Here is a 57,671-nt window from a genome sequence, read left to right on the forward strand (position 1 = left end):
GGGGGTGCCGTGGTGGGACTTGACGATCCCTCGGGCCCAGAGCACGTCGTTGTCGGGCGGGGCCGCTGACATGAGATCCATCCAGGTGCCGACGGGGATATGACAGTCGTCAGATTAGAACGATCGGACGGTGCCGCGGGCACGCCGCACGGGGTCGATCCGGGACGAATCACCCCGAACACGGCGTGTCGGACGGCAGATTCACCCCGGCGGCGGCCGGTGACCGGACGTCCGGGCACCCGGACGCCCTGGTGTCCGGACGCTCGCGACGGCCCGGACGCGCCGAAGGGCGGTCCCGGCGGTGAGGAGCCGGGGCCGCCCTTCGGTGGAGGGTGGGAGAGGAGGATCAGATCTTCTGCCACGCGTCGGACAGGCTGGTCCGCAGGATCTGCTCGATCTCGTCGAAGGTCGACTGGTCGGAGATCAGCGGCGGGGCCAGCTGGACGACCGGGTCGCCGCGGTCGTCGGCCCGGCAGTACAGGCCGTTGTCGAACAGCGCCTTGGAGAGGAAGCCGTACAGGACGCGCTCGACCTCGTCGTCGTTGAAGGACTCCTTGGTGACCTTGTCCTTGACGAGCTCGATGCCGTAGAAGTACCCGTTGCCGCGGACGTCGCCGACGATCGGCAGGTCGCGCAGCTTGTTCAGGGTGGCCAGGAACTTCGACTCGTTGTCGAGGACGTGCTGGTTCAGGCCCTCGCGCTCGAAGATGTCGAGGTTGGCCAGCGCCACCGCGGAGGAGACCGGGTGGCCGCCGAAGGTGTAGCCGTGCAGGAAGGTGTTGTCGCCCTTGTAGAACGGCTCGGCGATGCGGTCCGAGATGATCGTGGCGCCGATCGGGGAGTAGCCCGAGGTCATGCCCTTGGCGCAGGTGATCATGTCCGGCACGTAGCCGAACTTGTCGGCGCCGAACATGGTGCCGAGGCGGCCGAAGGCGCAGATGACCTCGTCCGAGACCAGCAGCACGTCGTGGCGGTCGCAGATCTCGCGCAGGCGCTGGAAGTACCCGGGCGGCGGCGGGAAGCAGCCGCCGGCGTTCTGCACCGGCTCGACGAAGACGGCGGCGACGGTCTCGGGGCCCTCGAAGAGGATGGCCTGCTCGATCTCGTCGGCGGCCCAGCGGCCGTAGGCCTCCGGGTCGACCGTGCCGTCGGGGCCGGCCAGGAAGGCCGGGGCGCGGTAGATGTTGGTGTTCGGGGCCTTGTGGGTGCCCGGCACCAGCGGCTCGAACGGGGCCTTCAGGCCCGGCAGGCCGGTGATGGACAGCGCGCCCTGCGGGGTGCCGTGGTAGGCGACGGCCCGGGAGATGACCTTGTACTTGGTGGGCTTGCCGGTCAGCTTGAAGTACTGCTTGGCCAGCTTCCACGCGGTCTCGACGGCCTCGCCGCCACCGGTGGAGAAGAACACCTTGTTCAGGTCGCCGGGGGCGTAGTTGGCCAGGCGCTCGGCCAGCTCGACGGCCTTCGGGTGGGCGTAGCTCCACACCGGGAAGAAGGCCAGCTCCTTGGCCTGCTTGGCGGCGGCCTCGGCGAGCTCCTCGCGGCCGTGGCCCGCCTGCACCACGAACAGGCCGGCCAGGCCGTCGAGGTACTTGCGGCCCTTGTCGTCCCAGACGTAGGTGCCCTCGCCCTTGACGATCGTCGGCACGGGGGAGTTCTCGTACGACGACATGCGGGTGAAGTGCATCCACAGGTGGTCGTAGGCGGTCTTGGAAAGGTCCTTCTGCGCCGGGTCGGCTGTCATCGGGTGCCCCAGGTGTAGGTCTGTTTCCGGAGTTTCAGGTAAACGAAGCTCTCGGTGCTCCGCACGCCGGGAAGCGCGCGGATGCGCTTGTTGATCAGTTCGAGAAGGTGCTCGTCGTCCTCGCACACCAACTCGGCGAGGAGGTCGAACGAACCCGCGGTGCACACCACGTAGTCGACCTCGTCGAAGGCGGCCAGCGCGTCGGCGACCGGTTCGATGTCTCCCTCCACCCGGATGCCCACCATCGCCTGGCGGGTGAATCCGACGGTGAGGGGGTCGGTCACGGCGACGATCTGCATCACGCCCTGGTCGAGCAGCTTCTGGACGCGCTGCCGGACGGCCGCCTCGGACAGGCCCACGGCCTTGCCGATGGCGGCGTACGGACGGCGCCCGTCCTCCTGGAGCTGCTCGATGATCGCCTTGGAGGCGGCGTCGAGGGGAACGCTGGCGTTCCGGTCACGGTTGGCCACGCCGCCACTGTGCCTGACGGGCGGCGGAATCGCAAGCGGCCGTGCTGCTGATTTCGTCGCCCTTTCGAAGATCGGACGCGGAAAGCGTGGCTCTTGATGAGAGCCTCTGTCGATACCGGCAGTGGCATGGGTACCCTGGCCACATACACGCGCGACCCTGCACACCGCCGATCGTGGCTTGTCGCTGACATGCCGTGGCCCCCCGGGCCCAGGGGTAACCTGGCGCCCGGAGCTGCAACGACGCAGGCCCAGACCGAGGAGAGACCGTGAGCGAGCTTCGTACGCTGCGCAACTACATCAACGGCGAGTTCGTCGACGCTGCGGACGGCCGCACGCTCGACGTCGTCGACCCGACCACGGGCGAGGTCTACGCGACCTCCCCGCTCTCCGGCCCGGCCGACGTGGACGCGGCGATGGCCGCCGCCGCGGCCGCGTTCCCGGTCTGGCGGGACTCCACCCCGGCGCTCCGGCAGAAGCTGCTGCTCAAGGTGGCCGACGCGGTCGAGGCCCGGGCCGACGAGATCGTGGACGCCGAGGTGCGCAACACCGGCAAGCCGCGCGGGCTGACCCTCTCCGAGGAGATCGGCCCGATGGTCGACCAGCTGCGCTTCTTCGCCGGCGCCGCCCGCCTGCTGGAGGGCAAGGCCGCGGGCGAGTACATGGACGGCCTGACCTCGATCGTCCGCCGCGAGCCGGTCGGCGTCTGCGCGCAGGTCGCGCCGTGGAACTACCCGATGATGATGGCGGTGTGGAAGTTCGCCCCGGCGATCGCCGCGGGCAACGCCGTGGTGCTCAAGCCCTCCGACACCACCCCGGCCTCCACCGTGCTGCTGGCCGAGATCATCGGCGGCGTGCTGAAGGACCTGGAGCTGCCGGCCGGCGTCTTCAACGTGATCTGCGGCGACCGGGAGACCGGCCGCCTGATGGTCGAGCACCGCACCCCGGCGATGGCCTCCATCACCGGCTCGGTCCGGGCCGGCATGCAGGTCGCCGAGTCCGCCGCGAAGGACGTCAAGCGGGTCCACCTGGAGCTCGGCGGCAAGGCCCCGGTCGTGGTCTTCGAGGACGCCGACATCGCCGAGGCCGTCGAGGGCATCTCGGTGGCCGGCTACTTCAACGCCGGCCAGGACTGCACCGCCGCCACCCGCGTGCTGGTGCACGAGTCGATCCACGACGCCTTCGTCGAGGCGCTCGCCAAGGCCGCCGCCGACACCAAGACCGGCGGCGTGGACGACGAGGACGTGCTGTACGGCCCGCTCAACAACGCCAACCAGCTGAAGCAGGTGGCCGGCTTCATCGAGCGGCTGCCCGCGCACGCCAAGGTCGAGGCCGGCGGCCACCGGGTCGGCGACAAGGGCTACTTCTGGGCGGCGACCGTGGTCTCCGGCCTGAAGCAGGACGACGAGATCATCCAGAACGAGGTCTTCGGCCCGGTCATCACCGTGCAGAAGTTCACCGACGAGGAGCAGGCCGTCGAGTACGCCAACGGCGTCGAGTACGCGCTCGCCTCCTCGGTGTGGACCAAGGACCACGCCCGCGCGATGCGGATGTCCCGCCGGCTGGACTTCGGCTGCGTGTGGATCAACACCCACATCCCGCTGGTCGCCGAGATGCCGCACGGCGGGTTCAAGAAGTCCGGCTACGGCAAGGACCTGTCCTCGTACGGGTTCGAGGACTACACCCGGATCAAGCACGTCATGACCGCGATCTAGCGGGTCAGGACCATCGGGCGCAGTATGACCGCGATCTAGCGGGTCAGGACGATCGGGCGCAGCATGACCGCGATCTGACCTGCTGACCGGCCTGTCGGCGGGGGCGCGGGGACCTCTCCCCGCGCCCCCGGCTTTTCACCCTGTCAGGGCGGCGCGCGACTCGCGTGACAGGATGGAGCTGCCCCGGGCCGGGGGCGCTCCCTACGCTGGTCGCATGAGCACTCCCACCGCTGACTCGGTCGCCGGGCAGGCCGTCAAGGCCGCCGACCGCGCGCACGTCTTCCACTCGTGGTCCGCCCAGGCGCTGATCGACCCCCTCGCGGTGGCCGGTGCCGAGGGCTCCTACTTCTGGGACTACGACGGCAACCGCTACCTGGACTTCTCCTCGCAGCTGGTGAACACCAACATCGGCCACCAGCACCCGAAGGTGGTCGCGGCGATCCAGGCGAAGGCCGCGCAGTTGTGCACCATCGCCCCCGGCTTCGCCGAGGAGTCGCGCAGCGAGGCCGCCCGGCTGATCGCCGAGCGGACCCCCGGCGACCTGGACAAGATCTTCTTCACCAACGGCGGCGCCGAGGCGAACGAGAACGCGATCCGGATGGCCCGGCTGCACACCGGCCGGCACAAGGTGCTCTCCACCTACCGCTCGTACCACGGCGCCACCGCCAACGCGATCGCCCTGACCGGCGACCCGCGCCGCTGGGCGAACGAGGCCGGCGTCTCGGGCATCGTGCACTTCTGGGGCCCGTACCCGTACCGCTCGAACTTCCACGCCGAGAACGAGGCGCAGGAGTGCGAGCGCGCGCTGGCGCACCTGGAGCAGACCCTCGCGTTCGAGGGCCCGGGCACCGTCGCGGCGATCATCCTGGAGACCGTGGTCGGCACCGCGGGCATCCTGGTGCCGCCGGCCGGCTACCTGGCGGGCGTGCGGGAGATCTGCGACCGGTACGGGATCGTGTTCATCCTGGACGAGGTGATGGCCGGCTTCGGCCGCACCGGCGCGTGGTTCGCCGCCGACCACTGGGGGATCACCCCCGACCTGCTGACCTTCGCCAAGGGCGTCAACTCCGGCTACCTGCCGCTGGGCGGCGTGGCGATCTCCGGGGCGATCGCGGAGACCTTCGCGCAGCGGGCGTTCCCGGGCGGCCTGACCTACTCGGGCCACCCGCTGGCCTGCGCCTCCGCGGTGGCGACGATCAACACGATGGCCGAGGAGGGCATCGTGGAGCACGCCGCGCACATCGGCGAGCACGTGCTCGGCCCCGGCCTGCGCGAGCTGGCCGAGCGGCACCCCTCGATCGGCGAGGTGCGCGGCCTGGGCGTGTTCTGGGCGCTGGACCTGGTGAAGAACCGGGAGACCCGCGAGCCGCTGGTGCCGTACAACGCGGCCGGCGCCGACAACGCGCCGATGGCGCAGCTCGCGGCGGCCTGCAAGCAGCGCGGCCTGTGGCCGTTCACCAACATGAACCGCTTCCACGTGGTGCCGCCGTGCAACGTCAGCGAGGAGGAGGCCAAGACCGGTCTCGCCGTGCTGGACGAGGTGCTCACCCTCACCGACGCGCACACGGTCTGACGATCCTTCACGACTACTTCACAGGGGCTCCGGGGAAACCACCCGGGGCCCCTGGATGTCTTTGCTCATCGGATCAGTACGATGATTCGCCTGACCTGAGAGCAAAGGAACTGTCATGGGGGACACGGGGTTTCGGGTCGAGCCCGAAGCACTGACCGGATACGCGGCCGTACTGGACGCCCAGGCCGAACGGATCGCGCAGATCCGCTCGGCCCTGGCGGGCGTCCAGCTCTCGTCCGAAGCCTTCGGCAAACTGCCGGGCTCGGGCGAGCTGTACGGCTCCTACCAGGAGCACGCCGAAGCGGAGCAGGAGAACTTCGCCGACCTGCTCGACCTGCTCGACGGCACCGCCGAGGGCGTCCGGTTCGCGGTGGACAACTACGAGAGCAACGAGCACGAGACCGCCGCGGTGTACGGGGGCGGCCAGTGAGCACCCTGGCCCCCGGCTCGTTCGGCGACGCGGTCGACGCGTACCGGTGGACCCGCGACCGGGTCACCGGGCAACTACCGCCGCTGCCCAGCTTCGAGAACCCGGCCAGCGAGGGCCTCGACGCGGGCCTCGACTCCATCGTCAAGGCGGCGCTGGACGCCACCGGGCTGATGGACGTGCTGGAGAAGGTCACCGGCGACCTCCAGGCGCTGACCGCCGCCTCGCACGAGTGGCAGACCCAGGCGAAGGCGATGCAGGAGGTCGCCGAGGAGCTGCGGGCGGCCGGCACCCGGGTCGAGGGCGGCTGGGAGGGCGCGGCCTCCACCGCGTTCGGCGGCCACATGGCCACCGTCGTCGAGGCGGTCGACGCCACCGCCGCCGACATGGCCCAGGTCGCCCAGATCATCAGCCAGGCCGCCGCCGAGTGCCAGCTCGCCGAGAACCTGATCATCGAGATCATCCGCGAGGCCATCGAGACCCTGATCATCACCCTGGCCGCCTCCGTGGTGGTCGACATCCTCACCCTGGGCCTGGCCACCGCCGCCGAGGCGCTCATCGTCGAGGGCGAGATCGCCATCTACATCGCCCGGGTGGGCCAGGTCTCGCTCAAGCTGGAGAAGGCGCTCAAGGAGCTGCACGAAGCCATCAAGGCGATGAAGACGGCGCGCACCCTGGGCAAGTTCAACAAGGCCCGCAAGGCCGCCAAGGCGGTCCGCAAGCTCGGCGGCCGGGGCAACCGCTGGAAGTCCGGCCTCGACCTGGTCCGCAACCCCTCGATGGCCAACCTCGGCGAGTTCGCCACCGCGCAGGCCCTGGGCAAGGGCTTCGGCGCGGTCAAGGGCGGCGTCAAGGGCGGCCTGGGCGCGATCACCGGCGCCGGCGACTTCCCCGGCGTCCTCACCGACAACCTGCTCAGCGACCAGGGCCTGGACACCGTCGCCGGCGCGCTGGACGGCCCGCCCGACACCGAGCCGTACCGGGTGCCGGGCAACCGCGTGACGGAGGCGTTCGGATGACCGGCGGCCCCCCGGGCGCGGGCCCGTACGGCGCGGCCCCGTACGGCCAGGGCCCGTACCCGCACTCGCACCCGTACCCGGCCGCGCCGCAGGTGTACGAGCCGCGGCGGCTCGGCGGCGGCTCGCACCTGCCGCTGGTGGCGCCCCACCTGGCACCCGGCGAGCAAGTGCACGCCGTGCTCGACATCCAGCTCAGCGACCTGCTCCGCCGCGTCCCGCGCCGCCACCGGAAGGAACGGGACGGCCTGTTCCAGGCGCTGGGCGTCCTGCTCGACCTGGTCGGCGCGGTCGTCGACGCGGTCGAGGAGGCCATCGGCGGCTTCTTCCGCAACCTCCGGCGGATCTTCCGCGGCCGCGGCCTGTCCGGCGGCTGGGAGAGCCAGGCCGGCCGGTTCGCCGTCCAGGTGCTGACCGGCGGCCCGGGCGACCGGAGGTACGAGAACCGCGGCGTCGTGCTGGTCTTCACCGACCGCCGAATCCTGCTCGGCAGCGCCCTCTCCGACGGCTACCACCCGTACGGCGAGATCCCCCGGCAGCAGCTCGCCCGGGTCGAACCGCGGATGGGCTCCTGGTCCGACCGGGTCGAGGCGTACTTCGCGGACGGCTCCCGGGTCGCCCTCGACGCCCGCGACCGGCACGACGCGCAGGCCCTGGAACTGCTGGTCCGCGGCCAGGTCCCGCCGCCCCGGCCGCCGGACTGACCGCGGCGCGCCGCTGACCCGCCGTCAGCGGCGCACCGCGTCCAGCGCCAGCAGCGCCACGTGCAGCGACAGGCAGGACTCCACCTGGTCCAGGTCGACGCCCAGAATCCGCTCCACCTTGTGCAGCCGGTCGTAGAACGACGGCCGGGACAGGTGCGCGGCGTCGGCCGCCGCCGACTTGTTGCGGCCCTGCTCCAGGTAGATCCGCAGCATCTGCACCAACTGGCCGCCGTGCTCCGCGTCGTACGCCAGCAGCGGGCCCAACTCCCGCTCCACGTACGTCTGCAGGCGCTCGTCATCGCGCAGCAGGTGCAGCAGGCCGCGCAGCCGGACGTCCGGCAGCCGGTAGTACGCCGCCCGGCCGCCCGGCGCGTCGTGCAGCGCCGCGTCCGCGACCTGGGTGGCCTCCAGCAGGGTGCGCCGGGCGTCCCGGACCGAACCCACCGAGGAGCCGACCGCTATCACCGGCTCGGCCGCCACCCCGTCCCGGCCCGCCTCCGCGGACAGCCGGCGCAGCGCCGCCGCGAACGCCTCCAGCGAGGCGTGCTCCTCCTGCTGCGAGCCCAACGCCACCAGCAGGCCCACCCCCTCGTCGTCCAGCGCGCCGACCAGCGCCGACAGCCGGGAGGTGCGGATCGCGGTCGCCGCCAGCTCGGTGAAGTCCCGCAGCCGGGCCTGCGCCTCCAGCGCCGCCGGCAGCGGACCCTGCCGCTGCCGCAGCACCACGCCCACCAGCCGGCGCCCCTCCAGCGGCACGCCCAGCGCCTGTGCGCGCAGCGCCACCTCGGAGACCGTCAGCGCGTGGGTCAGGATGCCGGACAGCAGGGTGCGGTGGGTCTGCCGCTCCAGCGACTCCCGGTCGCGCACCACCAGCCGGTTCAGCGCCAGCGTCGCCGCACCGCGCTCCAGCAGCATCGCGTGCGGGTGCGGCACGTCCGGCGGCAGCGGCACCGGCTCGTCCACCAGCACCAGCCGCCCCCAGTCCTGGCCGCGCGCCCCGACCGTGGTCACCAGCCAGCCCGAGCGCGGGTCGTAGCCGGTGCGGCCCGCCGGGTGGACGCCGCGCGAGCGGTGCTCCCAGTTCTCCAGCAGCTCCTCCTCGCCGCGCCCCGCCGGGTCGTGCGCCAGCACCTGGTGCGCCAGGTTCTCCAGCACCACCGGCGCGCCCGCCATCCGGGCCACCTGCCGCACCACCTCGGCGGGCTCCGCGCCCTCGGTGGCCAGCTCGTTGAACACCTGGTGCACCGCCTCGGACACCCGCAACTGCTCCAGCTGCGCGTTCACCACCAGCGCGTGCACCGCCTCGGTCACCGCGACGAACTTCAACTCCCGGCGCAGCACCACCAGCGGCAGGCCGTGCCGCTCCGCCGCCGCCACCAGCGCCCGCGGCAGCGAGTCGAAGTACCGCCGGCCGAACTCGATCACCAGCCCCGCCACCCCGACCTCGGCCAGCTCCCGCACGTACCGGGCCAGCCCCTCCCGGTCCTCCGGCAGCGCGATGCCGGTCGACAGCACCAGCTCGCCGCCGCGCAGCACCCCCGCCACGTCCGGCAGCTCGCTCACGTGCACCCAGCGCACCGGCCGCTCCAGCGCCGCCGCGCCGGCCACCACCTGGGGCACCCCGCGCCGCATCACGTCGAGGTCGAGCACGCGGGCGACGGTGGGGAGCATCGCGGATACCTCCGGGGGGTTCTCAGGGGGACGGGGGTTCTCAGGGTGTCAGGACAATCATCCGCGACGGCGACGCCCTGTCGCCCGGACGCGGCCTTGCAGCATGTAAGGCCCTTCGATCGGGCCGTTGCTGAGTGACGCTTGCCCCCGGGGCCGAACCGAGGCATCGTCGGCCGGGTCGAGTAGGCAATGGAGGCAGCTCATGGACCTGACCAGCTTCAACGAGGGCGCGCAGCACATCGCGGGCCGCCCGGCCCGGGGCTCCGGCGGCGAGCCCTTCGCCGTGGTCAACCCCGCCAACGGCGCCACCGTCCAGCAGGTCGAACTCGCCACCGCCGCCGACGTCGACACCGCCGTCGCCGCCGCCCGCGCCGCCCTCCCCGAGTGGTCCGGCGCCACCCCCGGCGCCCGCTCCGAGGCGCTCAACCGCCTCGCCGGCATCCTGGCCGAGCACGCCGAGGACTTCGCCCGGGTCGAGACCGCGCAGACCGGCAAGCCGATCAAGCTCTCCACCGAGTTCGACGTCCCCGGCACGATCGACAACACTGCCTTCTTCGCCGGCGCCGCCCGCAACCTGGAGGGCAAGGCCGCCGGCGAGTACAGCGGCGACCACACCTCGTACGTACGCCGCGAGGCGATCGGCGTGGTCGGCAGCATCGCGCCCTGGAACTACCCGCTCCAGATGGCCGCCTGGAAGATCCTCCCGGCCGTCGCGGCCGGCAACACCATCGTCCTCAAGCCCGCCGAGATCACCCCGCTGACCTCGCTGATGTTCGCCCGCGCCTGCACCGCCGCCGGCATCCCCGACGGCGTCGTCAACGTCGTCACCGGCGCCGGACGCACCGCCGGCGAGCACCTGATCGGCCACCCCGACGTCGCGATGGTCTCCTTCACCGGCTCCACCGCCGTCGGCAAGCGGGTCGCCGAGATCGCCACCGCCACCGTCAAGCGCACCCACCTCGAACTCGGCGGCAAGGCCCCCTTCGTGGTCTTCGACGACGCCGACCTCGACGCCGCCGTGCACGGCGCCGTCGCCGCCTCCCTGATCAACAGCGGCCAGGACTGCACCGCCGCCACCCGCGCCTACGTCCAGCGCCCGCTCTACGACGCCTTCGTGGCCGGCGTCGCCGAGCTGTACGACGGCATCCGCCTCGGCGACCCGCTGAACCCGCAGACCGACCTGGGCCCGCTGGTCTCCTACGCCCACCGCGACCGGGTCGCCGGCTTCGTCGAGCGCGCCCGCTCCTACGCCACCGTCGTCACCGGCGGCCCCGCCACCGGCAAGGGCCACGACGGCACCGACCTCGCGCTCGGCGCCTACCACCGCCCCACCCTGATCACCGGCGCCGCCCAGGACAGCGAGGTCGTCCAGGGCGAGATCTTCGGCCCGGTCCTCGTCGTGCTGCCCTTCGACAGCGACGAGGAGGGACTGCGCCTGGCCAACGACACCCCCTACGGCCTGGCCGCCTCCGCCTGGACCCGCGACGTCCACCGCTCGCTGCGCGCCACCCGCGAGATCGCGGCCGGCTGCGTCTGGGTGAACGACCACATCCCGATCATCAGCGAGATGCCGCACGGCGGGTACAAGGCGTCCGGCTACGGCAAGGACATGTCGCAGTACTCGCTCGACGAGTACACCCAGGTCAAGCACGTCATGTTCGACACCACCGCGGTCGCCCGCAAGGACTGGCACCGGACGATCTTCGGCGACCGCTGACCGCGGGCCGCCCGCGGACGGCCCCCGATCCGTGTAAGAGATCCCCGGTACCCCGCTCTCCCGGGTGACGGCAGCAGGCACCCCGCCCGCCGCCCGCCACCCGGGAGAGACGAGGAACCGCACGTGAGCACCGTCCGCCACCCCAGCGCCCTGCACTGGCTGGCCGAGGCCGCCCCCGACCCCGACCACTGCCGGCGCACCTGGGAACGCACCCGGTTCGGCCTCGCCCTGCTCCCCGCCGGCCGCCGCTGGGACGTCCTGCACGCCCCCGGCCCGCTCGGCCGCCCCGCCGCCGCGCTGCTCGACCGGCTCGGCGGCGGCCCCGTCCTGGAGGACCCCGACGGCGACACCGTCGGCTTCCTCGTCCCCGTCGGCACCGCCGACCGCTGGACCGGCACCGGCATCCGCGCCTCCGGCGACGGCACCTGGATCGCCGTCCCGCACCCCACCCGCCCCACCCGCGGCCCGCACTGGCTGATCCCCCGCACCCCGACGGCCGACTCGTCGACCCCCGCGCCCTCGAACTCGCCCTGCACGACGCCGCCGCGCACCTGCGCGGGCCGTACCAGGACGGGACGGGTGGGGTGCGGGACGGACGGGAGCGGACGGGGCGGGACGGACTGCACTGGATCGGGCCGGACGGGACAGACTGACCCCATGGACGACACCAGCCCCGCCGACCTCGTCGACGAACTCGGGCCGCCCGGCGACGGCGACCGCGACCGCGATCGGGACCGCGACCGCGAGCGTGATCGCGACCGTGCCGCGCTGCTCGCCGCCGTCCAGCCGTACTGCCTGCGGCACGCCCTCACCCTGGCCGGACCGGACGCGCTGCGCCTGCACGGCCTGGCCGCCCCCGTCCGCGGCACCGACCTGCTGCTGGTCACCGCCGAAGGCCCGCCGTTGGCCGACCTCGCCACCGGACTCGCCGAGACCCTGCGCGCCGCCGGCCACCGCGTCCAGGCGGCACCCGGCACCGCCCGCCGCCGCCAACTCGCCGTCAGCACGGGGGAGCCGCCCCTGAACGGCGTCCCGGGAGGGCCCCCGCGGGCCGAGCCGCCGCCGCTCGGCGTCGAACTGCGCCGCGAACCGCTGCGCCACCCGCCGACCCTCCCCGACGGCGCCCCCGTCCCGGTCGCCGCGCTGGACGACGCCGCCGCGCTCGCCGTCCTCACCCTCTGCGAACGCGCCCTGCCCGCCGACCTCCAGGCCCTGCACGCCCTCACCGACCACCGGCGGGAAGGCGAACTCCTCTCCCTGGCAGGCGCGTTCGACGAGGACTTCACCGCCCGCGCGCTCGCCGACCGGCTGGAGACCGCCGCCGCCCTGCTCCCGCCCGAGGCCACCGGCACCCGGCAATGGGCCGAGACCTGGGCCCAGGACCTGCGCCTCGACCTGCTGGAGACCACCGCCCTCGCCGACGGCCTGCACGACCCCTACCTGGACCACCTGGACCACCTCGACCGCCTGGACTCCCCGGACCCGGCGGACCACTCCGACGACCTGTAAGGGTGAATCGCGCTTCCCCGTCAGGGTGCTCGTTGAGCGGGCCCGCCGTCCCGCGCAGACTGGAGAACGAGCGCGGGACATCCGTGGACATCGGAGGCAGAGACCCTTGAGCAGCAAGCACATCACCCACTGGATCGGCGGCCAGTACGTCGCCACCGCCGGAACCGCGCCCCGCCGCGGCGACATCCACGACCCGGCCACCGGCCAGGTCACCGGCCAGGTGGACTTCGCCGAGATCGCCGAGGTCGACCAGGCGGTCGCCGCTGCCGCCCAGGCGTTCACCACCTGGCGCCAGGCCTCCATCGCCAAGCGCACCCAGGTGCTGTTCAACTTCCGCGAGCTGTTCAACGCCCGCAAGGACGAACTCGCCGCGATCATCGTCTCCGAACACGGCAAGGTGCACTCCGACGCCCTCGGCGAGCTGGCCCGCGGCCAGGAGGTCGTCGAGTACGCCTGTGGCATCCCGCAGCTGATCAAGGGCGGCTTCACCGAGCAGGCCTCCACCGGCGTCGACGTCTACTCGATCCGCCAGCCGCTCGGCCCGGTCGCCATCATCTCGCCGTTCAACTTCCCGGCCATGGTGCCGATGTGGTTCTTCCCGATCGCGATCGCGGCCGGCAACACGGTCATCCTCAAGCCGTCCGAGAAGGACCCGTCCGCCGCCAACTTCATCGCCGAGCTGTGGAAGGAGGCCGGCCTCCCCGACGGCGTCTTCAACGTCGTCCACGGCGACAAGGTCTCCGTCGACCGCCTGCTGGAGCACCCCGACGTCAAGTCGGTCTCCTTCGTCGGCTCCACCCCCATCGCCCGCTACGTGTACGAGAACGGCACCCGCTACGGCAAGCGCGTGCAGGCCCTCGGCGGCGCCAAGAACCACATGCTGGTGCTCCCCGACGCCGACCTCGACCTGGCCGCCGACGCCGCCATCAACGCCGGCTTCGGCGCGGCCGGCGAGCGCTGCATGGCCGTCTCCGTCCTGGTCGCCGTCGACCCGATCGGCGACGAGCTGGTCGCCAAGATCAAGGAGCGGATGGCCACCCTCAAGGTCGGCCCCGGCTGCAACGGCGACTCCGAGATGGGCCCCCTGGTCACCGGCCAGCACCGCGACAAGGTCACCTCCTACGTCGAGTCCGGCGTCGCCGACGGCGCCGAGCTGGCCGTCGACGGCCGCAAGCACGCCATCGTCGCCGAGGACGCCACCGGCGCCCCCACCGCCGACGGCTTCTGGCTCGGCCCCACCCTGTTCGACCACGTCAAGCCGGGCATGTCCGTCTACAACGACGAGATCTTCGGCCCGATCCTCTCGGTCGTCCGGGTCCCCTCCTACGACGAGGGCCTGGAGCTCATCAACGCCAACCCGTACGGCAACGGCACCGCCATCTTCACCAACGACGGCGGCGCGGCCCGGCGCTTCCAGAACGAGGTCGAGGTCGGCATGGTCGGCATCAACGTGCCGATCCCCGTCCCCGTCGCCTACTACTCCTTCGGCGGTTGGAAGGCCTCGCTGTTCGGCGACTCCCACGCCTACGGCGCCGACGGCGTCCAGTTCTTCACCCGCGGCAAGGCCGTCACCCAGCGCTGGCTCGACCCCTCGCACGGCGGCATCAACCTGGGCTTCCCCACCAACAACTGAGCAGCCCACCGCCCCCCGGCACGACCGAAGGCCGGCCCCCACCCGGGGCCGGCCTTCCGGCTGTCATCCCGGCTGCCACCGCCCACTGCGGGCAGTTGTTTGCACCGGGCCCGGATTCGGCGTAGTGTTCACTGGTCGCTCGGCAGGGAGCACCGGACACGTATCTGCGTGGACGGTCCCGGGGTGGCCAATCCCTTGAGAAACCGGTTCGGCTGATCCGTGACGGGTCGCGTGTCTTTCGCGTCCCCGTTCGTATTTGTCGTGCGCTTTTTCGGAGATTGCGTCCGATTCGCTTTTCGGAGCGGGGATCGGCTAGAGTTTGAAACGTCGGAAGGGCCGTCAGGTCGCGGAAGACGAAAGCGAGTCGGGAAAGAGCACGAGCTCGGATCTGATAAGCTGGGAACACGAAAGAACGAAGCGCCCGGAGGGTTCGCAGGAATGCGGCTCGAAGGAAGCGTCCGTTCCTTGAGAACTCAACAGCGTGCCAAAAGTCAACGCCAGATATGTTGACATCCCCGGCCTCGACTCTGTTCGGGGTTGGAGATTCCTTTTGAAGTAAAACACTAGCGAGGACGCAGTGCGCGGGGCCGCCCTATTCCGGTGGTTGCCGTGCCGCTCTTTCGTGGAAGCATTCACGGAGAGTTTGATCCTGGCTCAGGACGAACGCTGGCGGCGTGCTTAACACATGCAAGTCGAACGGTGAAGCCCTTCGGGGTGGATCAGTGGCGAACGGGTGAGTAACACGTGGGGAATCTGCCCTGAACTCTGGGACAAGCCTTGGAAACGAGGTCTAATACCGGATACGACCTTCTCCTGCATGGGGGTTGGTGGAAAGCTCCGGCGGTTCAGGATGATCCCGCGGCCTATCAGCTTGTTGGTGGGGTAATGGCCTACCAAGGCGACGACGGGTAGCCGGCCTGAGAGGGCGACCGGCCACACTGGGACTGAGACACGGCCCAGACTCCTACGGGAGGCAGCAGTGGGGAATATTGCACAATGGGCGGAAGCCTGATGCAGCGACGCCGCGTGAGGGATGACGGCCTTCGGGTTGTAAACCTCTTTCAGCAGGGAAGAAGCGCAAGTGACGGTACCTGCAGAAGAAGCACCGGCTAACTACGTGCCAGCAGCCGCGGTAATACGTAGGGTGCGAGCGTTGTCCGGAATTATTGGGCGTAAAGAGCTCGTAGGCGGCCTGTCGCGTCGGATGTGAAAGCCCGGGGCTTAACCCCGGGTCTGCATTCGATACGGGCAGGCTGGAGTGTGGTAGGGGAGATCGGAATTCCTGGTGTAGCGGTGAAATGCGCAGATATCAGGAGGAACACCGGTGGCGAAGGCGGATCTCTGGGCCATTACTGACGCTGAGGAGCGAAAGCGTGGGGAGCGAACAGGATTAGATACCCTGGTAGTCCACGCCGTAAACGTTGGGAACTAGGTGTTGGCGACATTCCACGTCGTCGGTGCCGCAGCTAACGCATTAAGTTCCCCGCCTGGGGAGTACGGCCGCAAGGCTAAAACTCAAAGGAATTGACGGGGGCCCGCACAAGCAGCGGAGCATGTGGCTTAATTCGACGCAACGCGAAGAACCTTACCAAGGCTTGACATACGCCGGAAACTGGTAGAGATATCAGCCCCCTTGTGGTCGGTGTACAGGTGGTGCATGGTTGTCGTCAGCTCGTGTCGTGAGATGTTGGGTTAAGTCCCGCAACGAGCGCAACCCTTGTTCTGTGTTGCCAGCGAGTAATGTCGGGGACTCACAGGAGACTGCCGGGGTCAACTCGGAGGAAGGTGGGGACGACGTCAAATCATCATGCCCCTTATGTCTTGGGCTGCACACGTGCTACAATGGCCGGTACAAAGGGCTGCGATGCCGCGAGGCGGAGCGAATCCCAAAAAGCCGGTCTCAGTTCGGATTGGGGTCTGCAACTCGACCCCATGAAGTTGGAGTTGCTAGTAATCGCAGATCAGCATGCTGCGGTGAATACGTTCCCGGGCCTTGTACACACCGCCCGTCACGTCACGAAAGTCGGTAACACCCGAAGCCGGTGGCCTAACCCGCAAGGGGAGGAGCCGTCGAAGGTGGGACCAGCGATTGGGACGAAGTCGTAACAAGGTAGCCGTACCGGAAGGTGCGGCTGGATCACCTCCTTTCTAAGGAGCACATGGCCGCTTGCGAGCGCATGTCTCGCACGGTTGCTCATGGGTGGAACGTTGACTATTCGGCACACACGGTGATGGATCGCCAGTACTGCCCCTCCGGGGTGTGGAACGCGGCTTCGGTTCATCGGGTGTGTCGGGCACGTTGTTGGGTCCTGAGGGAACGGCTTGCCGTTGTCTCATGGATGCCGGCCTCAGGCGAGGCCACCTGTGAGGGTGGTTGCGTGTGGGTGTCTGGTCGTTGTTTGAGAACTGCACAGTGGACGCGAGCATCTGTGGCCAAGTTTTTAAGGGCGCACGGTGGATGCCTTGGCACCAGGAACCGATGAAGGACGTGGGAGGCCGCGATAGGCCCCGGGGAGCTGTCAACCGAGCTTTGATCCGGGGGTGTCCGAATGGGGAAACCCGGCAGTCGTCATGGGCTGTCACCCATACCTGAACACATAGGGTATGTGGAGGGAACGCGGGGAAGTGAAACATCTCAGTACCCGCAGGAAGAGAAAACAACCGTGATTCCGGGAGTAGTGGCGAGCGAAACCGGATGAGGCTAAACCGTTGTGGTGTGAGACCCGGCAGGGGTTGCCAGAGCGGGGTTGTGGGAAAGTTCTTCAGTCGTCTGCCGGCGGCTGGGCGAGTCAGAAACCGTATGGGTAGTCGAAGGACATGCGAAAGGTCCGGCGTAGAGGGTAAGACCCCCGTAGACGAAATCTGTACGGCTCGCTTGAGCTTCTCCCAAGTAGCACGGGGCCCGAGAAATCCCGTGTGAATCTGGCGGGACCACCCGCTAAGCCTAAATATTCCCTGGTGACCGATAGCGGATAGTACCGTGAGGGAATGGTGAAAAGTACCGCGGGAGCGGAGTGAAATAGTACCTGAAACCGTGTGCCTACAAGCCGTAGGGGCAGTCCTTTTGGGGCTGTGACTGCGTGCCTTTTGAAGAATGAGCCTGCGAGTTTGCGGTGTGTAGCGAGGTTAACCCGTGTGGGGTAGCCGTAGCGAAAGCGAGTCCGAATAGGGCGACCATAGTTGCATGCCCAAGACCCGAAGCGGAGTGATCTAGCCATGGGCAGGTTGAAGCGCGGGTAAGACCGTGTGGAGGACCGAACCCACCAGGGTTGAAAACCTGGGGGATGACCTGTGGTTAGGGGTGAAAGGCCAATCAAACTCCGTGATAGCTGGTTCTCCCCGAAATGCATTTAGGTGCAGCGTCGCGTGTTTCTTGCCGGAGGTAGAGCACTGGATAGGCGATGGGCCTTACCGGGTTACTGACCTTAGCCAAACTCCGAATGCCGGTAAGTGAGAGCGCGGCAGTGAGACTGTGGGGGATAAGCTCCATGGTCGAGAGGGAAACAGCCCAGAACACCGACTAAGGTCCCTAAGCGTGTGCTAAGTGGGAAAGGATGTGGAGTCGCAGAGACAACCAGGAGGTTGGCTTAGAAGCAGCCACCCTTGAAAGAGTGCGTAATAGCTCACTGGTCAAGTGATTCCGCGCCGACAATGTAGCGGGGCTCAAGCACATCACCGAAGTCGTGTCATTGCAGCAATACTCCCAACGGAGGCTGTGATGGGTAGGGGAGCGTCGTGTGCCGGGTGAAGCAGCCGAGGAATCGAGTTGTGGACGGTTCACGAGTGAGAATGCAGGCATGAGTAGCGATACAAGAGTGGGAAACTCTTGCGCCGATTGACCAAGGGTTCCTGGGTCAAGCTGATCTGCCCAGGGTAAGTCGGGACCTAAGGCGAGGCCGACAGGCGTAGTCGATGGACAACGGGTTGATATTCCCGTACCCGCTTTGAAGCGCCAACGTCGAACCTCTTGATGCTAAGCCCGTGAAGCCGGCCCGGAGTCTTCGGACAAAGGGACGTGGTGGAGCCGGTGACCCAACGGGGTAGTAGGTGAGCGATGGGGTGACGCAGGAAGGTAGTCCGGCCCGGGCGGTGGTTGTCCCGGGGTAAGGGTGTAGGACGTTGCGTAGGCAAATCCGCGCAACATGAGTCTGAGACCTGATGCCGAGCCGATTGTGGTGAAGTGGATGATCCTATGCTGTCGAGAAAAGCCTCTAGCGAGTTTCATGGCGGCCCGTACCCTAAACCGACTCAGGTGGTCTGGTAGAGAATACCGAGGCGTTCGGGTGAACTGTGGTTAAGGAACTCGGCAAAATGCCCCCGTAACTTCGGGAGAAGGGGGGCCATTGCTGGTGACGGGACTTGCTCCCTGAGCTGGTGGTGGCCGCAGAGACCAGCGAGAAGCGACTGTTTACTAAAAACACAGGTCCGTGCGAAGCCGTAAGGCGATGTATACGGACTGACGCCTGCCCGGTGCTGGAACGTTAAGGGGACCGGTTAGTCCGATTTCGGTCGGGCGAAGCTGAGAACTTAAGCGCCAGTAAACGGCGGTGGTAACTATAACCATCCTAAGGTAGCGAAATTCCTTGTCGGGTAAGTTCCGACCTGCACGAATGGCGTAACGACTTCTCGACTGTCTCAACCACAGGCCCGGTGAAATTGCATTACGAGTAAAGATGCTCGTTTCGCGCAGCAGGACGGAAAGACCCCGGGACCTTTACTATAGCTTGATATTGGTGTTCGGTTCGGCTTGTGTAGGATAGGTGGGAGACTGTGAGACTCGGACGCCAGTTCGGGTGGAGTCGCCGTTGAAATACCACTCTGGTCGTGCTGGATGTCTAACCTGGGTCCGTGATCCGGATCAGGGACAGTGTCTGGTGGGTAGTTTAACTGGGGCGGTTGCCTCCTAAAGGGTAACGGAGGCGCCCAAAGGTTCCCTCAGCCTGGTTGGCAATCAGGTGTTGAGTGTAAGTGCACAAGGGAGCTTGACTGTGAGACTGACGGGTCGAGCAGGTACGAAAGTAGGGACTAGTGATCCGGCGGTGGCTTGTGGAAGCGCCGTCGCTCAACGGATAAAAGGTACCCCGGGGATAACAGGCTGATCTTCCCCAAGAGTCCATATCGACGGGATGGTTTGGCACCTCGATGTCGGCTCGTCGCATCCTGGGGCTGGAGTAGGTCCCAAGGGTTGGGCTGTTCGCCCATTAAAGCGGTACGCGAGCTGGGTTTAGAACGTCGTGAGACAGTTCGGTCCCTATCCGCTGTGCGCGTAGGAGTGTTGAGAAGGGCTGTCCCTAGTACGAGAGGACCGGGACGGACGAACCTCTGGTGTGCCAGTTGTCCTGCCAAGGGCATGGCTGGTTGGCTACGTTCGGGAGGGATAACCGCTGAAAGCATCTAAGCGGGAAGCCTGCTTCGAGATGAGCACTCCCACCTCCTTGAGAGGGTAAGGCTCCCAGTAGACGACTGGGTTGATAGGCCGGATATGGAAGCCCTGTGAGGGGTGGAGTTGACCGGTACTAATAGGCCGAGGGCTTGTCCTCAGTTGCTCGCGTCCACTGTGTTGTTCTGAAACAACGACCCCCGCGTCATGGCGGGCGGTGCACAGTTTCACCGTGTTTCGGTGGTCATAGCGTGAGGGAAACGCCCGGTTACATTCCGAACCCGGAAGCTAAGCCTCACAGCGCCGATGGTACTGCAGGGGGGACCCTGTGGGAGAGTAGGACGCCGCCGAACAATCTTTGTGGGAAAGCCCCCTGACGGGATGTCGGGGGGCTTTTTCGCGTTCCCGGAAGCCGACGGCGAGTGAGAGCCAGTGAGAGGGGTGGTGCTAGGTCCACCCCAAAGACGGGTGGCACGGCCAATGCGCCAGCCGGTGGACCGCGGGGAGACTGGGGAGCGTTCTGGAACGGGGTTCGGCTTCTCGGGGAGTGGTCTTGGCGACGACAGCGTGGTTCGGTCGGGTGGCCTTCGGGCCCGAGTTGGGGGAGCGGGCTCGGACGGCGGTGCGGGCCGGCGGGCAGGCCGTGGTGATGACGGCGGCGGCCGCGGTGGGGCTGGCGGTGCCGGTGCTGGCGGCGGTGTTCACGGAGGTGGTCATGCTCCACCTCTTCAACGTGGGGACGCTGGTGCCGTACTGCGTGGCGGCGCTGAGCATGGCGCTGGTCTGGACAGTGTCGACGTACTGGTTCGTGCGGCACGGTGCGGCGTGGACGCGGCGGCGGGTGGAACGGAGGGCGGCGCAGCCGTGGGTGGTGGTGTATTCGCCGAGGGAGGCGTTGGAGCAGGACCCTCGCGGGTTCTGGTGGACGGGGTACTCGTACCACCGGGGGCACGAGGTGGCGCGGGCGGTGCAGTTCGTGCAGTGGGCCGTGCGCGATCCGCAGATCAGGCGGGAGGCGCTCTGGCTGGTGGCGAATCCGGCGGGGTTGCTGGTGCTGGTGCTGCCGTTCCTCGGGCTGGTGGCGGGGGGCGTCGGGAGCCTGTGGGCGGCGGGGTGGCTGCTGCACGACACGTTCGGGCAGCTCGGCGGCTACATGAAGGCCGTGGGCACGGGTCTGTTCGGTGCGGGGCTGCTGGTGGCCGGACTGTCGGGGCTGCCGGCGGGCGTGCAGCGGCACGGCGTGTGGGCGTGCCGGGTGCTGGGGGACGGGCCGCGGCAGAGCCGGGCGCAGCTGACCGAGCGGGTGGCGCACCTGACGGAGACCCGGGCGGACGCGGTGGACGCGCAGGCGGCGGAGTTGCGGCGGATCGAGCGGGATCTGCACGACGGGGCGCAGGCGCGGCTGGTGACGATCGGATTGACGCTGGGGACGATCGAGCACCTGATGGGGACGGATCGGGAGGCGGCCATGGAGCTGCTGGCGGAGGCGCGGGAGGCGTCGGCGAAGGCCCTGCAGGAGTTGCGTGACCTGGTGCGGGGGATTCATCCGCCGGTGCTGGCGGAGCGCGGGCTGCCGGACGCGGTGCGGGAGCTGGCGTTGACGGCGGTGGTGCCGACGGAGGTGACGGTGAGTCTGCCGGGGCGTCCGGAGGCGGCGTTGGAGACGGCGGTGTACTTCAGCGTGAGCGAGCTGCTGGCGAACGCGGCGAAGCACGCCCGGGCCCGGCACGCCTGGGTGGACGTGCTGTACCGGGCGGGTCGGCTGCGGGTGGTGGTGACGGACGACGGGCACGGGGGTGCGCGGATGGAGGCGGACGGCGGGCTGCGGGGGATCGAGAAGCGATTGGGTACGTTCGACGGAACGATCTCGCTCGACAGTCCGGTGGGCGGGCCGACCACGATCATGATGGAGCTGCCGTGCGCGTTGTCCTCGCCGAGGATCTCTACCTCCTCCGCCAAGGTCTGACACGGCTGTTGGAGATCCATGGGTTCACCATCGCGGCGGCGGTGGAGACCGGGCCGGATCTGCTGGCCGCGCTGCTGTCCGAGCGGCCGGACGTGGCGGTGGTGGACGTCCGGCTGCCGCCGACGCTGACGGATGAGGGGTTGCAGGCGGCGCTGGCGGCGCGGCGGGAGATCCCGGGGCTGCCGGTGCTGGTGCTGTCGCAGCACGTGCAGCAGTTGTACGCGCGGGAGCTGCTGGCGGACGGGACGGGCGGGGTGGGGTACCTGCTCAAGGACCGGGTGTTCAACGCGGACCAGTTCGTGGACGCGGTGCGGCGGGTGGCGGCCGGAGGGACGGCGATGGACCCGGACGTGATCGGCCGGCTGTTGCAGTCCAACGCGGTGTCGGGGCCGTTGCAGCGGCTGTCGCCACGGGAGCGGGAGGTGCTGGGGCTGATGGCGGAGGGCTGTTCGAACTCGGCGATCGCGGCGCGGCTGACGGTCAGTGACGGCGCGGTGGCCAAGCACATCGCCAATATCTTCGGGAAGTTGGAGCTGGCGCCGACGGAGGACGGCAACCGGCGGGTGCTGGCGGTGCTGGCGTACTTGAACGGTTCGGCGGAGCGACTGGTGGACGGCTGAGCGCGGCCGTGGAGAGCCCGGCGCGCGGCTCGCAGGAGCAGGCGCAGAGGGAGAGGAGAGGGGAGGAGACGGGAGGAAGCGGGCGGGCGGGAGCCAGGAGCGGGGGCGGCGGTGGTGCGTGCGGTGGTGTGGACCAGTGGAGGTGCGGTGGTGGTCCGGGCTGGCGACAAGGGGGAACGCCCGTACGAGTAGTATCCGGTGGGCCGAGTCTGTCGACGGCGTACCGGCATCGCGTCCTGACGCGGTGATGATGCGTGCGCCCCGGGGCGGGGACGTGTACTCGGCGGCTACAGGTCGTATACGGCAGCTGCCGAGTCCCAGGGGTTGATCAACGAATGGCACGTCCTTCCCTTACCCGCGCGCACCGGGCACTGCTGGGTGTGGTGGCCATCGGCGCGTGCGTGATCTCGGGCATCGGTTTCGCGGGGTCGTACAACTCGGTGCGGGACCTGGCGATGGAGAAGGGCTTCGGCGCCTTCTCCTACGCCTTCCCGATAGGCGTCGACGCGGGCATCGTGGTGCTGCTCTCGCTGGACCTGGTGCTGACCTGGCTGCGCATCCCGTTCCCGCTGCTGCGGCAGACGGCCTGGCTGCTGACCGCGGCGACGATCGCGTTCAACGCGGCGGCGTCCTGGGGCGACGCGCTGGGCATGGCGATGCACGCGGTGATCCCGGTGCTGTTCGTGGTGGTGGTCGAGGCGTCCCGGCACGCGGTGGGGCGGATCGCGGCGATCACCGCGGACCGGCACATGGAGTCGGTGCGGCTGATGCGCTGGGTGCTGTCGCCGGTGCCGACGTTCCGGTTGTGGCGGCGGATGAAGCTGTGGGAGCTGCGCTCGTACGACGAGACGGTGCGGCTGGAGCAGAACCGGCTGGTGTACCGGGCGCAGCTGCGGTTCCGGTACGGGCGGGGCTGGCGGCGGTCGGCGCCGTTCCAGGCGCTGCTGCCGCTGAAGCTGGCGAAGTACGGCGTCCCGCTGGACCCGACGGTGCTGGACCGGATCGACGGTCCACTGGTGGTGCCGGGCAGCGCGGCGGCGGTCGAGCAGCCGGCCCAGGCCGTTCCGGCCGTTCAGGCGGGGCTGTCGGCGCAGGCGGTGGCGGCGGGTCAGACCGTCCAGGCGGTGCGGGGCGGCGGGGTGACGCAGGCTCAGCAGCCGATCCAGGCCCAGGCCCAGCAGCCGATTCAGGCGCAGGCCGCGGCGTCGGGTGTGCCGGAATCCCAGCCGCAGCCCCAGCCCCAGCCGGTGCCGCCGGTGTCGGCGGCGGTGGCGGTGCCGACGTTGGCGAAGCTGGCCGCGGTACGGCTGCGCGACCAGCAGGACCCGGAGGCGGCGCAGGCCGCGCCGGTGATCGACTCGTCCGCGGAGCTGAACGTGTGGACGGCCCGCCCGGTGCGCTCGCACGTGGCGGAGCCCGACCAGGTGCACACGGCGCGGGTGCCGGGGCAGGCGTCGCCGTGGTTCAAGGCGCCGCGGCCGAGCGGTCCGGAGGAGGCGGTGGCGGTTCGGCCGCAGCCGGGCTACCAGGCGTCGCGGGCCGAGGCGTACCCGGAGCAGGGCCTTGGCCCGGAGGAGTACCGCCCGGAGGAGTACCGCCCGGAGGAGTACCGCCCGGCGGCGAACGGGCACGGTCCGGCGACGCGTCCGCAGGCGGTCCGGCAGCAGGTACCGGCGCCGGTGACGGAGGGCGCGGAGCCGATCCTGGTACCCGGTCGGCCGATGCGGCTGGAGTCGATGATGGCGTCCGAGTCGGAGCCGCTGCCGTTCGACGAGGGGGACGCCCCGGCGCGCCGTCCGATCGCGGGCGCGGGTCAGGTGCTGGACGCCAATGAGTGCTTCGACGCGCTGGTCAGCTACATGGAGGAGAACCAGCGGCACCCCGACGAGCGCCGCTTCGCGGAGTACCTGAGCCAGCGCGGCGTCCCGGGTTCGCGGCCGGACGGCGGCGTCACGGTGAAGGACGTCGAGAAGGTCTGGCAGGACCTCCAGGAGCGGTACATGGAGTCCGGTCGGGGCGAGTGACCCGGCGGCCCCCCGCGGGGCCCGTTCGGAGAGACGTCCAGCAGGTGCGATGGCCGTCCGCCGGTTCTTCCGGTCGGGCGGCCATTGACGGTTCCGCGGACCCGCCGTTACCTTCGCCTCAACAAATTGTTGAAGTCGCGCGGTGAGTGGAGGAGCCCCGGATGTCGCAGCCCGCCCAGGTCGATGCCGTCCAGCCCGTCTCGTTCTCGGACGCCGCCCTGGCGGCCGTCGAGGCGCTGCTCGCGCCGGTGGACGCCGAGTTGACGCGGCGTTACCCGGGCGAGAGCGGTTCCCGGCAGCCGGTGCACACCGTGTACGTGCCGGCCGACGCGTTCGGGGCGCACACCGTCCGGGAGTGGGGCGCCCAGGCACTCGCCGCGTTCGACGAGCACGCCGGTACGCCCGGGCGGCTCGCCGCGGCGCTCGGGGTCGCGGACGACGCGCTGCTGGCCGACGTGCACGCCCGGGTGCGGGCCAAGCTGGAGCGCGAGCCGGTCGAGGACCTGCGGATCGACTTCGAGGACGGCTACGGTCCGCGCCCCGACGCCGAGGAGGACGCGGCGGCCGTCCGGGCCGCCCGCCTGGTGGCCGCGGCGGTCGCCGACGGCAGCGCCCCGCCGTACGTCGGCATCCGGATCAAGTGCCTGGAGGCCCCCGTCCGGGCCCGCGGCATCCGCACCCTGGAACTGTTCCTGGCCACCCTGGTGGCCGCGGGCGGGCTGCCGGACGGGCTGGTGCTGACCCTGCCGAAGGTCACCCACGCCGCCCAGGTCACCGCGCTGGTGCGGCTGCTGGAGGACTTCGAGCGGCGGGCCGGACTGCCCGCCGGACGGATCGGGTTCGAGATCCAGATCGAGACCACCCAGGCGATCCTCGGCCCGGACGGCCGGGCCACCGTCGCGCTGCTGATCGGGGCCGCCGAGGGCCGGGCCACCGCGCTGCACTACGGCACCTTCGACTACAGCGCCGCCTGCGGGGTCAGCGCCGCCCACCAGAGCATGGACCACCCGGCCGCCGACCACGCCAAGGCCGTCATGCAGGCCGCTGCGGCCGGCACCGGCGTCCGGCTCTCCGACGGCTCCACCAACGTCGTCCCGGCCGGCACCGCCGAGCAGGTGCACGCCGCCTGGCGGCTGCACCACGGCCTGGTCCGCCGCTCGCTGGCCCGCGCCTACTACCAGGGCTGGGACATGCACCCCGCCCACCTGCCCACCCGGTACGCCGCCGTCTACGCCTTCTACCGCGAGGGCCTGACCGCGGCCTGCGCCCGGCTCGCCACGTACGTCGCCAAGTCCGGCGGCGACGTGCTGGACGAGCCCGCCACCGCCCGCGCGCTCAGCGGCTACGTGCTGCGCGGCCTGGACTGCGGCGCCGTCGACCTCGCCGAGGTCACCGAGCGCACCGGCCTGGACCGCGCCCGGCTGGACGCCCTGGCCGGGCGCTGAGTCCGCCGCCGCACGGAGGCCCCCGGCGCACGGCATAGGCTGGGCGGGAGGACCGGCGCGGGACCGGGCGCCGAGACGAGACCGACAGCGGAGAGCACCAGCGCCATGGCGGAGCCGAGCCCCAAGCCGTACCTGACCGTCCGGGGCTCAGGCAGCCGCGAACTGGAGATCAAGAAGTCCCGGTTCATCTGCCACCTGGCGCGGGTCGCCGACGAGGACGAGGCGCAGGCGTTCGTCGCGGGCGTCCGCAAGCGGTACTGGGACGCCCGGCACAACTGCACGGCGTTCGTGGTCGGCGGCGAGCAGCCGCGCGAGCGCTCCAGCGACGACGGGGAGCCCGCCGGGACGGCCGGGGTGCCGATGCTGGAGGTGCTGCGGCGGCGCGGGGTGACCGACACCGCCGCCGTGGTGACCCGCTACTTCGGCGGGATCAAGCTGGGCGCGGGCGGCCTGGTGCGGGCGTACGGCGCGGCGGTGTCCGAGGCGCTAGACGAGGTCGGGCTGCTGGAGCGCCGGCCGGTCGCGCTGCTGTCGGTGGCCGTCGACCACACCCGGGCCGGGCGGCTGGAGAACGAGCTGCGGGCGGCCGGGTACGCGGTGGCCGGGCTGGAGTACCTGGCCGACGGGGTGCGGATCGAGGTCGGCGTGCCCGAACCGGCGACGGCGCAGTTCCACACCTGGCTGGCCGAGGCGACCGGCGGCTCGGCCGCGGCCCGCCCGGCCGGGCGCACCTTCGTCGAGGTCGAGGTCTGACCGCCGACCGGGGGACGCCCGGCATTGATCGCGGACGGGCGGGTAGCAGAGGCGGCACGGACGGTGTTCCCGTTGCCGTCCGATGACACCCGATCGAAGGAAGCGGGGCCCGATCCGGAACTTCCGCTCCTGATCGCTTCGTCTCCTAGAGACACGACCGACGATTCGCCAACGACTCCGGGGAGGAGGACTCGCAGACCCCAGCACCGCACCACGGGAGGTTCCGCGCATGCCCACCGACCACGCCCAGCCACCGTACCGGCTGACGGCAGCGACACCCCGCCCGCACCACGACACCACCGCCCTCGTCGACCAACTCCTCGCCGAACAGCTGAAGTCCGAGGGCCACGAGGAGCCCGCGCCCCGCGAGCGACAGGCCCCGCCCGAGCGACTACGCCTCGGCGACCGGGTCCTGCTGGACCGCGACGACGGCACACTGCCCGGCCGCGGTCCCGGGGCCCGCTACAGCCGCCGCCGACTGCGCACGCCCGCCGTGCACGGCACCGACCAACTGACCCTCACCCTCGCCTCCGACACCGCCGACGGACCGACCAGGCTGCGCATCGAGGCCGAACACCTCCCCGCCGGCCCGACCGTCACCCCACCCGGGCGGGTGCCCGTCCCCGACCTGGTCCGCAGCCTGCTGCCCCTGCTCGACGCCGCCGAGGGCCCGGTGCCACTGGCCGTCGCGCCCCGGCTGCTGGCACCCGCCGACCTGGACGGCCTGATCGACGAACTCTGCGACCCGGAACGGCGGTTGCCCACCGTGGTGGCCAGCGTCCCGCCCGCCGTGCCGGTCGACCGCTGGCAGCAGCAGGTGCTCGACCCGCTGGTGCGCCAACTCCCCGGCCTGGCCTCGCTGTACGTGCTCGGGCACGGCGCGCTGCCCCGGTTCAACCTGGCCCTGGAGTACCACAAGGTGTACGGCGGCGCGGTCCGCACCTTCCTGCCCGAGGTCGACCCGGCCTCCCGGGCCGACGCCGCCCGCCACCCCGTCCTGCCGCGCGGCCGGATCGACGAGAACCCGCGCCGCGCCGCCGCCCTGCTGGCCCGCGAGCCGCGCCGGATCGCCGCCGAACTGCCGCTGCCCGCGCCGCTGGCCGCCGTCCCCGAACTCTGGCTGCCGCCCGAGGCGCGCAAGGCGCCCGCCCCGCCCCGGGCCGCGGTCGAACGCCCGCCGGTGCGGCTGGAGCGCTGCCGGCTGCGGATCGAGACACCGCGCGAACCGCGCCGCGCCCGGTGCGGCACCGGCCCCGCCAGCTTCGGTGAACTCGTGGACCGATTCAGCGAGTTCGCGCTGCTGGAGTTCACCGGCGACAGCAAGGAGACGCTCGCCCTGGACGGCCAGAGCGAGGCCGACGGCTGGGCCCGGCTCACCTGGGACGGCCTGACCGCGCTCCAGGAGTACGCGGACGCCGCCGTGCGCGGCGAGGCCGGCGGCGACTTCAAGCAGTGGTGCGAGCACACCCCGCCCGGCTGCCACCGCTTCCCGCCGCGCAAGGCGGTCCGCGGCGAGTCCCGCACCGTCGCCAGCCACGGCAAGTGGAAGCGCCAGCGGATGCTGCCCGTCCCGCCCGACGTCGACTCCTCCTGTCGCGCGTTCATGGGCGCCCACCTGCGGATCGGCGGCGGCGGCACCGCCCCCCGGGTGCACTACCTGGACGACTGCTCCGGCAGCGGCCGGATCTACGTCGGCTACATCGGGCTGCACCTGACCAACACCCGCACCAACTGACCGCCCCGCGCGGGGGCCGGAACCGCCCCGGCCCCCGCCTCGGGCGGTCCCCGCGCCGCACCCGCACGGCGGACGTGCTCCGACCCGACCTGAGCGGACGTCAAGGGTCGGCCAAACCAGCCGGGTTGGCTGACCCCGGAGCCCGAACGGGGGACAATGCTGCTCGGGCCCCGTCGCGGCGGCCCGCCGACGTGCGCCGGACGAGCAGGGGGAACCACCGCCGATGCAGCATCCAGCCGAGGGCAGCGCCGACGGCACCACCACGGTGCTCCAGCCCGGATTCCTCGCCTCGCTGTTCCACGAACTCGGCGCCGACGAGGACGAGGAGCCCGCCGGGGCCCACCCCGGGCCCCCCGCGGGACCGCAGCCCCCCGAGCCCCCCGCCCGGCCCCCGGCCGGACCGTCGGCCGCGGTGCCGCCGCAGCCCGGCCCGGCGGACGCGCCAGCCGACCCGGACGACCCGGTGGCCGCGCACGGCCGGGCCGCCGCGCTCACCCACCACCGCACCCTCGCCGTCCAGGCCGACCACCAGCGCCTGGCCGACCTGCTGCGCCGGGCCGCCCGGCCGGTCTCCGCGATGGACTTCGAGAGCCAGCTGCGCAGCTACCAGCCCAGGCCGTTCCCGGACGCCGGGCCCGGAACGGGCGAACCCGAGCCCGCCTGGGCCGACTTCGCGCCGCCCGAGCCCGCCGGCGCCGACCCCGAGCAGCCGCGCTCGCGCCGCCTGCTCGACTCCGGCTACCAGCGCGAACTCGCCCAGGCCCGGCTGCGCCACCAGCGCGCGCTGCGGGAGTGGCGCACCCGGCAGGCCGAACTCGCCGACAGCGGCGCGGTCGCCGCCCGGCAGGCCCACGAGGAGGCCGAACGGGCCCGGGCCCGGGCCGTCCAGGAGTACAACGACAGCCTGGAGGAGTGCCGCCGCGCCTACCGGCAGGCCGAGCCCGCCGCCGTCGAGTCGCTGCTGGAACGGGCCCTGGCCGCCGCCGAGGGCGCCACCCAGGACCTGCCCGCCCCCTGCCACGCCGTCTTCCGCGCCCTCACCCGCACCGCCGTCCTCGACCTCGACCTGCCGCCGCTGGAGACCGTCCCCGCGCTCTCCGGCTACCGGCTCACCGGGACCGGCGCGGTCGAACCCGTGCCCCGCCCCGCCGCCGACGTCCGCACCGACTACCTGCGGCTGGCCGCCCGGCTCGCGCTGCGCGCCCTGCAGGCCGCCGACGCCGTCGACACCGAACAGGTGCTGTCCGGCGTCGTCCTGAACGGCTGGCTGCGCCTCCCCGGCCGGCCCGCGCGGTGCCTGCTCAGCGTCGACGCCGACCGGGACGCGCTGGCCCGCACCCGGCTGGTCCCCGACGCCGGGCACCTGGGCGACGGGGACGCGGACGGCGGCGTCTACGCGGAGGCCGAGCACGACGAGTCGCTGCTGCGGCTGCGCGCCCTGGCCGCCGTGATCACCCCCGACCCGTACGCGGACGAGGCGGTGCTGCCCTGGGGCAGCGCGTCCTCCGCGGTGCCCGCGTTGGGCGAGCTGTCGCCCGGCGAGTTCGCCCGGCTGGTGCGCGCCGTCCTCACCGCGGGCGGCCTGCGGGACTGGAGCGTCCGACTGCGCGGCCCGGCCGGCCTGGTCGCCACCGCCGAGGGCGAACCCGGCAGCCGGCTGCCCGGCCGCTGGGTGGTGTGGGCCTCCCGCGGCCCCGGTCCCGTCACCGCCGAGGAGATCGCCACCCTCGCCGAGGCGGTCCGCGAGGAGGGCGCCGACCGCGGCCTGCGGATGACCTGCGGCCGGTTCACCGACGAGGCGCTCGACCTCACCGGGGAGGAGCGCTACCAGCGCATCCACCTGATGGACGGCCCCGGCATCCGCGAACTCGCCCGCACCCACCTGGAACTGCCGCTCACCCTGTGAGGCCGGTGGGAACCCGCCGGAGACCGGTGGGAACCCGCCGGTTCGCCCGGCGGACGGCCGGACGGGCTGTCAGGCTGGGGGAGTGGAGAACCGATTCCCCGGCCACCGGCCCGACCGGAGCCCGACCGCACCGCCGACCGGGCGGGCGGCCGAGCACGACCGCGAACTGGCGATGGCCGAGATGTACGGCGAGTGCGGGCTGCTGCGCGAACTCGCCGAGTCCGCCGGCGTCCGCCTCGACGACACCGTCGAGTCGCTGACCGCCCTCGACCAGCTGCTGCCCCGCTGGCGCGACGACCGGCAGGTCTCCCAGTGGCTCGGCACCGACGCCGGGCTCTACCTCGGCACGGTGATCCGCCGCCGGGTCCCCGACGCCCGCTGGCGGCTCGCCGCCGACGGGCGGCCCCTGATGGTGCTCGGCACCGGCTTCGAACTCGACGCCACCGCGATCGGCCGCGACTGGGCCGAGCAGGGCGCGCCGCAGCTCGCCGCGGTCTACCGGGCCGCGAGCGACGACTGACGGCGGCGGGACCGGTGGGGTCGCCCGGGCCGTCCGGGGGCTGGTCCGACAGCTGATCCGGCGTCACCCCGACGGGCCGCCCGGGCGGCGCGGCACCGCCCGGGCCCGCAGGCTGGTCGCAGGGCCCGGCACCGTCCGGCCCGGGCCGGACGGACTGGATGCCCGTGGGCAGCGGTCAGCACAGCCGTCCGGCCCCCGGCAGCGTGACGGGGGAGGCCGAAACTGACCGCCGTGCTGGTCGCCGCGGGCGCGTTCCTGATGACCCTGATCGGCGGTTTCGCCGCCCAGCGCACCGGGGACCGCCGCCACCTCGTGCTCGGCCTCGCCGCCGGACTGATGCTCGGCGTGGTCGCCTTCGACCTGCTGCCCGAGGCGCTGGAACAGGCCCCGCAGGAGGTCCACGGCGTCCCCGCGGCACTGCTGATGTTCGCCGCCGGGTTCCTCGCCATCCACGTGGTCGAACGCTCCGTCGCCATCCACCGCGGCCACGAGGGCGAGTACGCCGCGCACAGCCACGGGCACGCGCACGGCCATGCGCACGGGCACGCGCACGGGCCGGGGGAGCGGCAGCGCGAGCAGGGCGTCGGGATCGCGGCGGCCTCCGCGCTGGTCCTGCACAGCGTGATGGACGGCTTCGCGATCGGCGCCGCGTTCCAGGCCGGGACGACGGTCGGCACGGTCGTCGCCATCGCCGTCGTCGCGCACGACTTCGCGGACGGCTTCAACACGTACACCCTCACCCGGCTGTACGGGAACAACCGGCGGCGGGCCCTCGCGCTGCTGTTCGCCGACGCGCTCGCGCCCGTCACCGGGGCCGGGATCACGCTGCTGTTCACCATTCCGGAACAGCTGCTCGGGCTCTACCTCGGCTTCTTCGGCGGCTTCCTGATGTACCTGGCGACCTCCGACATCCTGCCCGAGGCCCACAGCCCGCACCCGTCGAAGGGCACGCTGGTGTGCACCCTGCTGGGGGTGGGGTTCATGTGGCTGGTAGTGGGGTTGGCGTGACGGCGGAGGGCTGGGGTGCCTCCGGCGGGGTGGGGAGCGGGGAGGGGCGGGCACCCTGGTGTGCACGCTGTTGGGGGTGGGGTTCATGTGGTTGGTGGTGGGGTTGGCGTGACGGCGGGGGCTGGGGTGCCTCCGGCGGGGTGGGGAGCGGGGAGGGGCGGGCACCCTGGTGTGCACGCTGTTGGGGTGGGGTTCATGTGGTTGGTGGTGGGGTTGGCGTAGGAGGTCGGCGGCTCAGCTCTCGGCCAGGGCGTTCCAGTGGTGGCGCAGGGCGGTGAGGGTGGCGGTGACGGCGGGGCGGCGGGAGGTCTGGGTGCGCCAGAGGGCGTAGACGCGGCGGACGGGCTCGGGGGTGACGGGGCGGGCGGTGGTGCCGGGCGGGAGGGGGCCGCGGCCCAGGCGGGGGATCAGGCCGAGGCCCAGGCCGGCGGCGATCAGGGCGAGCTGGGTCTGGAACTCGCCGACCCGGTGGGCGACGTCCGGTTCCTCGCCGGTCTCCCGCATGGTGCGCAGCAGCCAGTCGTGGCAGATGTTGCCGGGCGGCACGCTGATCCAGCGCTGACCGCGCAGCGCCGGCACCGGCACGGCGTCCAGTGCGGCCAGCGGGTGCCCGGCGGGCAGCAGCAGGTCGACCGGGTCCTCCCCGAGGTCGAGCCGGTCGAGGCCGTCCTGCACCGGCAGCGGGACGGTCTCCCAGTCCTGCACGACCGCCAGGTCGACCTCGCCGCGGGCCACCAGCTCGGCCGCCGGGTACGGGTCGCTCTCCAGCAGCCGGACGTCCAACTCGGGGCAGGTGGTGTGCAGTTCGGCGAGGACGGCGGGCAGCAGGCCGCGGGCCGCGGTGGGGAAGGCGGCCACCAGCAGCCGTCCGGCGGCCCGGCCGCGCTGCTCCTCCAGCGTCACCTCGGCCTGTTCGACCAGGGCCAGGACGCGCTGCGCGGTGTCCGCGAGCTGCCGGGCGGCGTCGGTCAACTGGACGCCCCGGCCCTGGCGTTCGAGCAGGACGGTGCGGGTCTCGCGTTCGAGTTTGGCGATCTGCTGGGAGATCGCGGACGGGGTGAAGCCGAGGGCCGAGGCGGCCCCGCCGACCGAGCCGTGCACGGCGACCGCGTGCAGGGCGCGCAGGCGTCCCAGATCCATCATGCAGCGATGCTAAACGATGGGGTTGAGGAATCGTCGCTGGTGCTGAACGGTCGGTGCGGGGGATGCTCGGGGCATGCCGCCCTCCTCCGCCATGCCGCCCCGTCACATCGCCCTGGCCGTGCTGGTCGCCGCCGTCTGGGGCCTGAACTTCGTGCTGATCGAGGTCGGTCTGCACGACTTCCCGCCGCTGCTGTTCTGCGCGCTGCGGTTCGCCGTGGTGGCGCTGCCCGCGGTGTTCCTGGTCGGCCCGCCGCGGGTGGCGTGGCGGTGGGTGCTGGGGGTCGGGCTGGCGCTCGGGGTGGTGAAGTTCGGGCTGCTCTTCCTCGGCATGCACGCCGGGATGCCGGCCGGGCTGTCCTCGCTGGTGCTGCAGGGGCAGGCCGGGTTCACCGCGCTGTTCGCCGCCGGGCTGCTGGGCGAGCGGCCGGCCCGGCTGCGGGTGGTCGGGCTGGTGGTGGCGTTCGCCGGGATCGCGCTGGCCGCCGCCGACCGGGGCGCGGGCGGCCCGGTGGGGGCGTTCGCGCTGGTGATCGGCGCGGCGGTGGCCTGGGGCCTGGCCAACGTGCTGACCCGCCGGGCCGCCCCGCCGGACGCGCTGCGCTGGATGGTGTGGGTCTCCGCGGTGCCGCCGCTGCCGCTGCTGGGGCTGTCGCTGCTGGTCGAGGGCCCGGACGCGGACCTGGCCGCGCTGCGCGGGATCAGCTGGTCGGGCGTCGGGGTGGTGCTGTACGTCGGCCTGGTGTCCACGCTGTTCGCGTTCGTCGCCTGGAGCCACCTGCTGCGCCGTTACGACGCCTCGGTGGTCGCCCCGTACTCGCTGCTGGTGCCGGTGTTCGGGATGTCCTCGGCGGCGCTGCTGCTCGGCGAGCGGTTCGGCCTGCCGGCCGGGGCGGCGACGGTGCTGGTGATCGCCGGGATCGGGCTGGGGGCGGTGCCCGCTACGGGGTGGGACCGGCTTCGTAGGCTTCCTCGGCGTGCCGCAGCGCCCGCAGCAGGGCGTCCTGCTCGGCAGGGCTGACCGGGCCGAAGTACTCCTGGGCGACCTCGTGCCGGACCCGGGAGATCCGCTCCAGCGCGCCGTGCCCGTCCTCGGTGAGCACCAGCCGCACCGCGCGGCGGTCGGCCGGGTCGGGGGTGCGGGCGACCAGACCGGCCTCCTCCAGGGCGTCGACCACGGTGGTGGCGGAGCGCGGGGCGATGTGCAGCCGCTCGGCGAGTTCGCTCAGCCGCATGGTCTCGGCACTCTCGCAGCCGGGCGCGTGGGCGAGGGTGCGCAGGGCCCGGCCCTGGGCGGGGGTGATGCCGTACGGCTCCAGCCGCTGCATGGTCCGCCGGCGGATGCGCTTCATCGCCCGGGTGAGCGCGTCGGCGAGTTCCGCTGCGGTGTCGGCGGGGCCGGGGGAGGTCATGGGCACAGGGTAGCGGGCGGGTCGGGGCCGGTACGGAGGGTGACCGATCTCGCCTCGATAACATGTTGAGCTTGGCTCAGCAATCGAGTAGCTTAGGGCAGCCTAAGTCATCCGAGTCGTCCGAGTCATCCGTGTCCGCAGTTCGCAAGGAGTCCGTCATGGCCCGCTCCACCGCCCGCGTCAGCACCGACCGCCCCGCCCGCTACGCCAAGCAGCTCGCCGCCCACATGGGCCGCAAGGTCCCCGCCGAGTGGTCGGAGGAGACCGGCCGCGGCTCGCTCGCCTTCGGCGCCGGTCGGGCCGAGCTCACCGCCGAGGACGGCGCGCTGCTGCTCGCCGTCGAGGGCGCCGAGGAGAGCCTCGAACAGCTGGAGGACGTGGTCGGCCGCCACCTGGTCCGCTTCGGCACCCGCGACGAGCTGGTCGTCGCCTGGCAGCGCGAGAGCGGCGCGGCCGGCACCGTCCAGCGCCTCGCCGCCGAGGAGGGCTGACCGGCCCCGGTCGGCGGGAGTCCTGACGGGGCGTCGGGCAAGCGGGCGCCAGACGCGCGGGCGTCAGGTCTGCGGGCGCCAGGTGCGGGGGCGTCAGGTCTGCGGGCGTCAGGTGCGCGGGCGTCCGGGCAGCAGGCGCGGCAGCAGCAGGTGCAGCCCGAGCAGCAGCAGGCCGGCCAGGCACCAGCTGGCCAGCACGTCCAGCAGCCAGTGGAAGTCGCTCCACACCAGGCCCGCCCCCACGCCCAGGCAGACCAGCGAGGCCAGCGCGCCCACCCGCCGCCCGGCCGCCACCGACAGCACCCGGGCCAGCAGCAGCGCCGCCGTCCCGTACGCGATCGACGAGGTCGCGGTGTGCCCCGACGGGTACCAGCCCCACTGGGACCCGGCCAGCGGCACCCCGTACGGGCCCGGGCGGGCGAACCAGACCTTTGCCGGCACCACCAGCAGCGGGATCAGCACCGCGGCCGCCACCGCCACCGGCACCGGCACCCACCAGCGCGGACGCCCGCCGCGCCGGGCCAGCCAGGCCGCCAGGCCCGCGCACCCCAGCAGCACCGGGACCGCGACCGTCCCGCCGCCCAGGTCGGACAGCGCCACGCCCAGGTGGTTCAGCAGCGCCGAGCCGATCGCCCGGCGGACGTGCCGCACCCCGTCGCGCACCGCCGTGTCGACCCCCAGCAGCGGCCCGTCCACCGCGACCTGCCAGGAGATCGCGGCCAGCAGCACCGCCAGCGCCGCCGCCGCCAAGACAGCGAAAATCGGCCGCCCCGGAGCAGGGGGAGAGCTCCGGGGCGGCCAAGGTGATCGCCGCGCCGTGCGGCCCGGGGGTGTGGGCGGGACGGCCGGTCGATCGTTCATGTGCGTCCGCCTCAACGGCGGACGGGGTTGTGGGCAGTGCGTGCGGTTCGCTGTCCATCTGTGATGACAGTACGTCAAAGCCGGGTCCCGGAAGGGCGGACCGGCCAGCATCCACAGCATCTTCACCACCGGTGGAGCAACCTCCACCCGTGCGGCGGAACCCGCCGGGGCCGGCCCCGGCGGGTTCCGCTACCGGCCGGGATCAGGCGCCGGCGAAGGCCGACTCCAGGATGTCCAGGCCCTCGGCCAGCAGGTGCTCCGGGATCACCAGCGGCGGCAGGAAGCGCAGCACGTTGCCGTAGGTGCCGGCGGTCAGCACCACCAGGCCCTCCGCGTGGCACGCCTTCGCGATCGCCGCGGTCACCTCCGGGTTCGGCTCCTTGCCGCCCGGCTTCACCAGCTCCACCGCGACCATCGCGCCGCGGCCGCGGACCTCGCCGATCACGTCGTACTTCTCCTGCATGGCCCGCAGCCGGCCCAGCATGACCTCGCCGATCCGGCGCGCCTTGCCGTTCAGGTCCTCGGACTTCATGGTCTCGATCGCGCCCAGCGCGGCCGCGCAGGCCACCGGGTTGCCGCCGTAGGTGCCGCCCAGGCCGCCCGAGTGCGCCGCGTCCATGATCTCGGCCCGGCCGGTCACCGCCGCCAGCGGCAGGCCGCCGGCGATGCCCTTCGCGGTGGTGATCAGGTCCGGGACGATGCCCTCGTCCTCGCACGCGAACCACTCGCCGGTGCGGCAGAAACCGGTCTGGATCTCGTCCGCCACGAACACGATCCCGTTCGCCTTCGCGAACTCCACGATCGCCGGCAGGAAGCCCTTGGCCGGCTCGATGAAGCCGCCCTCGCCCTGGATCGGCTCGATGATGATCGCCGCGACGTTCTCCGCGCCGATCTGCTTGGTGATGACCTCGATCGCCTGCGCGGCGGCCTCGGCGGCGCAGTTCTCCGCACCGGTCAGCCAGCGGTACGGGTACGCCACCGGCACGCGGTGGATCTCCGGCGCGAACGGGCCGAAGCCCTGCTTGTACGGCATGTTCTTCGCGGTCAGGCCCATGGTCAGGTTGGTCCGGCCGTGGTAGCCGTGGTCGAACACCACCACGGCGGTCCGCTTGGTGTAGGCGCGGGCGATCTTCACCGCGTTCTCCACCGCCTCGGCGCCCGAGTTGAACAGCGCGGTGCGCTTGTCGTGGTCGCCCGGGGTCAGCTCGTTCAGCTGCTCCGCCACCGCCACGTAGCCCTCGTACGGGGTCACCATGAAACAGGTGTGCGTGAACGCGGCCAGCTGCTCGGTCGCCCGCGCCACCACCGCGGCGGCGCTGTTGCCCACGTTCGTCACGGCGATGCCCGAACCGAAGTCGATCAGGCTGTTGCCGTCCACGTCCTCCAGCACGCCGCCGCCGGCCCGCGACACGTACACCGGCAGCGTGGTGCCCACGCCCGCCGGCACCGCGCCGAGCTTGCGCGACTGCAGCTCCTGCGACTTCGGGCCGGGGATCGCGGTGACCAGGCGGCGCTCCTGCGGGAGCGGAGTTGCAGCGCTCATCTGTCTTCTCCAAGTTCTTGACGCGGTACCCGCAGGCTACGACCGGCCCCGCGGCCCGGGCATGCGCCACTCGGTACTGCTGGGCCGCCCCAATTGTCCGACGCGGCCAGTGGCCGAAGATCGGCTGCGCGCCCGCGCACTCCACTACATTGGCCCCCGGGTGTGTCGGTGGGACGGCGATGCGGGTATGGCACCGCCGGCAACGTAGGAGGGGCCCGAAGTGGAACTGAACGACGCGAGAACCCAACCCACCCATCCCCATCTCCCCCCGCCCCGCGCCCCCTTCCACCTCCCCACCTGGGCCACCGCCCCCGCCCCGAGGCCGCCCCCGGCATCTACCGGCAGCACCACACCCCGCACGACCCGAAGGCCGCCGAACAGGCGAGGACCCCGGCGGGGCCGCTGCTGCTGCGGGCGGCGCTGAACCTGGCGGTCGGGGCCTTCGTCTACCTCGAAGGCGTCTCCCTGCTGCAGGGACTGCTGACCACCCTCGGGCTCACCGCCCCCAACTCCTTCGTGATCTCCCTGCTGATCGCCGCCGCCGTCAACGCCGCGCTGATCATCCTGGTGCTGATGGTCTTCGGCCGGATGGGCCGCTGGGGCGAGGTGTGGCGGCGCTGGATCGCCCCCGTGCTCTCCCGCACCGTCACCGAGGTTCCCACCGAGCCCGAGGAGACCGCCCCCGCCGTCGACGTCTGGGCCGAGCTGCGGCCGGCCGGGGACGCGGTGCGCCGGCTGGAGGGGGAGCCGGTCGGGGACGTGGACTACGTGCGGCTGCACCAGGCGTGGCGGACGGTGGGCGGCGACCCGGTCGCGTGGCGGGAGTTCGCCGCGCAGGTGGCGGCCCGGGGCGCGGCGGCGTGCGCGCACCCGTCCGAGCAGCGGGACCTGCCGGGCGGGCGGACGGCGCGGCACGACCTGCTGGTGCGCCAGGTGCGGCTGGGCACGGCGCAGGACGTGCCGAAGAACCCGGTGACGCACCGGAACGCCGGCTTCGCGCTGGACCCGCGGGTGCTGGGCACCTCGCTGCTGGCGGTCGGCCCGGCCGGCACCGGCAAGACCGCCTCGCTGGCCCGCCCGGTCGCCGAGGCGCTGTGCCTGCAGGCGCTGGCGGGCGCGGCCTGCGCGGTGGTGGTCGGCGCGGCCGACGCGGACCTCGGGCCGGACGACTGGTACGACGTGGTGATCGCCCCCGGCGACCCGGACGCCCCGTACGGCCTGGACCTGTACGGTGCGGCGCCGCACTCGGACGAGGCGGCGGCCCGGCTGGCCGACGCGCTGCTGCCGGACGAGCTGGCGCCGCGCGCGGAGAGCGCCCGGGCCGCGATGCAGCAGGTGGTCGGGCCGTACCGGGCGGCGTACGGCGGCTACCCGGGGGTGCGGGCGCTGCGGGCGCTGCTGGCGGGGGACGCGGAGGGCTGGGCGGAGCTCGCCGAGCGGCTGCGGAAGTCGGGGCGGTGGCCGGAGTTCGAGGCGGACCTGCAGCAGCGCGAGCGGATGCACGGCCGGGCCGACGACCCGGGCGCACTGCTGGCGGACCGGCTCGCGCTGCTGGACCGGCCCGCGCTGGCGGCCGGGTTCTCCGGCGGCCCGGACGCCAAGCCGGCCTTCGCGATGCGCGCCCTGGAGCACCCGCTGCGGGTGCGGGTCAAGCTGCCCGAGCGCAGCCACCCGGAGGCCGCCCGGATTCTGTCGCGGCTGCTGCTGGGCCAGTTCACCCAGGCCGCCGCCGACCGCCGGGACCGCGAGCTGTTCGCCGGGATGGTGCTGGACGACGCCACCGCCGCCGTGGACGCGCAGGCGATCCGCGGCGTCCAGCGGCTGCGCGGCGCCAACGCCGGCGTGCTGCTGCTGCTGCGCACGCTGTCCGACCTGCCGGAGGCGCTGCGCGCGCCGCTGTTTGGCGCGGTCGGCAACCGGATGGCGTTCCCCGGCATCGCGCCCTGGGACGGCCGGCTGTTCTCCGAGGCATGGGGCACCCACCTGGTCCGGGAGACCGCCGTCACGCACGTCCCGGACACCTCGGGAGGAACGGTTCGCCGGGCCGGCCGGCTGCTGCGCAAGGCGCTGTCCGGCACCACCGCGCAGACCGAGTCGGTCACCACCCGGGACGTCGAGCGGCACCGCTGGTCGCCGTCCGACCTGGCGCACGCGCTGCCGTCCGGGCACGCGGTGATCTCGCTGACCTCGGTGACGGGGGAGCAGGTGCCGCCGCTGCTGGTCGACCTGCGGCGCTGAGCCCGGCCGCCCGGCCGCTCGGCTGGCCGACCAACCGGCCACGAGAGCATTTGGGTCACGAAAGCTACGGACCGGCGGATTCCGGCGCCCCGGCTTGTCCGGAGCGTCCATAATGGGAGGAGAACCCTCACTCGCCCGGCCGCAACGGCGCGGCCAGGTCGAACCACCGAAGGTGCCATGCCCCCCACTCTCGCCTCCGTCGTCCGGACCTCCGCGCTCCACCTGACGGTGCTGGCCGGCGCGGACCACCTGGAGCGACCCGTCCGCTGGGTCCACACCAGCGAGCTGGACGACCCCACCCCGTTCCTCGAGGGCGGCGAGCTGCTCCTCACCACCGGCATCAAGCTGGGCAGGAGCGCCGCCAAGCTGCAGGCGTACGTGCACCGGCTGGCCGACGCGGGCGTGGTCGGCCTCGGGCTGGGCGTGGGCCTCTCGCACAGCGAGGTGCCGCAGGCCCTGGTGGAGGCCGCCGCCCAGCGCGGGCTGCCGCTGCTGCGGGTGCCCGAGGCGACGCCGTTCATCGCGATCTCCAAGACCGTCTCGGCCGCGCTGGCCGCCGAGCAGTACGAGGCCGTCACCACCAGCTTCGAGGCGCAGGAGGAGCTGACCCGGGCCGCGCTCGGCAAGGACGGCACCACCGCGATCGTGCGCCGGCTGGCGGCCCGGCTGGGCGGGTGGGCCGCGCTGTACGACGGCTCCGGCGCGCTGTCCGCGGTCGCCCCGGACTGGGCCGCCCGCCGGGCCGGCCGGCTGGCCGCCGAGGTGGACCGGCTGCGCCGCCGCCCCGCCCCGTCCAGCGCCGCCCTGCAGGGCCGGGCCGGGACGATCGACACCGCCGACGAGGACTACGTGGTGGTCCAGTCGCTGGGCGCCGACCGCCGCCCGCGCGGCTTCCTCGCGGTCGGCACCGAGGACCGGATCACCCCGACCGAGCGGTACGTGCTGAACGCCGCCGTCGCGCTGCTCACCCTCACCCTGGAGCGCTCGCGCGAGCTGCGGCAGGCCGAGGAGAAGATGGGCGCCGCGCTGCTGCGGATGGTGCTGGCCGGGGAGGTCGGCACCGCCCGGCAGGTCGCCGCCGGGCTGTTCGGCGGCCTGCCCGAGGGCACCGTCCGGGTGCTGGTGGCCGCCGCCGGGCCCGGCCCGGAGGCGGCGGAGGCGCTCGGCGAACTGGGCGACCGGGCCGAGAACGCCGGCGGCAAGGTCGGCGAGAAGCTGCTGGTGGCCCGCGAGGACGGCGCGCACGGGCCGCGGCTGACGGTGCTCGCGCTGGACAACGGCTCGGCGCACCGGGCCTGCCTGGGCGCCGTCGAGGAGCACGAGGGCCTGGCGCTGGGCGTCTCCGCCCCCGCCGCGCTGGAGGACGCCGGCACCGCGCACGCCCAGGCCGAACGGGCCCTGGCGGTCGCCCAGCGCGGCGGCCGCCGCACCGTCGACCACGAGGAGGTCGGCGCCGGCTCGCTGCTGCCGCTGCTCGGCGAGGAGGCCGTCACCGCCTTCGCCGAGGGCCTGCTGCGCCCGCTGCGCGAGCACGACCGCACCGCCCGCGGCGACCTGGTCGCCTCGCTGCGCGCCTGGCTCTCCCGGCACGGCCAGTGGGACGCCGCCGCGGCCGACCTGGGCGTGCACCGGCACACGCTGCGCTACCGGATGCGGCGGGTCGAGGAGCTGCTCGGGCGCTCGCTGGACGACACCGACGTCCGGATGGAGCTGTGGCTGGCGCTGCGCTCCGGCGAGGACTGACCGGGGGCGGGCGAGGGGCGGACGGAGCGCGGACGGGGTGCGGGCGCGGACCCGGACGGCCGTGTCCGCGGCGTACTAATCGGTCCGGACTTTTCGTCCCGTCCGTCCAATCGGAAACCCGCTTCCCTCCCCCTACCGTGAAGGCGACAAGTCTTCGAGGGAAGGGGCCGGTGCGACCGTGACCACCACTCATGAGTTCTGGCTGGCCGGGCGGCGGGCGAGCGGCGAGGCGGAGTTCGAGGTCCGCCACCCGCACGACGACAGCCTGGTGGCGAAGGTCAGCGTGCCGACCGACGCGCAGGTGGAGGAGGCCGTCGCGGCCGCCGCCGCCGCGGTGCCGGTGTTCGCCGCGACCCCGGCGCACCAGCGGGCGGGCGCGCTGGACCACGTCGCCAAGCGGCTGGCCGAGCGCACCGAGGAGATCGCCCGGCTGATCACCGCCGAGAACGGCAAGCCGATCAAGTGGGCGCGCGGCGAGGTCGGCCGCGCGGTGTCGGTGTTCCGCTGGGCCGCCGAGGAGGCCCGCCGGACCAACGGCGAGACCCTGCGGCTGGACACCGACCCGGGCGGCACCGGCCGGTACGCGATCGTGCGGCGCTTCCCGCGCGGCGCGGTGCTCGGCATCGCCCCGTTCAACTTCCCGCTGAACCTGGTGGCGCACAAGGTCGCCCCGGCGATCGCGGTGGGCGCCCCGATCATCCTCAAGCCCGCCCCGGCCACCCCGCTCTCCGCCCTGGTGCTGGGCGAGATCCTGGCCGAGACCGACCTGCCGGCCGGCTCCTGGAGCGTGCTGCCGGTGGAGAACGCCGAGATGCCGGCCCTGGTGCAGGACACCCGCCTGCCGGTGATCTCGTTCACCGGTTCGGACAGGGTCGGCTACCAGATCATGGACTCGGTGCCGCGCAAGCACGTCACCCTGGAGCTCGGCGGCAACGCCGCGGCCGTGGTGCTGGCCGACTGGAACTCCGAGGCGGACCTCGACTGGGCGGCCGGCCGGATCGCGCTGTTCGCCAACTACCAGGGCGGCCAGTCCTGCATCTCGGTGCAGCGGGTGATCGCCGACGCGAGCGTCTACGACCGCCTGGTGGAGAAGGTCGTCGCCAAGGTGGGCGCCCAGGTCACCGGCGACCCGTACGACGAGGCCACCGACGTCGGCCCGCTGGTGGACCGGAAGGCCGCCGAGCGCGTCGAGTCCTGGGTCGAGGACGCGGTCGCCAAGGGCGCCAAGGTGCTCACCGGCGGCAGCCGGGACGGCGCGGCGTACGCGCCGACCGTGCTGGCGGAGCTGCCCGCCGACGCGATCCTGGCCACCGCCGAGGTGTTCGGCCCGGTGCTGTCGCTGCACCGGGTGGAGGGCACCGAGGAGGCGTTCGCCGCGGTCAACGACTCGGCGTTCGGCCTGCAGGCGGGCGTGTTCACGCACGACGTGCAGACCGCGTTCCGGGCCCACCGGGAGCTGGAGGTCGGCGGCGTGATCATCGGCGACGCGCCGTCCTACCGGGCCGACCAGATGCCGTACGGCGGGGTGAAGGACTCCGGCGTGGGCCGCGAGGGCGTGCGCTACGCGATGGACGACTTCACCTTCGAGAAGGTGCTGGTCCTCACCGGCCTCGACCTCTGAGCGGCCCCCGCGAGGCCCGCTGAGCGCTCCCGCGCCCTTCCCGGGTGTCCCGACGCCCCGCCCCGCCGCCTTCCCACGGCCCGGCGGGGCGTCCGGCCGTCCGGCCCCGTCCCGGCCCCGTCCCGGGCCGGGGCAGGGCCGGCGGCAGGACACAATGGGGGGCATGAACTCGCTCGCCCATCCGCAGTCGCGCTTCACTCCGGCCGTGCAGGACCCGGACGGCCCCCGGGAGTTGGTCATCCTGGGCTCGACCGGTTCGATCGGCACCCAGGCCATCGACGTGGTGCTCCGCAACCCCGACCGGTTCAGGGTGGTGGCCCTGTCGGCGGCCGGCGGCCGGGTCGAGCTGCTCGCCGAGCAGGCCGTCGCGCTGGGCGTGCGCACCGTGGCGGTGGCCGACCCGGCCGCCGCCGGGCCGCTGCGCGCCGCGCTGGCCGCGCGGGCCGGCGGGGCCCCGCTGCCCGAGGTGCTGGCGGGCCCGGACGCGGCGACCGAACTGGCCGCGACGGAGTGCCACTCGGTGCTGAACGGCATCACCGGCTCGATCGGCCTGGCGCCGACGCTGGCCGCGCTGCGGGCCGGCCGGGTGCTGGTGCTGGCCAACAAGGAGTCGCTGATCGTCGGCGGCCCGCTGGTGAAGGCGGTCGCCAGGCCCGGCCAGATCGTGCCGGTGGACTCCGAGCACGCCGCGCTGTTCCAGGCGCTGGCCGGCGGCACCCGCGCCGAGGTCCGCAAGCTGGTGGTGACCGCCAGCGGCGGCCCGTTCCGCGACCGCACCCGCGAGCAGCTGGCGGGCGTCACCCCGGCCGAGGCGCTGGCCCACCCGACCTGGGCGATGGGCCCGGTGGTGACGATCAACTCGGCGACCCTGGTGAACAAGGGCCTGGAGGTGATCGAGGCCCACCTGCTGTACGACGTGCCCTTCGACCGGATCGAGGTGGTGGTCCATCCGCAGTCGGTCGTTCATTCGATGGTGGAGTTCACGGACGGCTCCACGCTCGCCCAGGCCAGCCCGCCGGACATGCGGATGCCGATCGCGCTGGGCCTCGGCTGGCCCGACCGGGTGCCCGACGCCGCGCCCGGCTGCGACTGGACCAAGGCCGCGACCTGGGAGTTCTTCCCGCTGGACGACGCGGCCTTCCCGGCGGTCGAGCTGGCCCGCGAGGTGGGTACGCTCGGCGGGACGGCCCCCGCGGTCTTCAATGCCGCGAACGAGGAATGTGTGGACGCTTTCCTGAACGGCGCGCTGCCCTTCACCGGAATCGTGGACACTGTGGCGAAGGTGGTCGCCGAACACGGCACCCCGGCGGCGGGAACTTCGCTCACGGTGGAGGACGTACTCCAGGCTGAGCACTGGGCCCGCGCCCGGGCCCGGGAACTGGCGGCAGGTTAGGTACGACGGAGGCGACGCGGTGGACAAGCTGATGTGGGTGCTGGGCGTCCTGATCTTCGTGGTCGGGCTGCTCTTCTCGATCGCCTGGCACGAGCTCGGCCACCTGTCCACCGCGAAGCTGTTCGGCATCCGGGTGCCGCAGTACATGGTCGGCTTCGGCCGGACCATCTGGTCGACCAGGCGCGGTGAGACGGAGTACGGCCTCAAGGCGATCCCGTTCGGCGGCTACATCCGGATGATCGGCATGTTCCCGCCCGGCGCGGACGGCCGGATAGCGAAACGCTCCTCCTCGCCCTGGCGGAGCATGATCGAGGACGCCCGGGAGGCCTCCTACGAGGAGCTGCAGCCAGGCGACGAGACCCGGCTGTTCTACACCCGCAAGCCGTGGAAGCGCGTCATCGTGATGTTCGCCGGCCCGGGCATGAACCTGATCCTGTCGCTCGGCCTGTTCCTCGCGCTCTTCATGGGCATCGGCGTGCAGCAGGCCGTGCCGACCGTGCAGGAGGTCAGCGAGTGCGTCGTCCCGGTCAGCGCCAAGACCGACGACTGCGGGCAGGGCGCCGAGAAGTCCCCGGCCAACCTGGCGGGCCTGCGGGCCGGTGACACCGTGCTCGGCTTCGGCGGCGTGCCGATCCACGACTACCCGCAGCTGCAGAACCTGATCCGGGACTCCGCGGGCAAGCAGGTCGACATCCTGGTCCGGCACCGCGACGGCGGCGAGCAGACGCTGTCCGCCGCGATCAAGACCAACACCCTGCAGGCGTACGACAAGGACAACAACCCGGTCAAGGGCCAGACCGTCACCGCCGGCTTCCTCGGCATCACCCCCGCCACCGGCGTGCACCACATGTCGCTCGGCGAGAGCACCGAGCAGATGACGACGATGGCCCGGCACAGCGTCGAGTCGCTCACCCAGCTGCCCGGCAAGATCCCCGGCCTGTGGCACGCCGTGGTCGACGGCACCCCGCGCGACGCCGACTCGCCGATCGGCATGGTCGGCGCCGCCCGGCTCGGCGGCGACGTGTTCTCGATGGACCTGCCCGCCACCCAGCGGCTCGCCTTCTCGGTGCAGCTGCTGGCCGGCATCAACCTGATGCTGTTCCTGTTCAACATGCTCCCGCTGCTGCCGCTGGACGGCGGCCACATCGCCGGCGCGCTCTGGGAGGCGCTGCGCCGCAACCTCGCCAAGCTGCTGCGCCGCCCCGACCCCGGCCCGTTCGACGTGGCCCGGCTGATGCCGCTGGCCTACGTGGTCGCCGGCGTCTTCATCTGCTTCACCGGCCTCGTGATGGCCGCCGACATCGTCAACCCGGTGCGCATCAACTAGCGCCGCGCGCCATCCACGGCCGGGTGTGCCCCGCCACCCGGCCGTGCCGTACCGTTGGACGCCGGGCGCCCCCGCCACCGCGGTGCGCCCCGGCTCACCGACCTCTCCAGAGGAAAAACTGCGCACATGACCGCGATCTCGCTCGGTATCCCCTCCCTGCCGCTCAAGCCGCTGGCCCAGCGCCGCCACTCGCGTCAGATCATGGTCGGCAACGTGCCGGTCGGCGGCGACGCGCCGGTCTCGGTGCAGTCGATGACCACCACGCTCACCTCCGACGTCAACGCGACCCTCCAGCAGATCGCCCAGCTGACCGCCTCGGGCTGCCAGATCGTCCGGGTCGCCGTCCCCTCGCAGGACGACGCCGACGCGCTGCCGATCATCGCGAGGAAGTCGCAGATCCCGGTGATCGCCGACATCCACTTCCAGCCGAAGTACGTGTTCGCCGCGATCGACGCCGGCTGCGCCGCCGTCCGCGTCAACCCCGGCAACATCAAGGCGTTCGACGACAAGGTCGGCGAGATCGCCAAGGCCGCCAAGGACGCCGGCGTGCCGATCCGGATCGGCGTCAACGCCGGTTCGCTCGACAAGCGCCTGCTGGAGAAGTACGGCCGGGCCACCCCCGAGGCGCTGGTGGAGTCCGCGCTCTGGGAGTGCTCGCTGTTCGAGGAGCACGACTTCCGCGACATCAAGATCTCGGTCAAGCACAACGACCCGGTCGTGATGATCAACGCCTACCGGCAGCTCGCCGCCGCCTGCGACTACCCGCTGCACCTGGGCGTCACCGAGGCCGGCCCCGCCTTCCAGGGCACCATCAAGTCCGCGGTGGCGTTCGGCGCGCTGCTGGCCGAGGGCATCGGCGACACCATCCGGGTCTCGCTCTCCGCCCCGCCGGCCGAGGAGATCAAGGTCGGCATCCAGATCCTGGAGTCGCTGAACCTCCGTCAGCGCGGCCTGGAGATCGTCTCCTGCCCGTCCTGCGGCCGCGCCCAGGTCGACGTCTACAAGCTCGCCGAGGAGGTCACCGCCGGCCTGGAGGGCATGGAGGTGCCGCTGCGGGTCGCCGTCATGGGCTGCGTCGTCAACGGCCCCGGCGAGGCCCGGGAGGCCGACCTCGGCGTCGCCTCCGGCAACGGCAAGGGCCAGATCTTCGTCAAGGGCGAGGTGATCAAGACCGTTCCCGAGTCGAAGATCGTCGAGACCCTGATCGAGGAGGCCATGAAGCTGGCCGAGCAGATGCAGGAGGAGGGCGTGGAATCCGGCGCCCCCGTCGTCGTGGCCGCCGAGTGACGGTCTGAAGCCCCCCGGCGGGGCCGCCCGGCAGGGGCGGTCCCGCCCGTTCGAGAGGTGCCACCCGTGCTCGACCGAGGTGTGATGCTGCCCGGCCCGTTCCAGGCCGCCCGGGCGCTCGCCGCCACCCGCGTGCTGGAGGCCCCCGACCTCGACGAGGCGCTGGAGATCCTGCACCGCGACCCCGTCGCCAACGCCTTCGTCGCCACCCGGGTGGAGGCCGTCGGCCTCGACCCCTGGCGGCTCGGCGGCGAGATGTGGGGCTGGCACGACGCCGACGGCCGGCTCGACGCGCTCTGCTACGCGGGCGCCAACCTCGTCCCGGTCAACGCCGGGCCCGAGGCCGTCCGGGCCTTCGCCGAACGGGCCCGCCGGCAGGGCCGCCGCTGCTCCTCCATCGTCGGCCCCGCCGAGGCCACCGCGACCCTCTGGGCGCTGCTGGAGCGCTCCTGGGGCCCGGCCCGCGACGTCCGCGCCCACCAGCCGCTGATGGCCACCTCCACGCCCGTCACCCAGGTCGAACCCGACCCGCTGGTGCGCCGGGTCGAGCGCGCCGAGATCGAGGCGCTGATGCCCGCCTGCGTGGCCATGTTCACCGAGGAGGTCGGCATCTCCCCGCTGGCCGGCGACGGCGGGCTGCTCTACCAGGCCCGGGTCGCCGAACTGGTCTCCACCGGACGCTCGTTCGCCCGGTTCGACCAGGACGGCAAGGTGGTCTTCAAGGCCGAGATCGGCGCCGTCACCGTCGGCGCCTGCCAGATCCAGGGCGTCTGGGTGGCCCCCGAGCACCGCGGCAGGCGGCTCTCCGAGACCGGCATGGCCGCCGTCGTCAACACCGCCCTCGCCGAGGTCGCCCCCGTCGTCTCGCTGTACGTCAACGACTTCAACATCCGCGCCCGCGCCGCCTACCGCCGGGTCGGCTTCCGCGAGGTCGGCGCGTTCATGAGCGTGCTGTTCTGACCCGGCCGGGCCGGCCGACCCGGGGTCAGGGGCGCGCCGGGTCGTGCAGCGGCAGGTGCGCGCCCATCACCGCGTACGGGCGGACGGTGTTCGGGAAGCGCACCGCCGGCGCCAAGTCCCGGTAGCCCAGCGAGCGGTACAGCCGGCGCGCCGGGGTCTCCGCGTCGATCGCCGACAGGATCGACCGGTCCAGCCCCGAGTGCCCGCACAGCGTGCGGATCAGCCGGGTGCCCAGGCCCAGCCCCTGGAACTCCGGCAGCACGTGCAGCTCCGTCACCGCGAACACCCCGTCCAGCCAGTCCTCGTGGCCGCGCGCCGCCAGGTACGGCTCGATCACCGTCGACCACCAGTGCTCGCGCCGGTTCGGCATCCCGTACCCGAACCCGACCAGCCGCCCCCGCGCCATCGCCCCCAGCGCCACCACCCCCGGCTGCAGCGCGTGCCGCCCCACGATCGGCAGCCGGACCGCGACCTCGTGCGGCCCGAGCCCGAACGCGACCGCCTGGACCTCCAGCACGGCAGGCGCCCACGCCGCCAGGTCGATGGCCTCGATCGTCACCCCGGTGAGCTGCTCCATGAAGCGGGACGTTACTACCTGCCGTCCCGGGCGGCGCCACGCCCCGGCCTCAGAGCCAGGACGCGAACTCCAGACGGAGTTCGGCCGCCGCGGTGTCGCCCGCGGCCAGCGCCGCCAGGGCGGTGTCCGCCGCCCGCAGCAGGGTCCAGGCCCGGACCCGGTCGGCGGGGAGCTCCACCGCCTCCGCGAGCCGGGCGAGCCGGCGGCGGGCCGCGCCGCGCGGGCCCGGGGAGGCGGCCAGGGTGTCCAGCCGCTCCAGCACCAGGCCCGCCAGGTCGTAGGCCCGGTCGCCGACCAGGGGGCGCGGGGCCACCGCCAGCCACGGGGCGCGGTCCGCCGCCAGCACCCGGCCGTGCTCCAACTCCCCGTGCAGCAGCCACCCTTCGGCGTCCGCCGCCAGCGCGACCGCCTCCAGGGCCTCGTCCAGCAGCGGTCCGGCGTCCGCCGCGAGCGGCAGCGCGCGCCGGGCGGCGACGCGCTCGGCGAGCCGCCGCGCGTGCTCCGCCAGGGTCGGGAAGCCGTGGCCGGCCGGAGCCGGCACCCACAGGCGGCGCAGCAGGCTGGTGGCCTCCAGCATCGCCTGGGCCTCGGCCAGCGAGCGCAGCGGGATCTCCCCGTGCAGCCGCTCCAGCAGCAGGGCGCCGTCCGCCTCGGCCAGCAGCAGCACCGCGCCCCGCCCGGCCCACGCCCGCAGCGCGGCGGCCTCGCCGGGCGACCGGGAGACCTTCACCGCCACCGGCGCCAGGTCGTCGGCCCGGTGCGCGTACAGCACCACGCTGCCCCGGCCGCCGGGCTCCACCACCCGCTCGGGCACCAGGTCCCAGTCCGCCAGCCGCCGCGCGACCAGCCCGGGCAGCTCCGCCAGCCACGCCAGCGCCGCCGGGCTCCCCTCCGCCCGCACCGACTCGACGAGACGCTCGGGGACGCTGAACCGCGCAGCTTGTGCCATGGGAGCGATTATCCGGGGCGGGGCCGGCGTCCGGGGTCAGACCGCTTCCGCCAGGCCCGGGAGGGCGGGGAGGTCGGCGCCCCAGTGGGCGGCGCGCAGGGCGGACTCGCGCAGGGCGGCGGCGGCCCGCTCGCGCAGGGCGGTGGTGGCGGCGAGGTCGGCGTAGGCCGCGGTCAGCTGGGTCTCCAGGTAGGCGGCCAACTGGGCGGCGGTGGCGGCGTCCTTGACCTGGAAGGGCAGGCGGTAGCCGGGGGCGGCGGCGGTGGGGGAGGCGCCGCCGGCGGTGAGGACGCGCTGCCAGGTGTCGCGGCGGGCCTGGTGCGCGCCGTACGTGGTGCGGGCGTCCTCGCGCTGGGGCCCGGCCGGGAGGAACGCGCCGACCACGCCGTAGCCGTAGACGGCGGCGTGCTCGGCGGCGAGGGCCGCCTGGAGGGCGGCGGTGTCGGCGGCCGGGAGCGCGACGGGGGAGGCGGAGGTGGAGGCGGAGTCGGCGGGCGCGGGGGCGGGTGCGGGGGCGGCGGCGGGGACGGCGGGGTCGCCGAGGGCGGCCGCGTGGGCCGCGTCGGAGGCGGCGACCGAGGCGAGGGTCCGGGCCAGCTCCGGGGAGGCGGCGGCCAGGTCGGCCAGACGCAGCGCGGCGGTCCGCTGCTCGGCGGCGGCCAGGTCGGCGGAGGTCCGGGCGGTCGCGCTCGCGCTCGCGGCGGGGAACCGGCGGGCGAGGTGGAGGGGGAGGTGGAGGGGGAGGCCGGGCCCGAGGCGGCGGGGGAGGCCGAGGGCAGCGGTCCGGCCAGTGCCTCGCGGTGCCGGGTGAGGTCCTCGCGCAGGTCGGCGAGCCGGTCAGCGTCGGCCGGGCCGGTGGCGAGGACGGCGTCGTAGTCGGCCAGCAGGGCGTCGGTGGCGGCGAGTTGGCGCAGCCGCAGCGGCCGGTCCGGGTCCGCGGCGGTGGGCTTCGGCGGGGCCGGGCGGTCGCCGGTGCAGCCGCAGAGCAACTGGAGCCCGCCGAGCGCCCCGAGGGCCAGCAGGGTCCGCCGTGTGGGTGCGGGCATCGGTGCTCCAGCCGGGTCGGTGGGGGCCCTGTGCCCCCCGTCGGGAGAATCTTTACCGGAGCCGCACCGGCCCCGTACGGAGCTTGGACGGTATCCGACCGCTGTGAGCTTCCTCGCAGGGGGTGCGGGCCGTCCGGGTCGGAATCGGCGGTTCGGGGGTTGACCCGATAGGCTTCGCGATGAGTTAGCACCTTCGACAACAGCAGACGCGGCCGAGGAGTCACCCGGATGAGCACCACCCCCACTGACCGGCTGCGCGCGTTGTTGGAGCCGCTGGCGGCCGAGGCCGGGTTGGACCTGGAAGAGGTCAGGGTGACCCAGGCCGGCAGCCGCCGCCAGGTGCAGGTCGACGTGGACGCCGACGGCGGCGTCGACCTCGACGCGGTCGCCGAGTTCTCCCGCCTGGTGAGCGAGGCGCTGGACGAGTCGGACCTGATGGGCGCGGCCCCGTACCTGCTGGAGGTCGGTTCGCCGGGCGCCGAGCGCCCGCTGAGCGAGCCGCGGCACTGGCGGCGGGCGGTCGGCCGGCTGGCCGCGGTCAAGCTGGTGGACGGCGCGGAGCTGACCGCGCGGGTGCTGGAGAGCGACGAGGACGGCGCGCTGGTCGAGGTGCAGCCGGTCAAGGGGCGCGGCCGCCCCAAGGAGCGCCGGCTGGAGTTCGCGGAGGTCGCGCGGGCCCGGGTGCAGGTCGAGTTCAACCGCAAGGACGAGGAACCCGTCGACGCCGCCGCCGACATCGCGGACGTGGACGCGGACGAAGAGGAAGAGGAGGCGTAGTCGTGGACATCGACATGAGTGCCCTGCGCGGGCTGGTCACCGAGAAGGGCGTGCCGTTCGACCTGCTGGTCGAGTCGATCGAGTCGGCCCTCCTCATCGCGTACCACCGCACCGAGGGCTCGCGCCGCCGGGCGCGGGTGGAGCTGAACCGCAAGACCGGCCACGTGACGGTCTGGGCGCTGGAGGACGCCTCCGAGCTGGAGGAGGGCGTGGAGCCGAAGGAGTTCGACGACACCCCGTCGGGCTTCGGCCGGATCGCCGCCTCCACCGCCAAGCAGGTCATCCTGCAGCGCCTGCGGGACGCCGCCGACGACCAGACCTTCGGCGAGTACGCGGGCAAGGAGGGCGACATCGTCACCGGTGTCGTCCAGCAGGGCAACGACCCGAAGAGCGTGCTGGTCGACATCGGCAAGCTGGAGGCCATCCTGCCGCCGCAGGAGCAGGTCCCGGGCGAGGACTACCGGCACGGGACCCGGCTGAAGTGCTACGTGGTGGGCGTGCGGCGCGGTGTCCGCGGCCCGTCGGTGACGCTCTCGCGCACCCACCCGAACCTGGTGAAGCGGCTGTTCGCGCTGGAGGTCCCGGAGATCGCGGACGGCTCGGTGGAGATCGCCGCGATCGCCCGCGAGGCCGGCCACCGCACCAAGATCGCGGTCTGGTCGCGCCGGCAGGGCCTGAACGCCAAGGGCGCCTGCATCGGCCCGAACGGCATGCGGGTGCGCACCGTGATGTCCGAGCTGCACGGCGAGAAGATCGACATCGTCGACTGGTCGGAGGACCCGGCGGAGATGGTCGCCGCCGCGCTGTCGCCCGCGCGGGTGACGAAGGTGGAGATCGTCGACCTGGCCCAGCGCTCCGCCCGGGTGATCGTGCCGGACTACCAGCTGTCGCTGGCGATCGGCAAGGAGGGGCAGAACGCCCGGCTGGCCGCCCGTCTCACCGGCTGGCGGATCGACATCCGTCCGGACACCGAGGCCCCCGCCGGGGAATCGGCAGCCCGCTAACAACGTTGTCAGGTGCCTCCGGAGATCTACTCGGCGGCGGTGAGTCCCTTCGGAGGGGTAGACTTGAACGTGTCTGGCCGGACGCATGTCCGGGCATGCCCTGAGCGCACCTGCGTGGGCTGCCGCAAGCGCGCGGCCAAGCACGAGCTGCTGCGTGTCGTGGCGGGCGAGGGCGAATGCGTCCCCGATCCCCGCGGCACACTGCCGGGCCGGGGTGCGTATCTGCACCCCGACCCGAACTGCCTCGACCTCGCGGTCCGCCGCCGGGCGTTCCCCAGGGCCTTCCGGGTCCAGGGCGCGCTCGACCCCGGCGCCCTGCGGGAGCACGTCGGGGCGGAAGCCAGTCCGGCCGATCGGCAGTCGGCCCACTGACGGGCCCCGCGCCCGGCAACACGCACCAGCGCACGGCACGTGGCACGTCGCCGTGCACCCAGTCAGGTACCTCGCGAGATGGAAGTAGGTCGAGATTGCGATGAGCACTCGATGAGTACGCGATGAGTACGCCCATGAAGTAACAGCAGTCCGGCGGACGAATACCCCGGACGCATAGACAGGAGCGAAGTGGCTAAGGTCCGGGTATACGAACTCGCCAAGGAGCTTGGCTTGGAGAGCAAGGCCGTCATGGCCAAGCTCACCGAGCTGGGCGAGTTCGTGCGTTCGGCGTCCTCGACGATCGAGGCGCCGGTCGTGCGTAAGCTGACTGACGCTTTGGGAGCGACCCCGCCGTCCGGCGGCGCGTCCTCCGCGAAGCCTGGCCCGCGGAAGCCCGCGGCGCCCCAACCGACCGGCAGCGCCGGTTCCGCGGCACCCAAGCCGGGTGGCGCCCCCACCCCCGGCCCGCGTCCCATCGTGACGCCGGGCCCCCGTCCCACCCCCGCGACCCCCGCGCCCGCGGCGGGTCCGTTCGCGCCGAAGCCGGCCGGGGCCCCCGCCCCGGGTCCGCGCCCGGCGACGCCCGCCCCGGCCGCTCCGGCGCCGGCGGCGGAGTTCTCCTCCCCGGCCCCGGCCGGCGAGGCTCCGGCGCGTCCGGCCGCCCCGCGGCCGGCCCCGGCGAACCCCGCGGCCCGTCCGGGTCCGCGGCCGTCCGGCCCGCGGCCGGGCAACAACCCCTTCACCTCGGGCGGCGCGTCGGGCATGGCCCGTCCGTCCGCCCCGCGTCCGGGCGGTGCGCCGTCCGGTGAGCGCGGCCCCCGTCCCGGTGGCGAGCGCGGTCCCCGTCCGGCCGGTGCGCCGGGTGGCGAGCGCGGTCCCCGTCCGGTGGCGAGCGCGGTCCCCGTCCGGGCGGTGCCCCGGGTGCCGGCGCCCCGCGTCCGGGCGGTGCGCCGTCCGGTGAGCGCGGTCCCCGTCCCGGTGGCGCCCCGCGTCCCGGTGGCCCGGGTGCCGGTGCCCCCCGTCCCGACGGCATGCCGCGTCCGGCCGCTCCGCGTCCGGGTGGTGCGCCCAGCCCGTCCGGGATGCCCCGTCCGAACCCCGGCATGATGCCGCAGCGTCCGGGCCCGCGCCCGGGTCCGGGTGCCGGTGCGCGTCCGGGTGGCCCCGGTGCGCGTCCGGGCGCTCCGGGCGGCGGTGCCCGTCCCGGCTTCCAGGGTCGTCCGGCCGGTCCGGGCTCGCGTCCGGCCGGTGGCGGCTTCGGCGGCCCCCGTCCGGGTGGCGGCGCCGGTGGCGGTGGCGGCTTCGGTGGCGGCGGTGCCCGTCCCGGTGGCTTCGGCGGTCGTCCCGGTGGCCCGGGTGCCCGCGGTGGCACGCAGGGCGCGTTCGGTCGCGGCCCCGGCGGCCGTCCGGCCCGCGGCCGGAAGTCGAAGCGCGCGAAGCGCCAGGAGTACGAGGCCATGCAGGCCCCGTCCGTCGGCGGCGTGATGCTGCCGCGCGGCAACGGCTCGACCGTTCGCCTCTCGCGCGGCGCTTCGCTGACGGACTTCGCGGAGAAGATCAACGCCAACCCGGCGGCGCTCGTCTCGGTGATGTTCAACCTCGGTGAGATGGTCACCGCCACCCAGTCGGTCTCCGACGCCACGCTGCAGCTGCTGGCCGACGAGATGGGCTTCGTGCTGGAGATCGTCAGCCGGGACGACGAGGACCGCGAGCTGCTGGAGTCGTTCGACATCGACTTCGGCGTCGACGAGGGCGACGAGGAGCAGCTGGCTCCGCGTCCGCCGGTGGTCACCGTCATGGGTCACGTCGACCACGGCAAGACCCGCCTGCTCGACGCGATCCGCAAGACCAACGTGGTCGCGGGCGAGGCCGGCGGCATCACCCAGCACATCGGTGCCTACCAGGTGGCGACCGAGGTGAACGGCGAGGAGCGCCGGATCACCTTCCTCGACACCCCGGGTCACGAGGCGTTCTCCGCCATGCGTGCCCGTGGTGCCAAGTCCACCGACATCGCGATCCTGGTGGTCGCGGCCAACGACGGCGTCATGCCGCAGACGGTCGAGGCGTTGAACCACGCCAAGGCCGCCGGCGTGCCGATCGTGGTCGCGGTCAACAAGATCGACGTCGAGGGCGCGGACCCGACCAAGGTCCGCGGCCAGCTCACCGAGTTCGGCCTGGTGGCCGAGGAGTACGGCGGCGACACCATGTTCGTCGACATCTCCGCCCGCCAGGGCCTCTACATCGAGGAGCTGCTGGAGGCCGTGGTCCTGACCGCGGACGCCTCCCTCGACCTGCGCGCCAACCCGGAGCAGGACGCCCAGGGCATCGCGATCGAGGCCCACCTGGACAAGGGCCGCGGCGCCATGGCGACGCTGCTCATCCAGCGCGGCACCCTGCGGGTCGGCGACTCGATCGTGGTCGGCGACTCCTACGGCCGCGTCCGCGCGATGCTGGACGAGAACGGCAACAGCCTCTCCGAGGCCGGCCCGTCCCGTCCGGTCATGCTGCTCGGCCTGACCTCGGTGCCCCGCGCCGGCGACAGCTTCATCGTCGTCGACGAGGACCGCACCGCCCGCCAGATCGCCGAGAAGCGCTCCGCCCGCGACCGCAACGCCTCGATGGCCCAGCGCCGCGTCCGCGTCTCGCTGGAGGGCTTCGAGGCCGCGCTGGCCGCCGGCAACATCGAGAAGCTCAACCTCATCATCAAGGGTGACGTCTCCGGTTCCGTCGAAGCCCTCGAGGACGCGCTCGTCAAGCTGGACGTGGGCGAAGAGGTCGAGCTGCGCATCCTGCACCGCGGTGTGGGTGCCATCACCGAGTCCGACGTGGACCTGGCGATGGGCTCGGACGCCATCATCATCGGCTTCAACGTGCGCGCCGAGGGGCGTGCCCGTACCGCGGCCGAGCGCGAGGGCGTCGACATCCGGTACTACTCGGTCATCTACCAGGCGATCGAGGAGATCGAGGCCGCGCTCAAGGGCCTGCTCAAGCCCGAGTACGAGGAGGTGCGCCTCGGCTCCGCGGAGATCCGCGAGGTGTTCCGCTCCTCCAAGTTCGGCAACATCGCCGGTGTGCTCGTCCGCGAGGGCATCATCCGCCGCAACACCAAGGCGCGCCTGCTGCGCGACGGCAAGGTCGTGGCGGAGAACCTCAACATCGAGGGCCTGCGCCGCTTCAAGGACGACGCGACCGAGGTCCGCGAGGGCTTCGAGGCCGGTGTCACCCTGGGCTCGTTCAACGACATCAAGATCGAGGATGTCATCGAGACCTACGAGATGCGGGAGAAGCCGCGCTCGTAACGGGTACCGGGCCGGGGTCGGCCGGCGGGTGCGTTAACCCGTCGACCGGCCCCGGCCGTGCTTGTTAGGGTCGGGCTGTCGGAACTCCTTCGAGGCTCCCAGGCCGGCCCAGGCCTGTCCCCCATGTTCGTAGGAACACTCACCTTCGACCTGCTCCTCGGCGACGTGCACTCGCTCAAGGAGAAGCGGTCGATCGTGCGGCCCATCGTGGCCGAACTGCAGCGCAAGTACAGCGTGTGCGCCGCGGAGGTAGGAGACCAGGACCTGCACCGCAGGGCCGAGATCGGCTGTGCGGTGGTGTCCGGCGACGCCGGGTACGTCAGCGAGGTCCTGGACAGCTGTGAGCGGCTCGTCGCCGGCCGCCCCGAGGTGGTGCTGCTCTCCGTGAGGAGGCGCCACCACCACGACGACGACGAATGACCTGCGGGCGTCACCACCGTCACACCCGCACAGGACCGAGAGCGCCCACAAGGCTGGGCGCGGGCGGGTACGTTGGGGAGAGGGCCCCACCGGGTGAGGTCATGACCCGGGGTACGCGCCTACTGCACGAGGAGGCAACGTGACCGACACCGCTAGGGCGCGCAAGCTCGCCGACCGCATCCAGGTGGTCGTGGCGGAGACCCTGCAGCGCCGGATCAAGGACCCCCGCCTGGGGTACGTCACCATCACCGACGCCCGGGTCACCGGGGACCTGCGCGAGGCCACCGTCTTCTACACCGTCTACGGTGACGAGGCCGAGCGGGAGTCCAGCGCGGCCGCGCTGGAGAGCGCCAAGGGCATCCTGCGCTCCGAGGTCGGCAAGCAGACCGGGGTGCGGTTCACCCCGACCCTGACCTTCGTCGCCGACGCCCTGCCCGACAACGCGCGCAACATCGACGACCTGCTGGACAAGGCCCGGCTCTCCGACGCCGCCGTCCGCACCGCCGCCGCCGGAGCCGTGTACGCGGGCGAGGCCGACCCCTACAAGTCGGCCCGCGACGACGACGAGGACGAGTGACCATGGCCGGGAAGCCGGCCGAGTCCGGCACCGCGAGGGCGGTCTCCACCACACAGGTGGAGACCGCCCTCGCGGTGCTTCCGGGCCCTCGCAGCGAGTCGTCGTCCGAATCCGGGGCGGAGACGGCCCCGGCCGCCGCCGACGGCCGGTTCGAGGCGCAGTGGCAGCGGGCCCTGGAACTGATCGCGGACAGCGACGAGATCGACCTGGTCTGCCACATCTGCCCGGACGGCGACGCGCTGGGCTCGGCGCTGGCCGCCGCGCTGGCGCTGCGCGGCCTGGGCAAGCGGGTGCGGGTGTCGTTCGGCGACGACCCGCAGGTCATCCCGGAGTCGCTGTCCTTCCTGCCCGGGCAGGAGCTGATCGTCCCCGCCGCCGCGGTGCCCGCCGCGCCCGCGCTGGTGCTGGCCTTCGACGCCGCCTCCGAGGAGCGGCTCGGCCTGCTGCGCGAGAAGGCGTTCGCGGCGGGCGCGCTGGTGGTGTTCGACCACCACGCCTCCAACCCCGGCTTCGGCACCGTCCGGCTGATCGACCCGGCCGCGGCCGCCACCGCCGTCCTGGTGGACGAGCTGCTGCGGCGGCTGCGGGTGCCGCTCGACCAGGCCATCGCCACCTGCCTGTACACCGGCATCGCCACCGACACCGGCTCGTTCAAGTACCGGGCCACCACGCCCGCCACCCACGAGATGGCCGGGCGGATGCTGGCCACCGGCATCCGGCAGGACCTGATCTCCCGCCAGCTCTGGGACACCACCTCCTTCGGGTACCTCAAGGTGCTCGCCGGGGCGCTGGAGCGGGCCGCGTTCGAGCCCGAGGAGGCCGGCGGGCACGGGCTGGTGTGGACCTGGGTGCCGTACCAGGACCTGGCGCTGTTCGGCGTCACCGTGGAGGAGATCGAGGGCCTGATCGACGTGCTGCGCAAGCCCGCCGAGGCGGACGTCGCGCTGGTGCTCAAGCAGGACCCGGACGGCACGCTGCGCGGCTCCTGCCGCTCCCGGGGCGCGGTCGACGTGGCGGCGGTGTGCGCCCGGCTGGGCGGCGGCGGGCACGTGTACGCGGCCGGGTTCAGCGCGCGGGAGGCCGTGAAGGCCGTCGTGGAACGGT

At 72.6% G+C, this 57,671-nt stretch carries 43 protein-coding genes, 3 rRNA genes and 1 pseudogene (2 of these 47 cut by a window edge); 36 read left to right on the forward strand and 11 right to left on the reverse strand.

Features of this window, described 5'->3' with window-relative positions; translation table 11 throughout:
- The 3 genes from QMQ26_RS24090 to QMQ26_RS24100 form a co-directional block, all read right to left on the reverse strand.
- A protein-coding gene (locus QMQ26_RS24090) for an ABC transporter ATP-binding protein (protein WP_100836188.1) crosses the window boundary here: on the reverse strand, positions 1-72 show its 5' end (the start). It extends 645 nt beyond the left edge of the window; the window shows 72 of its 717 coding nt (coding positions 1-72); it begins with the start codon at positions 70-72; its stop codon lies beyond the left edge, outside the window.
- A gap of 274 nt (positions 73-346) precedes the next feature.
- Positions 347-1,741 (reverse strand): aspartate aminotransferase family protein, encoded by a 1,395-nt coding sequence (locus tag QMQ26_RS24095; RefSeq protein WP_014138338.1) that lies wholly within the window; start codon positions 1,739-1,741, stop codon positions 347-349.
- On the reverse strand, positions 1,738-2,211 hold the full coding sequence (locus QMQ26_RS24100) for an Lrp/AsnC family transcriptional regulator (protein ID WP_030458782.1): 474 nt from the start codon (positions 2,209-2,211) through the stop codon (positions 1,738-1,740). Before QMQ26_RS24100 ends, QMQ26_RS24095 begins: the two co-directional genes overlap by 4 nt.
- A 266-nt stretch (positions 2,212-2,477) precedes the next feature.
- On the opposite strand from QMQ26_RS24100, the gene QMQ26_RS24105 reads away from it, so the two are divergent.
- The 5 genes from QMQ26_RS24105 to QMQ26_RS24125 all read left to right on the forward strand — a co-directional run bounded on the left by QMQ26_RS24105 (position 2,478) and on the right by QMQ26_RS24125 (position 7,643).
- The gene (locus tag QMQ26_RS24105; protein WP_100836187.1) at positions 2,478-3,923 is read left to right on the forward strand and encodes a gamma-aminobutyraldehyde dehydrogenase; all 1,446 of its coding nucleotides are present in this window, start codon (positions 2,478-2,480) and stop codon (positions 3,921-3,923) included.
- A gap of 214 nt (positions 3,924-4,137) precedes the next feature.
- Entirely contained in the window at positions 4,138-5,496 is a 1,359-nt protein-coding gene (locus tag QMQ26_RS24110; protein ID WP_282202651.1) for an aspartate aminotransferase family protein, read from the forward strand.
- 115 nt (positions 5,497-5,611) lie between these two features.
- Entirely contained in the window at positions 5,612-5,926 is a 315-nt protein-coding gene (locus QMQ26_RS24115) for a hypothetical protein (protein WP_282202652.1), read from the forward strand.
- A complete protein-coding gene (locus QMQ26_RS24120; protein ID WP_100836184.1) occupies positions 5,923-6,942 on the forward strand; it encodes a WXG100 family type VII secretion target in 1,020 nt (339 codons plus the stop codon). The genes QMQ26_RS24115 and QMQ26_RS24120 overlap by 4 nt, the downstream gene beginning before the upstream one ends.
- Complete coding sequence (locus tag QMQ26_RS24125; RefSeq protein WP_282202653.1) at positions 6,939-7,643, forward strand: hypothetical protein; 705 nt, start codon at positions 6,939-6,941, stop codon at positions 7,641-7,643. The genes QMQ26_RS24120 and QMQ26_RS24125 overlap by 4 nt, the downstream gene beginning before the upstream one ends.
- A 24-nt stretch (positions 7,644-7,667) precedes the next feature.
- Here the strand turns inward: QMQ26_RS24125 and QMQ26_RS24130 are convergent, their stop codons facing one another.
- The gene (locus tag QMQ26_RS24130) at positions 7,668-9,314 is read right to left on the reverse strand and encodes a PucR family transcriptional regulator (protein ID WP_282202654.1); all 1,647 of its coding nucleotides are present in this window, start codon (positions 9,312-9,314) and stop codon (positions 7,668-7,670) included.
- Positions 9,315-9,516: 202 nt separating this feature from the next.
- Here QMQ26_RS24130 and QMQ26_RS24135 point away from each other — a divergent pair, with 202 nt between their 5' ends.
- From QMQ26_RS24135 to QMQ26_RS24210, 15 genes are all read left to right on the forward strand, one after another.
- A complete protein-coding gene (locus QMQ26_RS24135) occupies positions 9,517-11,031 on the forward strand; it encodes a gamma-aminobutyraldehyde dehydrogenase (protein WP_282202655.1) in 1,515 nt (504 codons plus the stop codon).
- Between the two features lie 123 nt (positions 11,032-11,154).
- Positions 11,155-12,540 carry a hypothetical protein gene (locus QMQ26_RS37515; RefSeq protein ID WP_318552037.1) on the forward strand — a complete coding sequence of 462 codons (1,386 nt, stop codon included), beginning with the start codon at positions 11,155-11,157 and terminating at the stop codon, positions 12,538-12,540.
- Positions 12,541-12,646: 106 nt separating this feature from the next.
- Positions 12,647-14,173 (forward strand): CoA-acylating methylmalonate-semialdehyde dehydrogenase, encoded by a 1,527-nt coding sequence (locus QMQ26_RS24150; protein ID WP_282202657.1) that lies wholly within the window; start codon positions 12,647-12,649, stop codon positions 14,171-14,173.
- Between the two features lie 631 nt (positions 14,174-14,804).
- A 16S ribosomal RNA gene (locus tag QMQ26_RS24155) occupies positions 14,805-16,321 on the forward strand.
- Between the two features lie 283 nt (positions 16,322-16,604).
- Positions 16,605-19,713: ribosomal RNA gene (locus tag QMQ26_RS24160) — 23S ribosomal RNA — on the forward strand.
- 76 nt (positions 19,714-19,789) lie between these two features.
- Positions 19,790-19,906, forward strand: a 5S ribosomal RNA gene (gene rrf, locus QMQ26_RS24165).
- The 16S, 23S and 5S rRNA genes sit together here, the layout of an rRNA operon.
- 200 nt (positions 19,907-20,106) lie before the next feature.
- Positions 20,107-21,519 carry a sensor histidine kinase gene (locus QMQ26_RS24170; protein ID WP_282202658.1) on the forward strand — a complete coding sequence of 471 codons (1,413 nt, stop codon included), beginning with the start codon at positions 20,107-20,109 and terminating at the stop codon, positions 21,517-21,519.
- Positions 21,471-22,139, forward strand: a complete 669-nt coding sequence (locus QMQ26_RS24175) for a response regulator transcription factor (RefSeq protein ID WP_100840478.1) — start codon at positions 21,471-21,473, stop codon at positions 22,137-22,139. The genes QMQ26_RS24170 and QMQ26_RS24175 overlap by 49 nt, the downstream gene beginning before the upstream one ends.
- Before the next feature lie 335 nt (positions 22,140-22,474).
- Complete coding sequence (locus tag QMQ26_RS24180; RefSeq protein ID WP_282202659.1) at positions 22,475-24,163, forward strand: DUF2637 domain-containing protein; 1,689 nt, start codon at positions 22,475-22,477, stop codon at positions 24,161-24,163.
- 161 nt (positions 24,164-24,324) lie between these two features.
- Positions 24,325-25,608: a DUF6986 family protein gene (locus tag QMQ26_RS24185; RefSeq protein WP_282202660.1), complete on the forward strand. Its 1,284-nt coding sequence runs from the start codon at positions 24,325-24,327 to the stop codon at positions 25,606-25,608.
- Positions 25,609-25,713: 105 nt separating this feature from the next.
- A complete protein-coding gene (locus QMQ26_RS24190) occupies positions 25,714-26,361 on the forward strand; it encodes a YigZ family protein (RefSeq protein WP_282202661.1) in 648 nt (215 codons plus the stop codon).
- A gap of 229 nt (positions 26,362-26,590) precedes the next feature.
- Positions 26,591-28,096 (forward strand): ATP-binding protein, encoded by a 1,506-nt coding sequence (locus QMQ26_RS24195; protein WP_282202662.1) that lies wholly within the window; start codon positions 26,591-26,593, stop codon positions 28,094-28,096.
- A gap of 223 nt (positions 28,097-28,319) precedes the next feature.
- A complete protein-coding gene (locus tag QMQ26_RS24200) occupies positions 28,320-30,002 on the forward strand; it encodes a restriction endonuclease (protein ID WP_282202663.1) in 1,683 nt (560 codons plus the stop codon).
- 82 nt (positions 30,003-30,084) lie between these two features.
- Positions 30,085-30,522, forward strand: a complete 438-nt coding sequence (locus tag QMQ26_RS24205; RefSeq protein ID WP_282202664.1) for a DUF6278 family protein — start codon at positions 30,085-30,087, stop codon at positions 30,520-30,522.
- A gap of 258 nt (positions 30,523-30,780) precedes the next feature.
- Positions 30,781-31,530, forward strand: a complete 750-nt coding sequence (locus tag QMQ26_RS24210) for a ZIP family metal transporter (RefSeq protein ID WP_100840730.1) — start codon at positions 30,781-30,783, stop codon at positions 31,528-31,530.
- 234 nt (positions 31,531-31,764) lie between these two features.
- Here QMQ26_RS24210 and QMQ26_RS24215 read toward each other — a convergent pair whose 3' ends face one another.
- Positions 31,765-32,673, reverse strand: a complete 909-nt coding sequence (locus tag QMQ26_RS24215) for a LysR family transcriptional regulator (RefSeq protein WP_282202665.1) — start codon at positions 32,671-32,673, stop codon at positions 31,765-31,767.
- A 91-nt stretch (positions 32,674-32,764) separates the two neighbouring features.
- Here QMQ26_RS24215 and QMQ26_RS24220 point away from each other — a divergent pair, with 91 nt between their 5' ends.
- Positions 32,765-33,691, forward strand: a complete 927-nt coding sequence (locus QMQ26_RS24220; RefSeq protein ID WP_100840729.1) for an EamA family transporter — start codon at positions 32,765-32,767, stop codon at positions 33,689-33,691.
- Here QMQ26_RS24220 and QMQ26_RS24225 read toward each other — a convergent pair.
- On the reverse strand, positions 33,612-34,082 hold the full coding sequence (locus QMQ26_RS24225; protein ID WP_100840471.1) for a MarR family winged helix-turn-helix transcriptional regulator: 471 nt from the start codon (positions 34,080-34,082) through the stop codon (positions 33,612-33,614). The genes QMQ26_RS24220 and QMQ26_RS24225 overlap by 80 nt on opposite strands.
- Positions 34,083-34,240: 158 nt before the next feature.
- Between QMQ26_RS24225 and QMQ26_RS24230 the strand changes: the two genes are divergently transcribed.
- A complete protein-coding gene (locus QMQ26_RS24230; RefSeq protein WP_282202666.1) occupies positions 34,241-34,573 on the forward strand; it encodes a DUF2218 domain-containing protein in 333 nt (110 codons plus the stop codon).
- Positions 34,574-34,681: 108 nt separating this feature from the next.
- On the opposite strand, the gene QMQ26_RS24235 is transcribed toward QMQ26_RS24230, so the two are convergent.
- Together QMQ26_RS24235 and gabT are read right to left on the reverse strand one after the other, a co-directional pair.
- Positions 34,682-35,323: a phosphatase PAP2 family protein gene (locus QMQ26_RS24235; protein ID WP_282202667.1), complete on the reverse strand. Its 642-nt coding sequence runs from the start codon at positions 35,321-35,323 to the stop codon at positions 34,682-34,684.
- A 313-nt stretch (positions 35,324-35,636) separates the two neighbouring features.
- Complete coding sequence (gene gabT, locus QMQ26_RS24240; RefSeq protein WP_100840468.1) at positions 35,637-36,977, reverse strand: 4-aminobutyrate--2-oxoglutarate transaminase; 1,341 nt, start codon at positions 36,975-36,977, stop codon at positions 35,637-35,639.
- 168 nt (positions 36,978-37,145) lie between these two features.
- On the opposite strand from gabT, the gene QMQ26_RS24245 reads away from it, so the two are divergent.
- From QMQ26_RS24245 to QMQ26_RS24275, 7 genes are all read left to right on the forward strand, one after another.
- Complete coding sequence (locus QMQ26_RS24245) at positions 37,146-39,215, forward strand: ATP-binding protein (protein WP_282202668.1); 2,070 nt, start codon at positions 37,146-37,148, stop codon at positions 39,213-39,215.
- Positions 39,216-39,392: 177 nt separating this feature from the next.
- The gene (locus QMQ26_RS24250) at positions 39,393-40,958 is read left to right on the forward strand and encodes a PucR family transcriptional regulator (protein WP_100840466.1); all 1,566 of its coding nucleotides are present in this window, start codon (positions 39,393-39,395) and stop codon (positions 40,956-40,958) included.
- Positions 40,959-41,136: 178 nt separating this feature from the next.
- Entirely contained in the window at positions 41,137-42,579 is a 1,443-nt protein-coding gene (locus QMQ26_RS24255) for an aldehyde dehydrogenase family protein (protein ID WP_282202669.1), read from the forward strand.
- A gap of 154 nt (positions 42,580-42,733) precedes the next feature.
- Positions 42,734-43,972, forward strand: a complete 1,239-nt coding sequence (gene dxr, locus QMQ26_RS24260) for a 1-deoxy-D-xylulose-5-phosphate reductoisomerase (protein ID WP_400693435.1) — start codon at positions 42,734-42,736, stop codon at positions 43,970-43,972.
- A gap of 19 nt (positions 43,973-43,991) precedes the next feature.
- Complete coding sequence (locus QMQ26_RS24265; protein WP_282202670.1) at positions 43,992-45,299, forward strand: M50 family metallopeptidase; 1,308 nt, start codon at positions 43,992-43,994, stop codon at positions 45,297-45,299.
- Between the two features lie 126 nt (positions 45,300-45,425).
- Entirely contained in the window at positions 45,426-46,586 is a 1,161-nt protein-coding gene (gene ispG / locus QMQ26_RS24270; RefSeq protein WP_033253947.1) for a flavodoxin-dependent (E)-4-hydroxy-3-methylbut-2-enyl-diphosphate synthase, read from the forward strand.
- Between the two features lie 84 nt (positions 46,587-46,670).
- Complete coding sequence (locus QMQ26_RS24275; RefSeq protein ID WP_100840462.1) at positions 46,671-47,546, forward strand: GNAT family N-acetyltransferase; 876 nt, start codon at positions 46,671-46,673, stop codon at positions 47,544-47,546.
- Positions 47,547-47,571: 25 nt separating this feature from the next.
- Here QMQ26_RS24275 and QMQ26_RS24280 read toward each other — a convergent pair whose 3' ends face one another.
- The 3 genes from QMQ26_RS24280 to QMQ26_RS38325 are packed head-to-tail and all read right to left on the reverse strand — an operon-like array spanning position 47,572 to position 49,456.
- The gene (locus QMQ26_RS24280) at positions 47,572-48,123 is read right to left on the reverse strand and encodes a GNAT family N-acetyltransferase (protein WP_282202671.1); all 552 of its coding nucleotides are present in this window, start codon (positions 48,121-48,123) and stop codon (positions 47,572-47,574) included.
- 49 nt (positions 48,124-48,172) lie between these two features.
- Positions 48,173-49,072, reverse strand: a complete 900-nt coding sequence (locus tag QMQ26_RS24285) for an aminoglycoside phosphotransferase family protein (protein WP_282202672.1) — start codon at positions 49,070-49,072, stop codon at positions 48,173-48,175.
- Between the two features lie 36 nt (positions 49,073-49,108).
- Positions 49,109-49,456, reverse strand: a complete 348-nt coding sequence (locus tag QMQ26_RS38325; protein ID WP_404813948.1) for a DUF4439 domain-containing protein — start codon at positions 49,454-49,456, stop codon at positions 49,109-49,111.
- Positions 49,457-50,346: 890 nt separating this feature from the next.
- Between QMQ26_RS38325 and rimP the strand changes: the two genes are divergently transcribed.
- From rimP to QMQ26_RS24325, 7 genes and pseudogenes are all read left to right on the forward strand, one after another.
- Positions 50,347-50,895, forward strand: a complete 549-nt coding sequence (rimP, locus tag QMQ26_RS24295) for a ribosome maturation factor RimP (protein WP_282202673.1) — start codon at positions 50,347-50,349, stop codon at positions 50,893-50,895.
- Between the two features lie 2 nt (positions 50,896-50,897).
- Positions 50,898-51,899, forward strand: a complete 1,002-nt coding sequence (gene nusA / locus QMQ26_RS24300) for a transcription termination factor NusA (RefSeq protein ID WP_100840458.1) — start codon at positions 50,898-50,900, stop codon at positions 51,897-51,899.
- Positions 51,900-51,968: 69 nt separating this feature from the next.
- A complete protein-coding gene (locus tag QMQ26_RS24305; RefSeq protein ID WP_100840727.1) occupies positions 51,969-52,271 on the forward strand; it encodes a YlxR family protein in 303 nt (100 codons plus the stop codon).
- A 189-nt stretch (positions 52,272-52,460) separates the two neighbouring features.
- Positions 52,461-55,570 (forward strand): annotated as a pseudogene (gene infB, locus QMQ26_RS24310) (translation initiation factor IF-2).
- A 123-nt stretch (positions 55,571-55,693) separates the two neighbouring features.
- Entirely contained in the window at positions 55,694-55,990 is a 297-nt protein-coding gene (locus tag QMQ26_RS24315; RefSeq protein ID WP_282202674.1) for a DUF503 domain-containing protein, read from the forward strand.
- A gap of 139 nt (positions 55,991-56,129) precedes the next feature.
- Complete coding sequence (gene rbfA / locus QMQ26_RS24320) at positions 56,130-56,567, forward strand: 30S ribosome-binding factor RbfA (RefSeq protein ID WP_100840455.1); 438 nt, start codon at positions 56,130-56,132, stop codon at positions 56,565-56,567.
- A gap of 2 nt (positions 56,568-56,569) precedes the next feature.
- A protein-coding gene (locus QMQ26_RS24325) for a DHH family phosphoesterase (RefSeq protein WP_282202675.1) crosses the window boundary here: on the forward strand, positions 56,570-57,671 show its 5' portion. The gene runs 56 nt beyond the window's last position; 1,102 of the gene's 1,158 nt are visible here — the first part of the coding sequence; it begins with the start codon at positions 56,570-56,572; the stop codon falls past the right edge of the window.

The organism is Kitasatospora fiedleri, from assembly GCF_948472415.1.
Classification (GTDB): Bacteria; Actinomycetota; Actinomycetes; order Streptomycetales; family Streptomycetaceae; genus Kitasatospora; species Kitasatospora fiedleri.

Coding starts and splice junctions, on each gene's coding strand:
- QMQ26_RS24180 (WP_282202659.1), top strand. CDS start 22,475: ATGGCACGTCCTTCCCTTACCCGCGCGCACCGGGCACTGCTGGGTGTG.
- QMQ26_RS24200 (WP_282202663.1), top strand. CDS start 28,320: ATGCAGCATCCAGCCGAGGGCAGCGCCGACGGCACCACCACGGTGCTC.
- QMQ26_RS24185 (WP_282202660.1), top strand. CDS start 24,325: ATGTCGCAGCCCGCCCAGGTCGATGCCGTCCAGCCCGTCTCGTTCTCG.
- QMQ26_RS24125 (WP_282202653.1), top strand. CDS start 6,939: ATGACCGGCGGCCCCCCGGGCGCGGGCCCGTACGGCGCGGCCCCGTAC.
- QMQ26_RS24110 (WP_282202651.1), top strand. CDS start 4,138: ATGAGCACTCCCACCGCTGACTCGGTCGCCGGGCAGGCCGTCAAGGCC.
- QMQ26_RS24225 (WP_100840471.1), bottom strand. CDS start 34,082: ATGACCTCCCCCGGCCCCGCCGACACCGCAGCGGAACTCGCCGACGCG.
- QMQ26_RS24195 (WP_282202662.1), top strand. CDS start 26,591: ATGCCCACCGACCACGCCCAGCCACCGTACCGGCTGACGGCAGCGACA.
- QMQ26_RS24215 (WP_282202665.1), bottom strand. CDS start 32,673: ATGATGGATCTGGGACGCCTGCGCGCCCTGCACGCGGTCGCCGTGCAC.
- QMQ26_RS24280 (WP_282202671.1), bottom strand. CDS start 48,123: ATGGAGCAGCTCACCGGGGTGACGATCGAGGCCATCGACCTGGCGGCG.
- QMQ26_RS24220 (WP_100840729.1), top strand. CDS start 32,765: ATGCCGCCCCGTCACATCGCCCTGGCCGTGCTGGTCGCCGCCGTCTGG.
- gabT (WP_100840468.1), bottom strand. CDS start 36,977: ATGAGCGCTGCAACTCCGCTCCCGCAGGAGCGCCGCCTGGTCACCGCG.
- QMQ26_RS24210 (WP_100840730.1), top strand. CDS start 30,781: ATGACCCTGATCGGCGGTTTCGCCGCCCAGCGCACCGGGGACCGCCGC.
- QMQ26_RS24115 (WP_282202652.1), top strand. CDS start 5,612: ATGGGGGACACGGGGTTTCGGGTCGAGCCCGAAGCACTGACCGGATAC.
- QMQ26_RS24135 (WP_282202655.1), top strand. CDS start 9,517: ATGGACCTGACCAGCTTCAACGAGGGCGCGCAGCACATCGCGGGCCGC.
- dxr (WP_400693435.1), top strand. CDS start 42,734: ATGGGGGGCATGAACTCGCTCGCCCATCCGCAGTCGCGCTTCACTCCG.
- QMQ26_RS24275 (WP_100840462.1), top strand. CDS start 46,671: ATGCTGCCCGGCCCGTTCCAGGCCGCCCGGGCGCTCGCCGCCACCCGC.
- ispG (WP_033253947.1), top strand. CDS start 45,426: ATGACCGCGATCTCGCTCGGTATCCCCTCCCTGCCGCTCAAGCCGCTG.
- QMQ26_RS24095 (WP_014138338.1), bottom strand. CDS start 1,741: ATGACAGCCGACCCGGCGCAGAAGGACCTTTCCAAGACCGCCTACGAC.
- QMQ26_RS24230 (WP_282202666.1), top strand. CDS start 34,241: ATGGCCCGCTCCACCGCCCGCGTCAGCACCGACCGCCCCGCCCGCTAC.
- QMQ26_RS24315 (WP_282202674.1), top strand. CDS start 55,694: ATGTTCGTAGGAACACTCACCTTCGACCTGCTCCTCGGCGACGTGCAC.
- QMQ26_RS24190 (WP_282202661.1), top strand. CDS start 25,714: ATGGCGGAGCCGAGCCCCAAGCCGTACCTGACCGTCCGGGGCTCAGGC.
- QMQ26_RS24130 (WP_282202654.1), bottom strand. CDS start 9,314: ATGCTCCCCACCGTCGCCCGCGTGCTCGACCTCGACGTGATGCGGCGC.
- rimP (WP_282202673.1), top strand. CDS start 50,347: ATGAGCACCACCCCCACTGACCGGCTGCGCGCGTTGTTGGAGCCGCTG.
- QMQ26_RS24285 (WP_282202672.1), bottom strand. CDS start 49,072: ATGGCACAAGCTGCGCGGTTCAGCGTCCCCGAGCGTCTCGTCGAGTCG.
- QMQ26_RS24250 (WP_100840466.1), top strand. CDS start 39,393: ATGCCCCCCACTCTCGCCTCCGTCGTCCGGACCTCCGCGCTCCACCTG.